82 protein-coding genes (2 of these 82 cut by a window edge) are annotated in these 51,074 nt (G+C 50.1%); 28 read left to right on the top strand and 54 right to left on the bottom strand.

Annotated elements, in window-relative coordinates; genetic code table 11:
* Nucleotides 1–231 carry the start of a baseplate J/gp47 family protein gene (locus tag ACGS9J_RS11185; protein WP_442230990.1) on the bottom strand. 1,008 nt of this gene lie to the left of the window's left edge, so the window shows 231 of its 1,239 coding nt (coding positions 1–231); the start codon lies at nt 229–231; the stop codon falls past the left edge of the window.
* A 7-nt stretch (nt 232–238) separates the two neighbouring features.
* Nucleotides 239–598 carry a hypothetical protein gene (locus ACGS9J_RS11190; protein ID WP_442230991.1) on the bottom strand — a complete coding sequence of 120 codons (360 nt, stop codon included), beginning with the start codon at nt 596–598 and terminating at the stop codon, nt 239–241.
* An 88-nt stretch (nt 599–686) separates the two neighbouring features.
* Here ACGS9J_RS11190 and ACGS9J_RS11195 point away from each other — a divergent pair, with 88 nt between their 5' ends.
* The 3 genes from ACGS9J_RS11195 (at nt 687) to ACGS9J_RS11205 (ending at nt 1,464) form a co-directional block, all read left to right on the top strand.
* Nucleotides 687–875, top strand: a complete 189-nt coding sequence (locus tag ACGS9J_RS11195) for an ECs_2282 family putative zinc-binding protein (RefSeq protein WP_442230992.1) — start codon at nt 687–689, stop codon at nt 873–875.
* Between the two features lie 19 nt (nt 876–894).
* Nucleotides 895–1,101 (top strand): hypothetical protein, encoded by a 207-nt coding sequence (locus tag ACGS9J_RS11200; protein ID WP_442230993.1) that lies wholly within the window; start codon nt 895–897, stop codon nt 1,099–1,101.
* Between the two features lie 81 nt (nt 1,102–1,182).
* Nucleotides 1,183–1,464 (top strand): hypothetical protein, encoded by a 282-nt coding sequence (locus ACGS9J_RS11205; RefSeq protein WP_442230994.1) that lies wholly within the window; start codon nt 1,183–1,185, stop codon nt 1,462–1,464.
* 98 nt (nt 1,465–1,562) lie between these two features.
* Here ACGS9J_RS11205 and ACGS9J_RS11210 read toward each other — a convergent pair whose 3' ends face one another.
* The 44 genes from ACGS9J_RS11210 to ACGS9J_RS11425 all read right to left on the bottom strand — a co-directional run bounded on the left by ACGS9J_RS11210 (nt 1,563) and on the right by ACGS9J_RS11425 (nt 28,740).
* Nucleotides 1,563–2,144: an oxidoreductase gene (locus ACGS9J_RS11210; RefSeq protein WP_442230995.1), complete on the bottom strand. Its 582-nt coding sequence runs from the start codon at nt 2,142–2,144 to the stop codon at nt 1,563–1,565.
* On the bottom strand, nt 2,144–3,007 hold the full coding sequence (locus tag ACGS9J_RS11215; RefSeq protein WP_442230996.1) for a baseplate hub protein: 864 nt from the start codon (nt 3,005–3,007) through the stop codon (nt 2,144–2,146). Before ACGS9J_RS11215 ends, ACGS9J_RS11210 begins: the two co-directional genes overlap by 1 nt.
* Nucleotides 3,007–3,315 (bottom strand): phage baseplate plug family protein, encoded by a 309-nt coding sequence (locus ACGS9J_RS11220; RefSeq protein WP_442230997.1) that lies wholly within the window; start codon nt 3,313–3,315, stop codon nt 3,007–3,009. The genes ACGS9J_RS11215 and ACGS9J_RS11220 overlap by 1 nt, the downstream gene beginning before the upstream one ends.
* Complete coding sequence (locus tag ACGS9J_RS11225; RefSeq protein ID WP_442230998.1) at nt 3,315–4,124, bottom strand: phage baseplate protein; 810 nt, start codon at nt 4,122–4,124, stop codon at nt 3,315–3,317. Before ACGS9J_RS11225 ends, ACGS9J_RS11220 begins: the two co-directional genes overlap by 1 nt.
* Nucleotides 4,124–5,902, bottom strand: coding sequence for a transglycosylase SLT domain-containing protein (locus tag ACGS9J_RS11230; protein WP_442230999.1), 1,779 nt, complete (start codon nt 5,900–5,902; stop codon nt 4,124–4,126). Before ACGS9J_RS11230 ends, ACGS9J_RS11225 begins: the two co-directional genes overlap by 1 nt.
* A 220-nt stretch (nt 5,903–6,122) precedes the next feature.
* Complete coding sequence (locus ACGS9J_RS11235; RefSeq protein WP_442231000.1) at nt 6,123–6,524, bottom strand: hypothetical protein; 402 nt, start codon at nt 6,522–6,524, stop codon at nt 6,123–6,125.
* 8 nt (nt 6,525–6,532) lie between these two features.
* A complete protein-coding gene (locus ACGS9J_RS11240; RefSeq protein ID WP_442231001.1) occupies nt 6,533–6,973 on the bottom strand; it encodes a phage tail fiber protein in 441 nt (146 codons plus the stop codon).
* Nucleotides 6,973–8,451: a DUF3383 domain-containing protein gene (locus ACGS9J_RS11245; RefSeq protein ID WP_442231002.1), complete on the bottom strand. Its 1,479-nt coding sequence runs from the start codon at nt 8,449–8,451 to the stop codon at nt 6,973–6,975. Before ACGS9J_RS11245 ends, ACGS9J_RS11240 begins: the two co-directional genes overlap by 1 nt.
* Complete coding sequence (locus ACGS9J_RS11250) at nt 8,452–8,994, bottom strand: phage neck terminator protein (RefSeq protein WP_442231003.1); 543 nt, start codon at nt 8,992–8,994, stop codon at nt 8,452–8,454.
* The gene (locus ACGS9J_RS11255) at nt 8,994–9,362 is read right to left on the bottom strand and encodes a hypothetical protein (protein ID WP_442231004.1); all 369 of its coding nucleotides are present in this window, start codon (nt 9,360–9,362) and stop codon (nt 8,994–8,996) included. The genes ACGS9J_RS11250 and ACGS9J_RS11255 overlap by 1 nt, the downstream gene beginning before the upstream one ends.
* On the bottom strand, nt 9,359–9,817 hold the full coding sequence (locus ACGS9J_RS11260) for a hypothetical protein (protein ID WP_442231005.1): 459 nt from the start codon (nt 9,815–9,817) through the stop codon (nt 9,359–9,361). Before ACGS9J_RS11260 ends, ACGS9J_RS11255 begins: the two co-directional genes overlap by 4 nt.
* 3 nt (nt 9,818–9,820) lie before the next feature.
* Nucleotides 9,821–10,264: a DUF4054 domain-containing protein gene (locus tag ACGS9J_RS11265; protein ID WP_442231006.1), complete on the bottom strand. Its 444-nt coding sequence runs from the start codon at nt 10,262–10,264 to the stop codon at nt 9,821–9,823.
* Nucleotides 10,265–10,267: 3 nt separating this feature from the next.
* The gene (locus ACGS9J_RS11270; RefSeq protein WP_442231007.1) at nt 10,268–10,609 is read right to left on the bottom strand and encodes a hypothetical protein; all 342 of its coding nucleotides are present in this window, start codon (nt 10,607–10,609) and stop codon (nt 10,268–10,270) included.
* Between the two features lie 3 nt (nt 10,610–10,612).
* Nucleotides 10,613–11,656, bottom strand: coding sequence for a DUF2184 domain-containing protein (locus tag ACGS9J_RS11275; protein ID WP_442231008.1), 1,044 nt, complete (start codon nt 11,654–11,656; stop codon nt 10,613–10,615).
* Entirely contained in the window at nt 11,656–12,138 is a 483-nt protein-coding gene (locus ACGS9J_RS11280; RefSeq protein ID WP_129939212.1) for a structural cement protein Gp24, read from the bottom strand. Before ACGS9J_RS11280 ends, ACGS9J_RS11275 begins: the two co-directional genes overlap by 1 nt.
* A gap of 1 nt (nt 12,139) precedes the next feature.
* A complete protein-coding gene (locus tag ACGS9J_RS11285; RefSeq protein ID WP_442231009.1) occupies nt 12,140–13,327 on the bottom strand; it encodes a DUF2213 domain-containing protein in 1,188 nt (395 codons plus the stop codon).
* A 65-nt stretch (nt 13,328–13,392) separates the two neighbouring features.
* Nucleotides 13,393–13,578: a hypothetical protein gene (locus ACGS9J_RS11290; protein WP_129939210.1), complete on the bottom strand. Its 186-nt coding sequence runs from the start codon at nt 13,576–13,578 to the stop codon at nt 13,393–13,395.
* Between the two features lie 37 nt (nt 13,579–13,615).
* Entirely contained in the window at nt 13,616–14,305 is a 690-nt protein-coding gene (locus ACGS9J_RS11295) for a phage head morphogenesis protein (protein ID WP_442231237.1), read from the bottom strand.
* Between the two features lie 52 nt (nt 14,306–14,357).
* Nucleotides 14,358–15,887, bottom strand: coding sequence for a DUF1073 domain-containing protein (locus tag ACGS9J_RS11300; protein WP_442231010.1), 1,530 nt, complete (start codon nt 15,885–15,887; stop codon nt 14,358–14,360).
* The gene (gene terL / locus ACGS9J_RS11305) at nt 15,888–17,564 is read right to left on the bottom strand and encodes a phage terminase large subunit (protein ID WP_442231011.1); all 1,677 of its coding nucleotides are present in this window, start codon (nt 17,562–17,564) and stop codon (nt 15,888–15,890) included.
* A gap of 1 nt (nt 17,565) precedes the next feature.
* Complete coding sequence (locus ACGS9J_RS11310) at nt 17,566–18,075, bottom strand: terminase small subunit (protein ID WP_442231012.1); 510 nt, start codon at nt 18,073–18,075, stop codon at nt 17,566–17,568.
* Between the two features lie 2 nt (nt 18,076–18,077).
* The gene (locus ACGS9J_RS11315; RefSeq protein WP_442231013.1) at nt 18,078–18,287 is read right to left on the bottom strand and encodes a hypothetical protein; all 210 of its coding nucleotides are present in this window, start codon (nt 18,285–18,287) and stop codon (nt 18,078–18,080) included.
* Nucleotides 18,288–18,337: 50 nt separating this feature from the next.
* Nucleotides 18,338–18,610 carry a head fiber protein gene (locus ACGS9J_RS11320; protein WP_442231014.1) on the bottom strand — a complete coding sequence of 91 codons (273 nt, stop codon included), beginning with the start codon at nt 18,608–18,610 and terminating at the stop codon, nt 18,338–18,340.
* Nucleotides 18,611–19,033: 423 nt separating this feature from the next.
* Nucleotides 19,034–19,255, bottom strand: coding sequence for an Rz1-like lysis system protein LysC (lysC, locus tag ACGS9J_RS11325; protein ID WP_442231238.1), 222 nt, complete (start codon nt 19,253–19,255; stop codon nt 19,034–19,036).
* Entirely contained in the window at nt 19,173–19,583 is a 411-nt protein-coding gene (locus tag ACGS9J_RS11330) for a hypothetical protein (protein WP_442231248.1), read from the bottom strand. The genes lysC and ACGS9J_RS11330 overlap by 83 nt, the downstream gene beginning before the upstream one ends.
* Complete coding sequence (locus tag ACGS9J_RS11335) at nt 19,580–20,020, bottom strand: lysozyme (RefSeq protein WP_442231015.1); 441 nt, start codon at nt 20,018–20,020, stop codon at nt 19,580–19,582. Before ACGS9J_RS11335 ends, ACGS9J_RS11330 begins: the two co-directional genes overlap by 4 nt.
* Complete coding sequence (locus ACGS9J_RS11340; protein WP_442231016.1) at nt 20,017–20,532, bottom strand: HNH endonuclease; 516 nt, start codon at nt 20,530–20,532, stop codon at nt 20,017–20,019. The genes ACGS9J_RS11335 and ACGS9J_RS11340 overlap by 4 nt, the downstream gene beginning before the upstream one ends.
* Nucleotides 20,519–20,839: a phage holin family protein gene (locus ACGS9J_RS11345; protein WP_442231017.1), complete on the bottom strand. Its 321-nt coding sequence runs from the start codon at nt 20,837–20,839 to the stop codon at nt 20,519–20,521. Before ACGS9J_RS11345 ends, ACGS9J_RS11340 begins: the two co-directional genes overlap by 14 nt.
* Before the next feature lie 356 nt (nt 20,840–21,195).
* Complete coding sequence (locus ACGS9J_RS11350; protein ID WP_442231018.1) at nt 21,196–21,810, bottom strand: hypothetical protein; 615 nt, start codon at nt 21,808–21,810, stop codon at nt 21,196–21,198.
* A 294-nt stretch (nt 21,811–22,104) separates the two neighbouring features.
* Nucleotides 22,105–22,707 carry a recombination protein NinG gene (locus tag ACGS9J_RS11355; protein WP_442231019.1) on the bottom strand — a complete coding sequence of 201 codons (603 nt, stop codon included), beginning with the start codon at nt 22,705–22,707 and terminating at the stop codon, nt 22,105–22,107.
* Complete coding sequence (locus ACGS9J_RS11360; RefSeq protein WP_020827358.1) at nt 22,700–22,819, bottom strand: protein NinF; 120 nt, start codon at nt 22,817–22,819, stop codon at nt 22,700–22,702. Before ACGS9J_RS11360 ends, ACGS9J_RS11355 begins: the two co-directional genes overlap by 8 nt.
* 151 nt (nt 22,820–22,970) lie before the next feature.
* Complete coding sequence (locus ACGS9J_RS11365) at nt 22,971–23,333, bottom strand: phage protein NinX family protein (RefSeq protein ID WP_442231020.1); 363 nt, start codon at nt 23,331–23,333, stop codon at nt 22,971–22,973.
* A 60-nt stretch (nt 23,334–23,393) separates the two neighbouring features.
* Entirely contained in the window at nt 23,394–23,891 is a 498-nt protein-coding gene (locus tag ACGS9J_RS11370) for an HNH endonuclease signature motif containing protein (protein WP_442231021.1), read from the bottom strand.
* Between the two features lie 150 nt (nt 23,892–24,041).
* Complete coding sequence (locus tag ACGS9J_RS11375; RefSeq protein ID WP_442231022.1) at nt 24,042–24,626, bottom strand: NUMOD4 domain-containing protein; 585 nt, start codon at nt 24,624–24,626, stop codon at nt 24,042–24,044.
* Entirely contained in the window at nt 24,623–25,060 is a 438-nt protein-coding gene (locus ACGS9J_RS11380) for a recombination protein NinB (RefSeq protein WP_442231023.1), read from the bottom strand. The genes ACGS9J_RS11375 and ACGS9J_RS11380 overlap by 4 nt, the downstream gene beginning before the upstream one ends.
* Nucleotides 25,053–25,385: a hypothetical protein gene (locus ACGS9J_RS11385; RefSeq protein WP_442231024.1), complete on the bottom strand. Its 333-nt coding sequence runs from the start codon at nt 25,383–25,385 to the stop codon at nt 25,053–25,055. The genes ACGS9J_RS11380 and ACGS9J_RS11385 overlap by 8 nt, the downstream gene beginning before the upstream one ends.
* A 1-nt stretch (nt 25,386) precedes the next feature.
* The gene (locus ACGS9J_RS11390; RefSeq protein WP_442231025.1) at nt 25,387–25,713 is read right to left on the bottom strand and encodes a hypothetical protein; all 327 of its coding nucleotides are present in this window, start codon (nt 25,711–25,713) and stop codon (nt 25,387–25,389) included.
* Nucleotides 25,714–25,717: 4 nt separating this feature from the next.
* A complete protein-coding gene (locus ACGS9J_RS11395; RefSeq protein ID WP_442231026.1) occupies nt 25,718–25,951 on the bottom strand; it encodes a hypothetical protein in 234 nt (77 codons plus the stop codon).
* Nucleotides 25,944–26,147 carry a hypothetical protein gene (locus ACGS9J_RS11400; protein ID WP_442231027.1) on the bottom strand — a complete coding sequence of 68 codons (204 nt, stop codon included), beginning with the start codon at nt 26,145–26,147 and terminating at the stop codon, nt 25,944–25,946. The genes ACGS9J_RS11395 and ACGS9J_RS11400 overlap by 8 nt, the downstream gene beginning before the upstream one ends.
* 24 nt (nt 26,148–26,171) lie before the next feature.
* Nucleotides 26,172–26,369 carry a hypothetical protein gene (locus ACGS9J_RS11405; protein ID WP_442231028.1) on the bottom strand — a complete coding sequence of 66 codons (198 nt, stop codon included), beginning with the start codon at nt 26,367–26,369 and terminating at the stop codon, nt 26,172–26,174.
* Nucleotides 26,366–27,214, bottom strand: coding sequence for an ATP-binding protein (locus ACGS9J_RS11410; protein WP_442231029.1), 849 nt, complete (start codon nt 27,212–27,214; stop codon nt 26,366–26,368). The genes ACGS9J_RS11405 and ACGS9J_RS11410 overlap by 4 nt, the downstream gene beginning before the upstream one ends.
* A 2-nt stretch (nt 27,215–27,216) precedes the next feature.
* Nucleotides 27,217–28,047 (bottom strand): replication protein, encoded by an 831-nt coding sequence (locus ACGS9J_RS11415; RefSeq protein ID WP_442231030.1) that lies wholly within the window; start codon nt 28,045–28,047, stop codon nt 27,217–27,219.
* An 80-nt stretch (nt 28,048–28,127) separates the two neighbouring features.
* On the bottom strand, nt 28,128–28,406 hold the full coding sequence (locus tag ACGS9J_RS11420) for a CII family transcriptional regulator (RefSeq protein ID WP_442231031.1): 279 nt from the start codon (nt 28,404–28,406) through the stop codon (nt 28,128–28,130).
* Nucleotides 28,407–28,518: 112 nt separating this feature from the next.
* Nucleotides 28,519–28,740: a helix-turn-helix domain-containing protein gene (locus tag ACGS9J_RS11425; RefSeq protein ID WP_261412072.1), complete on the bottom strand. Its 222-nt coding sequence runs from the start codon at nt 28,738–28,740 to the stop codon at nt 28,519–28,521.
* A 117-nt stretch (nt 28,741–28,857) separates the two neighbouring features.
* Between ACGS9J_RS11425 and ACGS9J_RS11430 the strand changes: the two genes are divergently transcribed.
* Together ACGS9J_RS11430 and ACGS9J_RS11435 are read left to right on the top strand one after the other, a co-directional pair.
* The gene (locus tag ACGS9J_RS11430; protein WP_442231032.1) at nt 28,858–29,568 is read left to right on the top strand and encodes a LexA family transcriptional regulator; all 711 of its coding nucleotides are present in this window, start codon (nt 28,858–28,860) and stop codon (nt 29,566–29,568) included.
* A gap of 119 nt (nt 29,569–29,687) precedes the next feature.
* Complete coding sequence (locus tag ACGS9J_RS11435; protein WP_442231033.1) at nt 29,688–30,098, top strand: hypothetical protein; 411 nt, start codon at nt 29,688–29,690, stop codon at nt 30,096–30,098.
* Between the two features lie 67 nt (nt 30,099–30,165).
* On the opposite strand, the gene ACGS9J_RS11440 is transcribed toward ACGS9J_RS11435, so the two are convergent.
* Nucleotides 30,166–30,390, bottom strand: a complete 225-nt coding sequence (locus ACGS9J_RS11440) for a DUF2767 family protein (RefSeq protein ID WP_442231034.1) — start codon at nt 30,388–30,390, stop codon at nt 30,166–30,168.
* Between the two features lie 711 nt (nt 30,391–31,101).
* Between ACGS9J_RS11440 and ACGS9J_RS11445 the strand changes: the two genes are divergently transcribed.
* Nucleotides 31,102–31,263, top strand: a complete 162-nt coding sequence (locus tag ACGS9J_RS11445) for a hypothetical protein (RefSeq protein ID WP_442231035.1) — start codon at nt 31,102–31,104, stop codon at nt 31,261–31,263.
* On the opposite strand, the gene ACGS9J_RS11450 is transcribed toward ACGS9J_RS11445, so the two are convergent.
* Nucleotides 31,264–31,431 (bottom strand): hypothetical protein, encoded by a 168-nt coding sequence (locus tag ACGS9J_RS11450; RefSeq protein WP_442231036.1) that lies wholly within the window; start codon nt 31,429–31,431, stop codon nt 31,264–31,266. It lies immediately after the preceding gene.
* A gap of 229 nt (nt 31,432–31,660) precedes the next feature.
* Between ACGS9J_RS11450 and ACGS9J_RS11455 the strand changes: the two genes are divergently transcribed.
* From ACGS9J_RS11455 to ACGS9J_RS11550, 20 genes are all read left to right on the top strand, one after another.
* The gene (locus ACGS9J_RS11455; protein ID WP_442231037.1) at nt 31,661–32,305 is read left to right on the top strand and encodes a pentapeptide repeat-containing protein; all 645 of its coding nucleotides are present in this window, start codon (nt 31,661–31,663) and stop codon (nt 32,303–32,305) included.
* 28 nt (nt 32,306–32,333) lie between these two features.
* The gene (locus ACGS9J_RS11460) at nt 32,334–32,513 is read left to right on the top strand and encodes a hypothetical protein (RefSeq protein WP_442231038.1); all 180 of its coding nucleotides are present in this window, start codon (nt 32,334–32,336) and stop codon (nt 32,511–32,513) included.
* Nucleotides 32,514–32,526: 13 nt separating this feature from the next.
* Nucleotides 32,527–33,054 (top strand): hypothetical protein, encoded by a 528-nt coding sequence (locus ACGS9J_RS11465; RefSeq protein ID WP_442231039.1) that lies wholly within the window; start codon nt 32,527–32,529, stop codon nt 33,052–33,054.
* Between the two features lie 179 nt (nt 33,055–33,233).
* Nucleotides 33,234–33,365, top strand: coding sequence for a protease FtsH-inhibitory lysogeny factor CIII (locus ACGS9J_RS11470; protein WP_442231040.1), 132 nt, complete (start codon nt 33,234–33,236; stop codon nt 33,363–33,365).
* A gap of 115 nt (nt 33,366–33,480) precedes the next feature.
* Nucleotides 33,481–33,759, top strand: coding sequence for a hypothetical protein (locus ACGS9J_RS11475; RefSeq protein WP_442231041.1), 279 nt, complete (start codon nt 33,481–33,483; stop codon nt 33,757–33,759).
* Nucleotides 33,759–34,706 carry a recombinase RecT gene (locus ACGS9J_RS11480; RefSeq protein WP_442231042.1) on the top strand — a complete coding sequence of 316 codons (948 nt, stop codon included), beginning with the start codon at nt 33,759–33,761 and terminating at the stop codon, nt 34,704–34,706. The genes ACGS9J_RS11475 and ACGS9J_RS11480 overlap by 1 nt, the downstream gene beginning before the upstream one ends.
* Nucleotides 34,699–35,397 (top strand): lambda exonuclease family protein, encoded by a 699-nt coding sequence (locus tag ACGS9J_RS11485; protein ID WP_442231239.1) that lies wholly within the window; start codon nt 34,699–34,701, stop codon nt 35,395–35,397. Before ACGS9J_RS11480 ends, ACGS9J_RS11485 begins: the two co-directional genes overlap by 8 nt.
* Before the next feature lie 3 nt (nt 35,398–35,400).
* Entirely contained in the window at nt 35,401–35,763 is a 363-nt protein-coding gene (locus ACGS9J_RS11490) for a hypothetical protein (protein ID WP_442231043.1), read from the top strand.
* Nucleotides 35,764–35,782: 19 nt separating this feature from the next.
* Nucleotides 35,783–36,622 carry a hypothetical protein gene (locus ACGS9J_RS11495; RefSeq protein WP_442231044.1) on the top strand — a complete coding sequence of 280 codons (840 nt, stop codon included), beginning with the start codon at nt 35,783–35,785 and terminating at the stop codon, nt 36,620–36,622.
* Between the two features lie 9 nt (nt 36,623–36,631).
* On the top strand, nt 36,632–37,057 hold the full coding sequence (locus ACGS9J_RS11500; RefSeq protein ID WP_442231045.1) for a hypothetical protein: 426 nt from the start codon (nt 36,632–36,634) through the stop codon (nt 37,055–37,057).
* Entirely contained in the window at nt 37,054–37,713 is a 660-nt protein-coding gene (locus tag ACGS9J_RS11505) for a hypothetical protein (RefSeq protein ID WP_442231046.1), read from the top strand. The genes ACGS9J_RS11500 and ACGS9J_RS11505 overlap by 4 nt, the downstream gene beginning before the upstream one ends.
* Nucleotides 37,700–38,605 (top strand): DNA cytosine methyltransferase, encoded by a 906-nt coding sequence (locus ACGS9J_RS11510; protein ID WP_442231047.1) that lies wholly within the window; start codon nt 37,700–37,702, stop codon nt 38,603–38,605. The genes ACGS9J_RS11505 and ACGS9J_RS11510 overlap by 14 nt, the downstream gene beginning before the upstream one ends.
* Nucleotides 38,598–38,969 (top strand): HNH endonuclease, encoded by a 372-nt coding sequence (locus ACGS9J_RS11515; protein ID WP_442231048.1) that lies wholly within the window; start codon nt 38,598–38,600, stop codon nt 38,967–38,969. The genes ACGS9J_RS11510 and ACGS9J_RS11515 overlap by 8 nt, the downstream gene beginning before the upstream one ends.
* A gap of 163 nt (nt 38,970–39,132) precedes the next feature.
* Nucleotides 39,133–39,588, top strand: coding sequence for a hypothetical protein (locus tag ACGS9J_RS11520; protein WP_442231049.1), 456 nt, complete (start codon nt 39,133–39,135; stop codon nt 39,586–39,588).
* Entirely contained in the window at nt 39,589–39,843 is a 255-nt protein-coding gene (locus tag ACGS9J_RS11525; protein ID WP_442231050.1) for a hypothetical protein, read from the top strand.
* A 15-nt stretch (nt 39,844–39,858) separates the two neighbouring features.
* Nucleotides 39,859–40,191: a hypothetical protein gene (locus ACGS9J_RS11530; protein ID WP_442231051.1), complete on the top strand. Its 333-nt coding sequence runs from the start codon at nt 39,859–39,861 to the stop codon at nt 40,189–40,191.
* The gene (locus tag ACGS9J_RS11535; RefSeq protein ID WP_442231052.1) at nt 40,188–40,889 is read left to right on the top strand and encodes a hypothetical protein; all 702 of its coding nucleotides are present in this window, start codon (nt 40,188–40,190) and stop codon (nt 40,887–40,889) included. The genes ACGS9J_RS11530 and ACGS9J_RS11535 overlap by 4 nt, the downstream gene beginning before the upstream one ends.
* Nucleotides 40,882–41,130 carry a hypothetical protein gene (locus tag ACGS9J_RS11540; protein WP_442231053.1) on the top strand — a complete coding sequence of 83 codons (249 nt, stop codon included), beginning with the start codon at nt 40,882–40,884 and terminating at the stop codon, nt 41,128–41,130. The genes ACGS9J_RS11535 and ACGS9J_RS11540 overlap by 8 nt, the downstream gene beginning before the upstream one ends.
* 76 nt (nt 41,131–41,206) lie before the next feature.
* Nucleotides 41,207–41,464, top strand: a complete 258-nt coding sequence (locus ACGS9J_RS11545) for a hypothetical protein (RefSeq protein ID WP_442231054.1) — start codon at nt 41,207–41,209, stop codon at nt 41,462–41,464.
* Nucleotides 41,465–41,753: 289 nt separating this feature from the next.
* Nucleotides 41,754–41,963, top strand: a complete 210-nt coding sequence (locus ACGS9J_RS11550) for a hypothetical protein (protein ID WP_442231055.1) — start codon at nt 41,754–41,756, stop codon at nt 41,961–41,963.
* 824 nt (nt 41,964–42,787) lie between these two features.
* Here the strand turns inward: ACGS9J_RS11550 and ACGS9J_RS11555 are convergent.
* Together ACGS9J_RS11555 and ACGS9J_RS11560 are read right to left on the bottom strand one after the other, a co-directional pair.
* On the bottom strand, nt 42,788–43,990 hold the full coding sequence (locus tag ACGS9J_RS11555) for a tyrosine-type recombinase/integrase (RefSeq protein ID WP_442231056.1): 1,203 nt from the start codon (nt 43,988–43,990) through the stop codon (nt 42,788–42,790).
* Between the two features lie 355 nt (nt 43,991–44,345).
* Nucleotides 44,346–44,957: a hypothetical protein gene (locus ACGS9J_RS11560; protein ID WP_442231057.1), complete on the bottom strand. Its 612-nt coding sequence runs from the start codon at nt 44,955–44,957 to the stop codon at nt 44,346–44,348.
* A 257-nt stretch (nt 44,958–45,214) separates the two neighbouring features.
* Here ACGS9J_RS11560 and ACGS9J_RS11565 point away from each other — a divergent pair, with 257 nt between their 5' ends.
* Nucleotides 45,215–45,505, top strand: a complete 291-nt coding sequence (locus tag ACGS9J_RS11565; protein WP_442231058.1) for a hypothetical protein — start codon at nt 45,215–45,217, stop codon at nt 45,503–45,505.
* 133 nt (nt 45,506–45,638) lie between these two features.
* Nucleotides 45,639–46,325 (top strand): MarC family NAAT transporter, encoded by a 687-nt coding sequence (locus ACGS9J_RS11570; protein ID WP_442231059.1) that lies wholly within the window; start codon nt 45,639–45,641, stop codon nt 46,323–46,325.
* A gap of 36 nt (nt 46,326–46,361) precedes the next feature.
* Here the strand turns inward: ACGS9J_RS11570 and ACGS9J_RS11575 are convergent, their stop codons facing one another.
* From ACGS9J_RS11575 to ACGS9J_RS11590, 4 genes are all read right to left on the bottom strand, one after another.
* A complete protein-coding gene (locus ACGS9J_RS11575; RefSeq protein WP_442231060.1) occupies nt 46,362–47,495 on the bottom strand; it encodes an ABC transporter substrate-binding protein in 1,134 nt (377 codons plus the stop codon).
* Nucleotides 47,496–47,644: 149 nt separating this feature from the next.
* Nucleotides 47,645–48,928 carry an HAAAP family serine/threonine permease gene (locus ACGS9J_RS11580; RefSeq protein WP_442231061.1) on the bottom strand — a complete coding sequence of 428 codons (1,284 nt, stop codon included), beginning with the start codon at nt 48,926–48,928 and terminating at the stop codon, nt 47,645–47,647.
* A gap of 256 nt (nt 48,929–49,184) precedes the next feature.
* Nucleotides 49,185–50,522, bottom strand: a complete 1,338-nt coding sequence (locus tag ACGS9J_RS11585) for a c-type cytochrome (protein WP_442231062.1) — start codon at nt 50,520–50,522, stop codon at nt 49,185–49,187.
* A 12-nt stretch (nt 50,523–50,534) separates the two neighbouring features.
* Nucleotides 50,535–51,074, bottom strand: the end of a protein-coding gene (locus ACGS9J_RS11590) for a GMC family oxidoreductase (RefSeq protein ID WP_442231063.1). The gene runs 1,242 nt beyond the window's last position; the window shows 540 of its 1,782 coding nt (coding positions 1,243–1,782); its start codon lies off the right edge, out of view — the gene reads right to left on this strand; its stop codon occupies nt 50,535–50,537.

Below are 51,074 nucleotides of genomic sequence, written 5' to 3' on the forward strand. Positions count from 1 at the left end.
CAGATTTGTCAGCTCGGCCAACTCGTCATTTTTCGCAGCTATGATAGCGGTATCGCTCATGGCTATCTGCCCCTGGGGCGTCGTTAGGCTTGTGCTCATGCCGCCGCCCATCGCCGTATCCAGATCGCTCAAGCGGCCATTCAGGATATCAAGCTCATCGGGGATGGCTAAACCGGTGTCGGTGATCGTCACCGCAGGTACGGCGGTTGTTACTACTACTGAATTAGCCATGAGTGCCTCAGAGTTGAATGGTGCTTTCTACGTTGTTCGTATCGGTGATGACCATCACGCCAACCGCTTTCCGGTCTGACTGGCCAATGATGATTGAACACGTTGCTGATTGGACGTACGGGAGCTTTTTGGCTTCGGTTTGCAGCTTGGTATTCACGTACTGGGTGCCGGGCCAGTGGCCTAGGATCTTCTCGTAGTACGGCAGTCCAAGTGTGGTGTCATACCAGCACTCCCCCGCAAATGTGCTACAGGCCGTGGCAACGTCTTGCGCGACTGCATATGGGTTTTCTGTCTGCGCAATGTTTCCGAAATCGTCAAGCTGCAAGTCCCAGGTGTCAGTGTTCAGAAGCATCGACTTCGTAATCATGGGGTTCCTTACCCTGATCAAATATCAGGATGTTTAATTTTCTCACCAAGGGATATGTTGGGTGTTCAATGACAAGAGTGAGCTACTAATGGACGTCAAATTTACCTGCCCGGATTGCGGCAGTGAGAACATCAAAACTGCATCCGAAGTCAAATCTCTGGACGAGATCAGTTCCGCTATCTGTGCTGATTGCGGCAAGTCCCTCGACAGGGATGAGGTCATCAGACAGTTTAAGCAGTTCTATCTCGACAACCTTAAGGGAGGCTGGAGCCATTGATTGGAGCAAAGACTTCAAGATGGCAATCTTCTCGTATATCAGAGAGAAATCTAATGCTAGCTTCGTGGTCATGCTTTCTCCGGACGTAAAAAACCCGCCGAAGCGGGTTGATATAGATGACCAGGTTATAGCTGGCGTTCTGGTTAAACTGCGTAGGCATACCCATGAGCAGGATATGCTCCTGAATGAGTTGGTTCAGGCGATGGAAAGCAAAAAAACCATCTAAAGGAGATAAAGATGGAGTGGCTAATTGTCGTAGTTATAGCGTTTTTTGTTCTTAACGCGCTGACCAAGCCAAGGTGGTGCGATGTTTGCAAAGCAAGATTCAAAAGAACCTACTACACATGGAAGATTGGCGGTAAAAAACAGCACCTATGCCCGCACTGCAATAGCAAAATGTCAAAAAGACAGAGTGATGTGCATTTTAAAAACAGATTCGGGTAATGGCTTGAAAAACCCACCTGATGGTGGGTTTGTTTTATGCGTCTTTTTTCTTCTTTTCAAATATTTTAGTTATGGCAAAACAAAGGCAAATAGGAACGACCGCCCATGCCACCGAGACAGCAGCGAGAGTTATGGCGGCCAGTGAACCTGATACGGCATCTTTTGTTGAATCAGATGAAATTGGTAGCCCATATATCGCATAAAGGCTAGTTAGAAATGGAAATACCCAGATATATCTCATACTCACTCCGGCTGTGAAGTTGTCGACCCACCAGATTCTACTCCACCGTGGACGTGGGTGTCGACAATCACGCCAGTCGCTAGCTTAAGCCTGCCATCAGGCAAAATCTCAAGTCCATTAATCACAATGCCGTTAGGGGCCGTTATCCGTATTTTGTCGGTAAATGCTATCGTTTGTGTCGGACTCTGATTCAGCACACCTCCAAGATAAACGGCATCAGAAAGGCTATGCATGCGGTTAGAGCCTGGCAAGGCGGCAGAGCCAGTTTGCTTAATTGCGCTAATGTCTCGGTCACAAATTAATGCCAAGCCTATGTCCCCAACAAATGGGTCCATGATGATAGCGCTGACTCCGCTCTGAAGCCTGAAGAATGGAACCCCAGTTATTGTACCTCCATCAACTTTATCTCCTGATCCAGTAAAGGCATGCAGTAATGGCATGATACTTAGCCCAGAATCAGTGATGGCGGTAACCCTACACAATGTCACAAAGCAATGGCGGTCAAGGAATCTGCGCATGACAAATTCCATAGTGTTCGCATCCGTGTTGGTATCTGTTGTTCTGGTGGTGAGCATGTTGTTCATCAGTATCTAACCGCCTTGGTGTTCATCTTGATAAGATCCATGCTCGAATTCCACTGCCCACCTTCTATCCACGAGGTTATGTAGTGCATTGCCCCACTTATTTGATAATCTCCAGATGCATTTGGCAGGGACGTTTCGACTGTAATCTGCCTTCCAACCACGATATCGCTACTAAATGAAGTTATAACCAACAGCCCTTTGTCTGTGAATATTGGGTAACCGATCATTCCTTTATCTGGGGAGGTAGACAGCCTCACACCATCCACAACACCATTTTGTGGCCACATAGTTACAGTAGATATCCCGATGGTAAGGTTTACCCCAGCATCACTAGCTGCGGTTCTCATCTGTTGGACAATGTTACCTTGGTAATATGGATCGCTAAGTGGTAGTCCTACAGCCCCATTATTTAAGAATGAGAGACCTGCTGACGCAGCCATAGCTGATATCACTTTCTCTGCTGTTTGAGAACCAGGAGCGGAAAATGGAGCAGCCTTTTCTACCTGCCCCTTATAGTGAGCGTTGGCGCTAAGTACCAAAGGGATGTCGGGAGCTTGGTTATAGTCCCCCATCGCATCATAAATAAAACCTTCAAAGATAGGCTCGTCGTCCGCCCACACCTTCATGCGATTAAATTGTGGCCCATCGATCCAAACCCCTTTGTAGCTCAGCACGGCCATATGATCGATAGATAGACCCCAGATTTGCAGCGTCATTTCCGTTCCTGACATGCCACCATACCCAGAAATTGCCGCATAACATCTTGCTGACTCTATTGACAAGACGGTGCATCCTTTGTCATCAAAGCTCTTGCCATTTTCGAGAACAAACTGAACTGATATTTTTCTTATTTTATAGGACATTAATTAGACTCCATTTCTTCTTTGGTCGCATAAAGGAGCTGGAACCTCGTACCTAGTTCGTCGAAAACCGGATCTGCATCTCCGATTGTGTCTGCAAAGAAGAGCTCGCCCTGGAGTCCGAGATGCTCGTACCTAACCAACTTATTGCAGTTCAAACAGATCACGCCCTGAACAATCCAAAGACCATTCAAGGCAACATCGATAAATAACCCAGTAGTTCTCTGTACCAAGCGAATTTGGCAATCTTGACCACCCAACGTGATACCAACTTGCTGAGCCTTAATGGGCTGGAGTGTTATCGTCTGCATTAAGAAAGTCCCGAAACAAGCTCCGTCACGGCTTCAGAAAGCTTGTTGATAGATGATGTGGCCGCACCGTTTATTGCGCCAGTTACGCCGCCAGTTGACTCACTAATAGATGATGATACTGATGTGGCCACTTTTGTGGCTGCGCTTGAAAGAGAACTTTTCAGTCCAGAGAGCGCCCCTTTTACATCTGTGAGAGTTGAACCAGTCACACCAGAATTACCGATCACAGTCCTTCCATTAGCTGATTTGATGTCAGAAACCTTTCCCGGCTCGATCTGGCTTCCAGTAGCATTAGAAAGGGTGACGTTACCCATGTCCCTAATGGCCTGGAATACAGCCGATACGATTAATAGCGTAACTTCTTGTCCTGATATTCTGTAATCATAATGGGTTAAATCATATTGCTGGTATGTCGTATCTGGCGTCTCGATGTCATACCGGCCAGCGCTTTCCACCATTTCATCTAACTTAGTCAGAATATCTGTTCTGCTTGTTAGGCTGAAGTTTGTAAGGTTTGGTATCGCCCCACTGAACCCGGTCCAGCCCTCAAATGCAAATGTAACCCTAATCTCTCCAGGCCGATTCACTTTGTTATATGAGCTATAAGTTCCTTTTTCTACTGGGGCAATTGTGACGGCTGAATCCTTTACAATTTCCACGCCAATAAATGAAGTTGGATTAAGCGCTTTTGTTGGTAAGTCTGAGTTATATATCCCATACCCCGGAGAAAGGGTGCTATTGATTATCGAAAGCAACCCTCCGCCGCGGATGGCATTTAACAAAGTGGTCTGATTGAGTGAGAATGCCATTAACCTGATGTCCCAGAGGCAAACGCTGTAGCCAGACTTGACCTTCCGATCTTGCCCTTAGCGTCTGATAAAATGTCACCGACAGTTTTAACGTCGTTACCCACCTGAACCTTGCCGATGTTGTAGGTATTAGTATCAGTTTTAGAATTATTGGTTACGTTGCTATTAACGTGGTTCTGGGCTGTAGCTGCCGACCCCACCTGAAGCCCGGATAGGACCTTTGGAACATAATTCCTAGTCTCTTCTGGAGCCATCCCCAGACCTTTCTTCTGCACGTTACCAATGCCCCAGTTGTAGGCCGCAATTGCTTCGTGCAGGTTCCCCCCCGTCTGCTTAAGAAGCTGGGATAGGTATTTTGCCGCGGCGTTTGCTGATTTCTCAGGATCAAAAACATCCCCGCCGCGCAAACCCATATCTTTCGCTGTGGCATCCATGAACTGGAATAGCCCTTTGGCTCCTGCACCCGATACGGCAAATTGATTGCCGCCTGATTCAGTGGTTGCCACGCTACGGAGAAGACCCGATGGTAAGTTGAACTGTTGTTCCAACTGAGAAAACTGTGACCCCATCCAGTCTAGAAGTCTCTTACCGGAACCCTTCGCCTGGGGAGCTCGTATTGATTGAGCTTTTTGCTCTGGCTCTTCAGTAGATAGCCCCAGAAGACCATATGCCCAATTGCCAAATTGAGAAGTCTTTTCCTTTAGGTAGTCACCTACTTTATTTGCCCCAACTTTCTCACCAGCGGCCTTGACTGCATCACTACCTGGAAGAATGTTTAAGAAATCAACAACCTCTTTTAATATTTTATTTAAATTGCTTATCGAGGCCACTGCCTCATTCACTGTCGGAACGAAATCCTTAAATCCGGTAATAATTTCATCTATGGCGGAACGAATTTCTTTGGGGTGAGACTTCATCCAGTCTGCAAGTTCTTGTAGCCAGGCAGTGAAATCCTCTAGATATGGCTCAAGCGACTGGTAGATGATGATGCCGATATTGTTTAGCGTCTGCTCAAGCTCAGCCATAGCCTTGCGCATTCTCTCTGCGGCTTTAACCGCTGCATCGTTTACCCCAGATCCGCGAGTGAACTGGTCAATATCCTTCACCGAATTACCTGAGGCGCTCCACTGTTGCCAGGCATAGCTCCGGCCAAACTCTTGCCCGAATGCGCGTTGTTGCTCTGGGTTTAACTTATTAAAACTCGCTTCTATCTTTCTATTGACCGTTTCTGTCGAATCATTGAGCACATCAATACCTGCGCCAGTCATATTACTGAATCGCTGAATATCGGTGAGGATTTGATCTTGCCCTCTGCCTGCTCTCAATTTTTCTTGGGCGTCACTTATTTTCGAGAATGATGCAGCTATTTCTTGCGCAGATACCCCAAACGCCTTCCCTGCCTGAACCCACCCATCTAGAGATTTCGCAGACATACCGAAGGCTTTAGAGGCTATCCCTAGATCATTTAGCTTTGATGAAAATGAGGACATGAAGTCCTGCAATCCCTTCAAGGAAAGCGTCACGCCAGCCAGGGCAATTATTTGGTTTCGCATGCCCGAGAAAAAGGCAGCAGCTTGCTTGCCGGATGCTTCCATTTGCTTTCCGGTGCGTTCACCTTTCTTCTCTGTTTTATCGAGCGATTCCTGGACTTCTTTTGAGTCCTTTTTTATCTTTTCTTTCGTTTTGTCAAATTCATCACGGGTTTCTTCCTGCCCCTTTTTGAAAGAGGATGAATCCAGCCCCAGAGTCACAACCAATGCATCGATAATCGTCGCCATCAGTGATCCTCTTTTGAGTTATTTAGTATTTTGGCGTTGTAGTTGTCGACCGTTATCACTTCTATTAGCCGCCATAGGTCTTCCACCCCGTAAACGGTATCCAGCTCATGCAGAGTTGCTTTCCCGCTTGAAACAACTGCACCAATTGTTTTTGGTAGGTTTCTATATTCAGCAAGGCCTCGACGGCCCCCTACTGATGTAGAGGGTGGGATATCTAGGTCTAGGCGGCGGTTATAAAATCCACATGCAAGTTGAACACTTCGGCTCGTAGTTTAAGCCTGGTCCCAACCTCTTCAATATCACTTTCAATTAGCTGACGCTTGACGGCATGATTTTGCGGGTCGGGGACAAACTGGACGCAGGTCATAATTTCATCCAATAGCGGCTTTGCTTCTTCAAATGGGACTTTCGCGAGCAATCCCAGCCCCACCTTTGCCAGTCCCGCCATACCGAGATCGGCAAAATTCTCTGGCAATTCAACGCCACCGCTAGCCATCGCTAGGGCGCAGCGAATTGCCCACGCCTCGGCCTTAGATGCAGGCATCTCCTGGATGTAAAATACCTTTCCTTCATCTCGGCCTTTGGTGCCTGTCACTGTGTGAAATAGCTCTTTGCGTGCCATGTTCTTCCTTACGCGCTATACGGTTCTGAGGTTACGCTTTCCCATTCCACTTGATATGGAACGGCCTGTAAGACGCGGTTAGCATCTGGATGCAGGCGAGAGCGAAGTAGAACGCCATTGGTGAGGGTAAATTTACGGCCAATTGCTGGCATGATGATTGTCGCGTTGCAGCGGAACACGGCGATTGCAGTGCGTGATGTCTGCGCCCATGTCTCGAAGATTTCACGACTTGGGCTGTCTGGCATAATCGTGATGGTCTGGATGTATTGCCCAAAAACGAAACCGGCAGACAACTTGCCATCTGCACCACGCACGGTTACCGCATAGTCGGTGTCGCTTACGGCAAACATCGCATCTGCAGCGTATCCCTGGAGGACTTGAGCGGTCGGATACAGGTTTGTAACCGAAAGCGCATAGGTAGAGTCGGCACTTGTAATTGTGTTGCTCATTATTGTACCTCGATGCTGGCCAGGGTGAGTTTCTGCAGGCTGCCGCCGTCACAGTAGTAGAAGGTCATGCTCGGCGATGTACGCGCTGTTCGCTGCTCTGGCGTTGCATCTGCGATAAACAGATACCAGCCTTTAGCCTGCAGGGTTGAAGAAATATCCACGCCAACAGCGTTCTGAATTTGGGACTTCTGAGAGCCAGACAGCGTGATGCCAGTGCGGATGCCACCGAACGCAACACCTTGAGCGATGGTGTCAGCGAATGATGCCTCTACCGCCGCCTTCATGGCATTGTTGTACGGATATGACCGGTTGGCCTGGAACATCTCGATGGCATCTTGCATCAGGTTGGCGTTCAGCCAAATCTGGAAGCAGAATGAATCAAGCCATTTGAAATCTCCGGTGATAGTGCCATCAGCCCAATATTTGGTGCTGTAGTTGTTCGCACTGTACGCGCCATAGAAGTTATAGCCATTGGCGATCAGCACATCATAGATGCTTGAATCGCTAACCTGAGCTACCAGCCCATCCAGAGAGCGGAACTTGAATGGCACGCGGCCCTCGGCTCGGTCAAAATCAAGGGATGCGGCATAGCCCAACACAGAGGCTGCGTGGACCTGATATCCGTAAACCGGCACCGTCTGCCCGTAACTGTAAGTGGTGATAAGTGCGTAGGTCAGGTTTTCTGTACTATCCTGCACAACAGCATTAGCACTGATGTCGTGAGCGACGTAACCGAACCGATAATTCTGAGCACTTGTCCACGCTGCAAATTCCAGATGCTGATCCTGCTCGCATGTGAATGAGGTAGTGAACAGTGCGAAGTCTTGATTCACCGCCAGGATGGCTTGGAATGCATCGGCTACCACTGCGACATTCGCACCCTGCGACAATACTGCGCCTGCTGCCGATGTTAGACGTAGCCCTGCTGATAGCGTGCCTGAGGCGTAGGTAATCGTGCTGCTATCTCCCTCAGTGGCGGAGGTGATAATGAATGACTTGGTGTTCGTGTCCCACGCTACGTTCACGCTAGAACCAATACCGGCCTTAATAAGGGTTGCTGCGTTATCAAAGCTGGTCGCTGCACTAAGCGAAATGCTTGTCGATGTAACCGAAGTACCATCAACTGTCAGGATAATTGTGCCAGTCAATAACTTAAGCTGTGCCAGCGTGACATCTGCCATAGAAGCAGAGCGCAGGAATGCCGAAATGTCTTCGGTATTGAACTGTGAGTACAGTAAATTGCCGGGCTGCTTGGTAGAATTTTTATAGCCGGCGAAATAGATTGTCGCCATCGCCGCTTCCTGAGATGCGCTGCCAAAATACTTGGCTACGTCTTCATCAGAGGAAAATGATAAAACCGATCCAACCGGAGCGTATGCGCTATCAGTCAAAATCAGTCCGTTCAAATCAAGCGCCGTGCCGCCTGCAGCAAGCACGCCCGGATTGATTTTCACGTCTTTGGTAATAGGAATTGCCATTTATGCATTCTCCGGTGGGAATTTTGTATCGACCTCTACTAGGCCAATGTCGATGTTGTCCATGAATTGCATTGGAGTTGTGATTGCGGCGTTTACCTGAGCTGAGAAATCTAACGTCCAGCGCGATTCATACTGCTGTTCGCCGTTGATCATCGTTGTCTGGTGTGGTTCGCCGGAGTAAAGCGGCCTAATGTCGTAACCCATGGTTTTAAATTGCTCTACGGCATATTCAGAGCGGACCATGGTTGCGACGATAAGCGAGTTTGATTGAGCAGTTTCGCCGTAGAAGTCGAGTTGGCAGCGCCACACGTTAGTACGTGTTGTTTGCTGCGTCCCGCCAGTTACCGTTCCTGGGTCGGTGTATGAATATCGGTTAGTTGATAGTCCATTTACGCCCAACGGAGTCATTGTGCAGAAATCACCGCCTGGCATCGGTACTCGATTTTCTTGCGCCAGTACCACTTCTGTGCTGATTAAGGACAATAAAAAACCGCGCAAGGCGGTTGTGATGTCGTCATCTGAAATACTGATAGAGGCAGCCATTATGTTTGCCTCTGCAGGTTAACCACAAACTTGCACCAGTCTGCCCATTCTTCAAGTGGCCGGACGATTAGCCACTCTTCTCCATTGACGATCAGCAGATCGCCGCCCTGCTGTTTAGGACGATTGACGCCATTGAAGTTGCCGTTAACGTAGGCCGCCTTTACGACGCCTTGAAGGTTTAACCCATCGATATGCATCAGGTCTTCGTAACTGAGAGCCTGCAGCTGCACAGAGACGTCTGTTACTGAATAAGCAGGCTCTCGCTTACCAGACGGCAATGTGGTGCTCCCAGTGCTAATTTTTATCTGTGCTGGTACGAATGGGTTAACTGTGCCGATTGCGCCGCTCACAATCCCGTGTAGGTTCATTCAAGCTCCTTCACGTCATAGTCAACGCTATTAAGCATGTGGCTGGTTTCAATAAGCGGCTTATCAAAGCCTTTCTTCTTAATTGTGTACGGTGACAACGGTGGCTCTACCAGTTCACGGATAGAGCCTTGTAGCTGGTCTTTGATTCGTTCACCCATTAACTGGAGCGTTTTCACCCCATCAAAATCCACAGCCTTCACCACCTTACCAACCTCTAGCGGCCATGCGGGTGAACTGGCGGCAATCATGTTCCTGAAAAATGGCCGTGGAGGTTGATTATTGCCAGGGTCACCGAACTCGTTAGATGCCGCAATGGTTGCAACGTACTCTCCATCAGGATATGTGGCGTTCTCAAGAAATCCGACACGCAACAAGGTGCCATCTCCTAGTTTATCCATCATTTCCTTCAGCTTTCGCTCCAGCTCACCGCCGCCGCTTAGTTCAATGGTTGCCATGCCTCACCTCCGGATGAATGATCTGCGGTTGTAATGGTATGGGTACATTGAAGGAGACCCGCCAGGGACGTAACGAATGGTTCTATATGGCAGAATCGCCTGCCAATAAGCCGCACCATATGGGGTTTGCATATACCACCAGGAAGAGGAGCTTGATGGCCCGGCGTCTGTATATACGGAAACAGAACCCTCCGTGGCCCCAGACACCCTTCCAACCAATCCAGATGGTTTTTGCCCATTCACGCCAGCGTTCAAAGCGGCGATATGGGCGACAAGCATGTTGAGATATACCGCCCTTACTGCGACATCGCAGACAGGGCTGGTATCGGTGTTATTCAGATAGACCGTTGCCTCTACGAAATACGCATTCAGCAACGTGTCACTTACGGTGTCGAACTCCGGGTAACGTTCGCGGAATGCGTCCACATCAAAGACAACGATAGCCATCTTTTAACCCTTAGCCTTCATGGCCTCTTCGTCTTTCACTACCCCTTCAACGGGCTTATCCTGAGGCAAGCCTTCAAGGCCAGTTTTTACACTGGCGTTTTCGGATGCTTTGGATTGAGCGCTGTTCGTTTTGGCTTGTGCAAAGATCATTTCTTCTTTGGCGTAAGGCTGGTCGGCGTGTTCTTTCAGCCACTTCTCGAAGTAATCCTTATCGACACCTTCAGTAAGACCATACCCACCGATCACATTGGATGAATTTGCTCCAACGATATGAGTGACCTTGCCGCCAATGTCAATCAGCAAGCCGTTAGGGAGTTTGCACCCTACAGTTACTACTTCAGCCATTTCTTACACTCCCAGCATGGTGGCAATAGCCAGCGGTTGACGGATGATGGTGCCCCAGGTGCCACCGGATTTTTTCTGCTTCCAGGATGACTCTTCAGTCACCACAGCATGCGCACGCATTTTTTCAGTGAATGCTGCGTATGTAGTGTCTTGCTCACCCAGTCGCTCAGCGACCATCTGAACAATCTCACCAGCAGTAGTTGAGTATTCAACTGCTGTTTCGATGGTGAGATTCGGGAAGTTTTTCTTCAGCAGATCTGAAACGTTCACGTTGTACATGTTCGTTTTGGTCAGATTCACCTCTGTGGTCGGCGACATGCCGAGTTTGATACGGTCGGTGCGCTCGACCAGCCCTTTGGTTTGCGCCACCAGTTGCTTCCACAGACGCCCGGAAATATCGTCATAAACTGCCTGACCGTCTTTGGTATCCCAGGTGATACCGCCAGAAGTGCCAGTTGCGGCAGGAGTTACTGATGGCTGAAGGTTTGGATCGTTCAGCGCTCCGTAGTTCTGCAGTCCAGCAATGCCATAGAAGTAGCTCTTATTCTGGAACTTATTAAGCACCAGAGCAGAAGCAACGTTTAGTTCAGCTGCATAGCCGATACGTGCGGCACCGTACATATCCAGTTCACGCTCACCCCAGCGGGTGTGTGTCTGATAGTGATAGGACTGGCGAGGAACCCAGTTAACGTTAGCGCTTACCATGCCGTTGTTGTTGTAGTCGCCATAGGAGCTAACTTCACCGGTAGACTCAACGATCGGGAACTGCGCGGTCAGAGTGGTCCAGTCGCCTTTTTTGACCTCACCATAAATCTGCGCCGCTTTCATTGGAGTTACCAATACGCGGATCAGATCAGGATCAACGTAGTTGGTGAAGTACGCAGGAATACCGGAGTTAGTTGCAGTAACCATTGTCGGCTGCGCATCCATTGCCAGAGCATAGTTTTCTGCGAATTCTGGCTTCAGGTACTGAGCTTTTTCAGCGCCTCGCAGCACGATGCCGTATTTGCCACTTGCTGCGGCGTAGTGTTTTTGGAATTCGTTCATCAGTTGCTCCAGGTGCTGATTTTGACCAGTTCGTTTGCATCGCAAGCGCTACCGGCTTTGAATGGTGTTTCGATGTAACCCGAGATGGTTGCGCCAGCGGCACCGGTTTGAATCTGCCCAGTGGTCAGTGATGCGAAGATTTTCTGACCGCGGGTTGCAGCGGTAGATGTACGAGCCCAGAAGTCACCGGCAACCATCAGCGTTACTTCGCGGCCTGGCTGAATCAGGTTGGATGCCTGAGCGAGCCAAACGGTGATAGACGCTTGGCCGTCACGATGAACAAAGCCAGATGGAACGCCAGAGCCTGCATTAGATGCCACGCCTGCAACGTCCCACGCAAATCGACCAACAGTCAGGCCAGATGAGCCAGCAACCAATGCCGCTTCACCAGCCAGGTATGTGGCATGAGGGTTTGTACCCGCAAAGCCGCCTTCAATACCCGGTGCTGGATATTGGTTAATTACACTCTGAAAACCTGCCATGTTAGTAACCTCGTTTCAATTTGGCTTCCGGGAAGTCTTTTTCGAAATCGCTGATGATTGCTGAGTCCTGTGCGATTTTCGGTTGCTTGTTTTGTTTCTGGCTGATTGCCATTTTTACCATCGCCGGGAACGCGGAAGGATGTACGCCAGTGATGTCTACGTCAGCCTGCTCGAGAGCGGTGCGATAGACTTCCTCAGCAGAGTCCATCGCTACCACGTCGCCGATCAGCGGACGAACCGCCTGTTCAGCTTCACGCACGGCGCGGAAGTTCTGTGCTGCTTTTTTGGTCGCGCTGTCTGCGGCTAAACGGATTGCTGTGTCCATTGCTGTTTTGGAGACTTTTTCGTCTTTCTTGTCGTCCTCATCATCTTCGTCTTCGGCAGTCTTTTTCTTTTTGTCGTCTTCGTCATCTTCATCGAGGGCAGCTTTTTCTTTCTCTTCCCGGGCTTTCTTTTCTTCTTCGGTTTCTTCGTCTTCGGCTGGCTTGTCTTTCTCGTCTTCCTTGTCAGCTTCGTCGAGTGCCAGGAGCGCTTTGCGCACCTCAGCTTCCAAATCCGCGTCTTGCGCCAGTAATGGCTTCAGAGTGGCGCGAATAGCCGCAGCTTTGCGTTTGCTCATGTGTTTTAACTCCGGAGGTAATGAATCTGCGACCAATACGTCGCTTCCTGCGCGGCCTTTTTCAACCAGCGCTACGTGGTTCCCGACAATATCCCGCATGATGCCGTCATAGACTTCACCATCAGGAGTGGTGCCGGTTGTCATGTCAGCGACGTATTGGTACGACGAAGACAGTTCTTCTTGCTCCTCAGTCTCAATTCCGGCAATGGCTGAGTTATCCCAGACGGATAGTCCGTTCTGTAGATAGGGGTGAACAAATTCAGCGCTTGAATGCGTTACGCCAACACGTGATTCACGTGGCGGATCGCCGGGAAAGTCAGGGATATGGATATTGAGGAGTGGAATGTTGTTGAATGTTGCTGCGGCCTTCTTCAGTTCATCAGGATGACGCCAGAGTCGGTATGTCTTGTCTGGGTCGAGGCCTAGCGCCTCATGATTGGGAATCTCTCGCCCAAAGTATGGACAGACATTCGCCTTGCTGATGTTGCTTTTCGTAACCTGAAGACGACCTACCTTATCGAATGAACGCACGGATGCGCGATCAAACGCTAACCGTTCGGTAGGGTTCATGTGCTTTCTCAGATTTAAGACAATAAAAAAGGCCGCCTGAGCGACCTTGTTATTAACTGTATCGATTAATTAAAATGGAGATGCAATAGAAGAGCCATCACTGCCTGATCTGCCTTGTCATGCGGATCAAGCTTAATGTCTAACCCTACGGCATCATAAATCGCTTGTACCTTTTCTAGGCTAAATATTTTGTTTTCTTTATATTCAGCGAGCGCTTCCAAGGCTACTTTTCTTACTTCTTCGCGATCCAAATTAAATCACCTCTTTGAATAGGGATGAAATATCCTATCATGACAATCCTGGAATCACAGCAGACCATGTGCAGCGGCAGTTGATTTCTTCTCCCGGCATCACCCATTTGTCATCGAGATACATTCCCTTGCTCAGGTCGAACTTTCCCCCATCAGCCTTAACGTGTGACGGTCTTGGTTCTTTTCCTGCATGAGAGTGACGCCAGATGCCTTCTGTGATACCAAGAGACTGCTGCCTTGCCGATTGCATTACTGATGTGGCTTTGTTGTTCTGGTCGCGTGCAATTAGCGCTGCGCGGCGGCGGGTGATGCCATATCTTTTCTCTAGTTCGTCGGTGAGGTTGCCTAGGTCGCGCCCTCTTGCTACTGAGCGCATTACTAAACCTTCAACCTCGGTGAAATACTTCTCCGGGATTGAGCGTATCAGCCCAACGTTTTCTGTGATGGTTGCTTGCAGCGCATTATTCATCGGCGCGGTCATTTTGAATTCGACAGTAAATCCAGCCGTATCCAATGCGTTATACAACGACACGTCAGAGTTCTTCATGGCGTCATTGGAAAATCGGTCAGCAAGTTTCTTTGCGATGTCATCAAACCGCGTTGTCCAGCGCTTGGCTAGCTTCCGCATTGCATCGCGCATGAATATAGCTGGTGAAGCATCCATTGCTACTGCAGCACCGCTAGCCTTGTAATTGGCGGTAAGCCAGTAGACAACAGAAACCTGCATCTCACGGATCTGCTTATCCAACTGGCGACGATACCAAGACTCAACGCCCGCGTTAGGTTTCACTGCCCTTATCGTTTTCGGTTGCGACTTCTTCGTCTTCGTCGTAGTCGCCTTCTTCGATTTCGATGTCATCGCTTAAGTCCAATGAGTGGTAAGGGCTATCTGGGTCATCTGCCAGCTTCTGTCGAATGTCGTTTGCAGACAGCGATTGAACTTGAGTGACATACACCGCATCAGTATCAGCATCGATTTTGCGAATCTCTGCTTTCTCTTTTGCCGTCATCTCATACAGCGGTTCAAACTCGAAGTAGATATCTGGGTCAATATCACCAAATTCTGATAGCTGTATAACGTCCAGAACGCGCTGTAGCGGTGACTTAAACATGGCCTGTTGAATGGAGTGAATGTAGTCGTAAAACACGCGTATCTCGCCGTCAGACGACGCATTTAGCCCGTTGGGTGTAATGCCAAGCAAGAAGACCAGGGGGATGCTAGAAACTGATGCCATTTGCTCTTGCGCTTGAGCCTGAAGAACATCAAGGCCTGTTAGCGGGGCGTTTACAAACTCTACCGCTTCCGGCTTTTCAAGTGCGTTGTCTCGGGCAAATACGCCACGGTTATCTCTGCACCGGTTGAACAATTCCATGCGGCTAAGCAGCATGTCAGCACCGTTACCCTGCAGCACTTGACTCATGTCAGTGCCAAGCACCGGAATGCTGAACGAGTGGATCATGTCACTAACGCTATCACGCGTGCGCAGCCAGTTGTTGACGTACGGCTCAGCCATTTGCGTCAGGGATAGTCCGCGAAAGTTGTATGACGCTTTGAGCAGGTCTGGGACTTGCCGAGATACGAAGTCGATCATGCGGCTTGCATGCACTGTCTTACCCATCACAAACCATTCTGTCGGCTTGTAGAAGTCAGGACTCAACGGGTTGGCTGCGTTGTATACTCCAGGATAAGTCCATACCGGCTCGATAACACGGAAGCCGATCAGGCTGCCTTTGGTTATCTTCTTATTGGATAGAAACAGCTTCGACTGCAGCTCGTTATCATCAGTCCAGGCAGATACGTTTTTCGGTGACTGGAGATCAATATAAATCTGGCCACCGCCGAAATACCCATCGTGCTCTGCAGCTTCTCTAAACTTGTCTCGCACCTGGTAACGCTCAAGTGCATCGATGATTTTCTTAACGCGCTCTGACTTGTCATCATCACCGACCGTCTTCAGCTTGATCCACTTGCTGGTCATCTTCTCGGCAATTGTGCCAACCATCTTCCGATATTCAGGCTTTTGCGCCAGCGTGGCCAGATACGGATAGCCAGGGAAGCTTTCTAGACTGCCGTACCCGTAACCCATATACGCGTCATTGAGCATGTCATACGGAGTTTCATCCATCGCCAGAATTGAGCTTTTTATTCTCTCCGGGATAACACCCTTTGGCGGCTCGTAGCGCTGATACTCTCTTTGCGGTTTTGGTTGGATGGTAGCGACTGCTTCAGCGGTAATGGTCATGTGCTGCTTTACTGGTTCTTTCACCGGCTCAGGCGCGGCGACTTCTTTCTTTTTAAAAGGCCACACTTAAATTCTCCTGAGTTGGCTAGGGTCAATAACCATTGGCTGGCGACCGGAAATTAGGTTGTCATCAATGGCGTCCATCCATGTATCCAGAATGTCGTCGTTGTCGTGGCTGTCATCAGCCGAGAACGCAGCACATTCAGTCATGGCGGTTAGCACCCACGATGTATTCCCGGCAACAGCACCATCCTCATAGTAGACATGAGAGATTGATGCGCCGCTTTCGTCATGCGTAGATGGCACATAGACCTTGCCAGTTTTGATTTGGGGAATAACGTTGAGGCAGCGGACTAATTTGTTCTGCCCAGTGCCGCGGGGGATTTCTTTAACTGGAATACTCATTTGCCCTGGAGTAGCACTGCGCTTCTTCAGCGTGGTGATAAGACCTTGTCCAGCCTGTTTCTCTTCGATTGCCATATGCCGCATTGGCATCATTCGAACAGAACCACTTAACCGCCACTTTTCCCAGAGCTCTTCTGCTTTCTTCAGCAAGTCTTCCGGGTCCCAGCGACCTCTCACGACGTCGATGATGTATAGGTTTCCGTCCACACCCATTCCAACAAGGCTGAATACGGTGTAGTCGAGCCAATCCTCCACCTTCCCGCTGTTGGTATCGACGTATACAGCGCGATACTGCAGCTTAGGCAAAGTGGTGTAGTTCTTGAACCACCCGGTGTCGAGAATGCCACCGGTCAATGCCATAGGGTTTTGCTGGTACTGTGACAAGAATGTGTATCTGTCCTTTTCCCATAACTGGATCAGGTCGTTCACATCCTCCATCTGCGGCCAGTATGACCAGTAACGCTCACCGGAATATTCAACCGACTCGGTGTCTTTAACCGTCTCCCAACATAGTGAGCGCCAAGGCTCTTGCAAAGATTGGATGTATCGTTCGCTGATTAACGCAGGGATAGCCACGTGGTGGAACTTGACGCCCATCCCGCCCGTCAGCATGAACCCCGTTGCGTCGTTAGTGTGGAGGCGCTGCTGGATGCTTACAAATGGCGTTGGGTGCTCTTTCGACTTATCACCGCGTCGGGAGCGAATGGTGTTGACCAGCAAGTTGTTCGCACTATCACGGCGAGACTCACTGAGCATATCGACCGGCTTGTTGTAGTCGTCCAGCATGACCACGCCAGAGAACAGGTCGCCGTAGTAGCCGCCTCGGCCGCCGGTAATCTGCCCATTGCTTGAGCGAGATATCGTCTGGCCAGTTGAGCGACCGCGAGTGTCGATTATTTCCCACTCTTCAGCCTGATTAACGCCAAAGCCACACGGCCACAACTCCTGATATTCCTTGCTGGCGATAATGTCTCTGGTACGGCGGGAGTTACGCTTAACCAAAGTGTCAGCAAAGGAGATATTCAGATTTCGGAAGCGCTTTAATCTACCCTCTTGCACCAGCGCGTTAACGTAGGCCGGGAAGTGGATAGAGAAGAATTCTGTTTTTGTGCCGCCAGGGGGGATATTGATAATCAGGTTTCCTGGCTCTAACTCACCGGCGATCAGCTCATCAATCTTCGATGCCATCAATCGGTGATGCCAATTAACCAATAACCGGTCACCCTGCACCAACTCAAACCACAAACGAGTGAAGTTAAGAAACGACTTGGTGGATTTAGACTTGAGCACGACGCGCTCAGGAAATGACAAATCATCCCATTCGATAACCTTTGTCATATCAGTCCAACCCGTCTAGTTTCTCCTCTAATTGCTTAGAGGCTGCTGCGTAATCAGCCGGTGTGTAATTGACCACCTGCATTGGCTGCCCATCTTTTCCAACATGCTCATTGATGGTCTGCTGTTTGAACGCCTGAACAGTGACATGCTCGCCAATGAGTTTCAGCGCTGCCACCGCCCCCTTAGCGTCAAACCCGAATATTGTTTTGCCATCTTCATCGGTTAGCTCATCGCCTTTGCGGTCAGTTAGTGGCTCTACTTCTTGCATGCATCGCTCATGTAGCTTTACGGCTTGCCTGAGCACATAGTCAGCATCAATTCCCACACGAGTGTTTCTTTCTTTGGCAAGTTCGCTTACATACTGCTGAACCATAGCATTTGATAACAGGCGGCTTGATTGCACCTGAGCGGTCTTCTCGCTGTAACCCGCCCTGATAGCTGCCTGAGTGGCATTGAGGTCTTTCAGGTACTCACGGGCAAACAGCTCTTGTTTGTCGGTGAGCTTTGCCATTGTTATTTCTCTTGCTTGTAAACTGGGGAAACTTTAAATGCTGCAATCTGGTCAATTCGGAAACCTGTCAATGTAGTCCCCTTCATGTCCCTAAGTATGATGAAACCATTTGCGAATTCAGGTTCTTTATCTCGCTGATATCCGGTTGCGATAGGCTGGTTATTGTCTATATCAAAAACTTGCACCTGCCAGTAGTTGATTAATTTCAGCATTTCCCACTTTTCGCTCGGTGATGAGCTCTCACTTCGCGATATTTAATTTCTTAAACGATGACACCTGCGTTACGTAATGTCGTTAACAGCGCATTAAGCTGAGTGCCTGCGCTTGTACCATCAGCTGCGACTGTGCAGTTGACTACCGTTGCGGCTTTCTTCACGCCGCCGATTACTGCAGTGGTGGCGGCTGGCAGCACGTACGCTTCACCTTCCACATCATCCATAGTTGCTACTTCTACTGGGACGCCGCTAGCGCCCACGACACGTTTTGGCATTGGGTAATCCTCAATGAATTGTTTGGGCAAGGTCTGCCAGGGCATAAAAGGCTTCGTTACCAACGTTCCCGCCGATGTAGATTTCTCCACACTCTAGCCATACGTCAGTAACGTGAATTTTGATATCTGCGGAAGTGATCCACATGTCGCGTCCTATTAGTGGATGAGTTTCGAAATATCGGACTCCTTCGTCATATTCATCCATAGGCACCTCTTTAATTGGTTTCGCATCTTTGCCACGCTTGTCAGAGTTGCTAGGCTACTTGCGGCTTACCCGCCAGCAAGACGTGATCACCTCCTGCAGGGTTACACAGTCTTATTCCTTGTCGGGGGAATTCGTTATTGGGACTGATTTTACTTTCATGCTGAAACACTTCTTTAGCAGCCAATCCCAATTGGTTAATACGGCAATCACAATGAATGGGAACGCGTATCGGCGAAGTTTAATTTCACAAACCAGATTCCCAATCATTTCTGTCTCTCAGCCTCTATCTTTCGGATAGCTGCCTTATCGCGGTTGCAGTTATCAATCACGTCCAGCAACTGGTCTGAGTAAGTAACCGCGCCGCCGTAGGTTAACGGCTGCCCTGGTAGAGGAGGAATGCAGTTAGCGGTCAGGTTTGCCGGTATTGGTGTCACCGGGGCCGCTACGAATTTTACTGGCGTGGTCGTACAGGCCGTTAGAGACATCGCTACTAACAGGAACGACAGCGCAGGGAGAGCTTGCCATCTTGGTTTTGTACACCAAGCGGATTTTGTCGCCGGTGTCAGTGGTCTGTTGCTTTTCACTTTCGACTCCTGCGGCAATGGTGTTGAACTGCTGGGCTTGCTGAATCTGCTTGGTGATGATGGCTTGCTGGCTGGTTACTTGTGCCAATAGTTCTTTGGCATCCTTGGATAGCTGTACTGCCTTGGCGTGATAGTGACTAGCTATCCAACAAACACTCAGGAAGGTGATCACCACCAAAGCCAGGGAGACTTGCTTCCAGTAGGTGCGAACAAACAGGATGGCGCTCATGACAAGAACAACTCGCGCTCTGCCTCCCGGCGCTTAACCAATCCATTCAACCGGACGCCACCGGCATTAACCCATTTGCCAAATTCATCTGCAGCGCCCTGCTTATCTCCGGAATTCAGTTTTCGGAGTAGTGTGGATGTGCTCAGCGAGCGCAAGCCGAGGTTGTAGGCAAAACTCACCAATGCGTCGAACTGCCCCTGGTTGATGATCACCTTCGCCAGTTGGTTCACTCCTTGCTCATATTGAACAAGGCCGCACTTAAGCAGGCGTTCGGCCGTAGCCTGGTCAATTACCATTCCCGGACCAATCTTTCTGCCATCAACAGGTTGGGTCCAGCCATAGGCTACAGTCCAAACTCCGACAGAATCTTGATAGGATGTCAGGCGGCAGCCTTCAAATTGCTTAATAAGTGCTACTCCTCGCTCACTAATATTCATGCTGCGCTCCTTGCGAATTCGCCATGTAGCTCGCTTCTCATAGCGATAACCGCCTGTTCCGCATCTTTTATGTTGTGAAATCTTCCTGCATATCTGGTTTTCCCGTTGACAGCCACCCTGGCTTTCCACATTCCGCTGCTCTTGTCCCAGTTGACGCCCTTGACCCCAGAGGTATTATTTCTCTGAATGCCTTTGTTACATTCGTTCTGTGATGTTGTTGAGGCGCGAAGGTTTGATATTTTGTTATTGGAACGGTTAAGATCTATATGATCGACTTCGTCAGGTAGGTATCCATTAATAAGACCATAAACAACTCTGTGCGCAGCATAAGACTGCCCATCAAGTCGCACATACCAATAACCTGACCAATGAGGGCCTCCAGCCATTGCGCCGATTTTTACGCAATTAGCAACACGTGATTTCCAAGCGAGGCAAGTGGGTGATTTTTCATCGTATGAAAAGCATTCTCGGTACCGCTTAATCAGCTCAATGTCTTTATTACTGATCTGCATTGTCTTCTCCTGACGCCTTGTTTAGGAACCGACGCTCCAGCGCCTTGATCAGCGATGCCCCAGACCAGCCAGCCATTCCGCATACGCCACCCATAATTTCTTGAGGCCATGCGTAGTGGAGGGCGATCATCACCATCGTCAATCCAGCGAATATAGAAACTATCAGCTGCAAAAATAGAGTCCTCCAGCTGAAAGCCTCGCCGTTCAATACTTTGAATGAATAGCTGGCAACGGCTCCAATGAGCGTCATGCCAATGGCAATTAGCATGGATAGAACGTTAGGTTCGTTTTTCCATGGCATTTTCATAATCTCCACCTCCTACGGTTGTAGGCTGTGCGCTGTAGTCGAAAGGAATAGCCGCCGCGCCGTAGTCACTCAGCGTTACGATGGTGTTTGAAGTGATTGACTGTTTTGGCGTGGGGCTAAATGCAAAAAGGCCACGCAGAAGCGCAGCCCTGAAATAGAAAAGCCCCGGCGTTTATAGCCATGGCTTAATGTTGGTTGGCAGTGCTTCAGCTCAGTGCTGGTAATTAGCGTTTAAGCTATGCAGACTTATGTGCGCTGTTTACTTAAATCCTCGTCACTGCCGCTCTTCGCTTTACGCTCCCGAGCATAGCTGAAAATATATGCTCCAATTTCCCGTTTTGCAACTTTATTTTCAATTAAGCTGCAATTTGTAGAAATTCTTTCTCCACTTCACGTTTAATGGCATAAAACATTTCTTCTTCGAGTATTTCTTCGCACCAAATAACTCGCTTTCTCGATGCCTGTAAGTCAGCGCCGGTTTCGCGTTCAATCATTCTCGCTATGTCTTGCGGGCATTTGCGATCGCAATATCGTTTAATGGCTACAGAGCGAATCGGGCTGTCTCGTTTAATGGCCTTGCTCATCACTGCTTCAACAAAAGCGGCATCATCAGATTCTTTGGCGAGAGCGATGATGCTGCTTGCAGATGTTCCAGGGATTACCAGCTCGCGAGACCTTTTGAATAGGTCTTCACCTCGATAACCTTGCGAGTGCAGAGCTTCGACCACCTCAACAATTCGGCTTGATTGCCCTTCGCTCCATTCCGTTCGGATCATCAAACGACCAATGACGTTTACACAGCCTGCCGGTGAATCATCACCGCCGAGGTGCCTACCCCAAAGCGTCAGCATGTATCGCGTCCATACTCGTTGTGCTGGCGTTATGGTTTTCTTCCCGCGACACCATACCCGGCGTAAATCGGCCTGTCTCAGCACCATTGGAAGGAAATAAATCGCGTCTGGCTTTCTCATGCCTTCCCCCATGTCTTTGCGGTTTTGATACTCTGGATGTTTTGCTTCGAGGTGTGGAACTGATCTGCGATGGTTTTGGTGCTGATGCCGATACCGATGAGCGTTCTGATAGATATGACATCATCCAGGCTCAGTGAAGCTCTTTGTCTTGCCATCAGTCCGCCACTCCCTTGCATTCGCAGTAGACTTCAAACATTCGCCGGACGACTTCCCTGCCATAGAAACCATCCCAATCCCTGGTTAGGTCGTAGCGACTGCCGTATTTGAGTCGCATCATTGCTTCGAATGATTTGTTCATGCCGCCTCCAGTTGTTTCTTTAGTGCTCGTGTTTTTGCTCGGTAATGCGCCGCCAAGTCCTGCAGTTCTTCCCGGGTCCACTGCTTGGGCACGTGATACCCCATGAGTTGGTCGAAAGCTTCCTGGCCGATTTTTTCAATCAGTCGCGGTTTGTACTCGCCGATATTCCCAGATAGGTGCGAGTTACAATGCTCACACTGCAAATGACAGTTGGTTTCGTCGTACCGAGTTTCCTTGCTGGCCCCCACCGTTCTGTAATGTCCAGCGTTCATCTTTGCCCCGGTATTTCTCCCGCAGCTAATGCACGAATGGCCTGCATCGCGAGCGCGGATGAACTCGTTGAATGAGGATTGGGCTTTTGAGTGGAAGTAATTAAGGGGCTTTACTGCTAACTTGCGGATTTTGAGGCTGCGCCTTTCGGCTTGGGTTTGTTCTTTGCGTTGCGCTTCTGCTTTCTGTATGGCCTTCTGACGCTGTTTATCTCTTTCCTGTATGCCGAACACTGCTCCATGTTCTGGACTGCACCACCACTCATTGAAGCTGCGAGGATGGAACCATTCTCGGCATATCTTGCAACGCCTTCGTGGTGTCTTAGCCATCGTCATTCTCTCCCGTCACTGATTCGATGAACTTGCGTTGCTCCTGGTCGCAGGAGTCGCAAACATAAATTTCATCTTCCTGTAGTTCCTTTCCACAATCGGCGCAGATCATCGCACGCACCTCATCAGCAGAAACGCGACGACATTGCCGGGCCACGCCAAACTGAGTAACAGGTTTTTTATGGTCGGTACCGGTGGATGCCCTTTACTGTAAAACTCGTAGCACTGACCAGCTACGAAGCAGTAAGCGCAGGCTAATATGGCTAGGATGAGCATTTTTCAGACTCCTTCAGCAGTAGAAATGCAATCATTGCAGCCCTGAGAGGATTCTTATCAATGCCACCAACGCTACACAGTTCGTCAGTTCCATGCGCACCGACAGGAAGGTCTAAACACGCTTCGGATTCCCATTCGCCATAGTCATGGGTGAGGCTTATCCCATGATTAACAATGATCGGCCATGCGTCAGCCGGGTTGTTGCAGTAGTCTTTAGTGCCCTGGATTCTTCCGCTCGTATCCCTGAATTTCACTCTCCCGTCATGTTCAATAAAATGAGCCGTCATCCCCAACTCCTCACCTACTCTTGCGTTTATTTCATGGTCTGGAACGTTGCTGTAATCGGTCATGGCTTCCTCCGGGCACGACGACGCAGCCACATGCTGTCTATCAGCGTCGCCGTATAGTATTTAATTAGGAGAGTATTCACCAAACTTCTCCTTGGCCGCCTTTTGGTAAGCCTCGCTGGCTAGCTCTGGTGTTTTGTAATACCCAAGAAATGTTTTATTGCCTTTGTGAATAATTTGCGCAAACCATTTTCTCCACTGGGCGTTATAAGAAACACCAATGAAACCAGAAGTGTTGTGAGACTTAATCCCAACATTTGCTCCATTTTCATATCTGGTAGCCTCCCTGAGATTATCTATACTGTTATTCAATTTGTTCCGGTCAATGTGGTCTATGAATTTTGAAGGCCATTTCCCATAAACATACAGCCACGCTAATCTGTGTGCTGCGTAGTTTTTCCCAATAACGCTTATCTTCAGATATCCTAAATCGTTAACACTTCCTGCTACATCACCAGACCTAGCCTTCCCTCTTCTATTTTGTTTCCATGTAAAGATGCCGGTTACTGGGTTGTAGTTGAGAAGCTCCTTTAGTTTCTCTACTGCAATATCATTTTTCATCTTGTCCTCCGCACGCGGTTAAAACGGCTCTGTATAAGCGGCCAAACTGCGTCATATGTTGGGATTTCGGTGGGGGCTAACTTCTTCTTGCGGGGAGTGCGGGTTGTTGGTTTGAATATCAGCTTCTCTTCTAGTCTGTCCCAGACTGATTTACGCCTTCGTGTCATGACCTCCCTCCTTTGTCGATGCAAATCGCCAATATTTTCCCTTGTGATACTTTGTTTCTCCGTGGCAGCACCTGCTAATCGCTGAACTATCAAATCCTTCTCTTACTGCATCCATTGCTGCCTCGTAGTGCCTTTCCTCGCCAGTAATCATGTCGGTTGATATTACATCCTTGCTCGTTGGGTGTTCGCCACTGAATTTCCCCAAGGATGTAGGCGTCCTCCCGTTATGGCTGTAGCCGTGTTTGATATTTTCAGATTGAGAAACCCACTCTAGATTCTCTGCTCTGTTGTCATCACGCTTGCCATTTTTGTGATTAACCACAAATATTTCACTATTTCTTTCACAGAATGCGATGGCGACCAATCGATGAGCGGTATATTTTTTACCGCCGATTTTGACTTGAAGGTAGCCTGTACTTTTGACTTTGAATGGATTAATCAGCTGCCCCCTGAAGCTTGACCTATAACCCTCTTTCTCTACAACATGATCGATGGATCTAAATCTCCCCAAATTGCTTACTTCATAATGAGGCGATAAATGAACTTGCTTCCACATCTCTTCGCTCATGACGCTCTCCCAAAATAATCACCCGTATATTTGACGTCCCTTAGCTTCACGCCATTACTTATGGCCCATGCCTGAGAGTATTCAATCAGGCTGTTCATACGCTTTATGCCCATGCTCGCCGTACTTTCCCTGATGCTGCAAAACTCGCCCTCAAGCCCTGGAATCACCTCGCCCGGGCGTCCGGTTGCCATTGCATGCCCAGACACAAACAAAGCTTTCCAGTCCACCATCGATAATTTCTTCTGCTGCCATAACACCTGTCTAGACACATCAGTGCATAACGCATGGAACAAATCGTTCTGCGGTAAGGTTCGGCTGGCGTCGTTGATGGTTACTGTGATTGGTCTTGAGTCGTCTAGCGGTAGGTTTTTGATGTGTTCTATCAGGTTCTGCCGTATCTGTGGGCTTCTTAGGTAGAAGACCTGTTTATCCATGAGTTGCTCCGTTTACTTTCATCCTCATGCCTTTAAATGAACTGAAAACTCCAACCCCGCTAATTTCGAATTTTCCAAGGTAATGCACGTATAATCCTGGCTTTACTTCCTTGAAGGTTTTCAATTCGCAAATGTCATGGAGCCAATGGATTACGTAACATAGGTCAACCCATCCATTTTCAAGATATCTCTTGCTTCCAGAATTGAATGCCATTTTTGCAGAGGTGTACCCGTTGCAGACGCTATGAGCTCTCCGTTTTATCTTTGCAACCCTTCGCGCTTCCATTTCCTCATGCCAAGCTTCTTCAATTTCAGTTCGAGTCATATCACTCCCCTTTGATTGATAGGCCGATAGAGCGGATGGCGTCGGCACACTCATTTATGACGCGATCACGAGCCTTTTTTCGCTTAAAGGCGATTGCTCTTGATGACCTCATGTCACCGATAAGGTGAGTGGGTTCGCCGGATAGTTTTGGAAGATCAACCACGATGCTGGCTCGGCTGGCTTGCCATGCTTCCCAAAGCTCCTGGATAATCGTTTGGTGGTACGCCTCCTTGTGCGGGCCTACTCTCAAAAACATATTCCCACCTGAATATGTGTGCTCGGCCCACTCCTCAAACTGCTTGCGGCTCTCTTCGTGTAGCTTATCCATGACTTTATCCCCGCGCTCTGTTCATTGCCTCAATCATCCCGTTAATCTCATCGCGTTGCTGCTGTGTTATTTTTGATGTATCCACACTGGAAAGCATGCGTTTAAAGCCTCGCGAAACTTCACTCATCGTTAACTGAAGGCATAGAATTTTAATCCACCGAGGGGACCAAGGGCACAAGCCGATGGCCGCGATGATATTCATCTTTAGCGGTTTTTTATTTGTTGGTTGCTTATCCATGGTTATCCACCTTGAATACTTTCGGGTTAGCAGGCAGATCGATGCTTGGCGTCTCTATCAATTGCGCCTTTCCATAGGTGTCAGTGAGAGCGCCGAGAATTAGCTTGCTGAACATCCTCTGCTCTTCATCTGTGAGTTTTATCTGTCCTGTCTTGCCGTTAATGCGAACTAGAATTGCGAAGTTTTCTACGTTCATTGGTTATCTCCTTTGCGTGGCAGGTCAGTGTGGTTGAGGCGCTTCATCAACGGTAGTTAGCTGATCCATCAGTGAGTTGATGGTGCCAATAGCTACAGTCTTGTGGTGGCCGCCATCAGGGATAAGCGCAACGTGCTCTCTCACGGTTACTAGGTATGCCAGCATTTCTTCGAGTCCGAAGGTGACGAAAATATCATTTTCAATTTCATCGTTAACCATCATGCCGCCCTCGACCGATAACTTTCCCACGTGAAAGCCAGCGTGCAGCCGCCGCCGTCATTCATGCGATCGATAACCCGCTCACCAATGAACGCTGATAATTCGTCTTTGGGTAGGTTGCTTATCAGGATGGTGGGCTTCATCTTCTCGTAGCGAGTGTTGATGATTTCGAAGAGGATCAGCTTTTCAGACTCAGACCCGAACTGGACGCCAACCTCATCGATAATCAACAGGTCAGGGCTGGTATAGGTTTTGATAACGTCAGCCTCGGTTTGTTCTGAGGTCTTGCTCCATGTGGACTTGTAGTTCCGAGCGACTCGCAACGCCGTCGTGAACAGCGCAGAACTCTGGTGCTGCTGGATGACATGTTTAGCAATGGCTAGTGCCAGATGGTTTTTGCCGGTGCCTGGCTTGCCGCACAAAACCATACCGCCGCCCTGCTTCAACCGGTCAGGCCACTTAGTCGCGTAGGCCTTGCAGACCTTAAGGCAACGCTCGGCCTCTTGATTAACCGGATCATAATTATCCAGTGTCGCACCCGCAAATCGGTCTGGCAGCAGCAAATCGTTCATTAGGTGCTTGATGGTTGACTGTTTAACCCTGGCGTCTTCCCCGGCTTGTTTTTCCTTCAGAGAATGAAGCTTCCGCTGTAGGCAGATTGGGCAAGCGGTTTTTGTTTGCAGATTGTTCAGTCCATTCATTGTCCTGATTATCTGCTGGAATTCCCCGTGGTCTGGGCAAACGGCCGCCATTGTGGTGACTGTCGTACCGCTGATTTCCGCAGGTTGCTTGCTGAGAGTTTCAATTTGATTCTCGAGCGTAGAAATTTGCTCTGCATAGCTGACCATATTCATTCCTCCGCCCATGATGGTTGCTGGCTGGCTCCGTAGTTCTTGGAGTCAAAGTTTTCCGATACAGCTCTGGATGGTGCCGATATAGGCTTGGCTGGATATGATGGTTTGGAGAACTTAACGGAATTCCTCAGCCAGGTGTTCAGCGCCAACCCCCAATCCTTGAACGTTGATCCTTTCGACTGGTGGTAGTCAGAGAACGCCATAAATTCGCTTTGCAGATTCACGCCCAATTCTGACGCCAGTCGTTGATTGGTGTCTGTAGGTGAAAACCCGCTTGGAAATTGTGAGGCTCGTTTTTTCTCTTTGACCGATTTTTCAGTCAGGGGGACTACAGGGGGATTTATATTGTCTTTATTGTCTTTTGTAATAGTGTCTTTTGTGTGTCCCTGTTTTGGTGACACCCTTGTCACCGTTTTGGTGACACTTTTTGTCACTGGTTTGGTGACAATGACACCGCTTTGGTGACACTCTGGGATTTGCCAGTCTTCCAAGCTCTTATTTGGGCCAATCAAAGCGCCCTCTTTCAGCAAAACTTTCATCAAAATCAATTCGTTCTTCGCCTTGTTAACCTTCTGCCTTGGCAGGTTAGTTAACGCAGCGATTTGGCTATCAGCAATCCGATCCATCTTCTTGTTGAAGCCGTAAGTTTTCCGGCAAACAGCATGAGCCACCTTCGCCTGATTCCGTGTCAGATTTGCGCCGATAAGCTCCTCGTACAGCTCGTTTGCCAGACGGGTATATCCATCGTCTGTGTCGGCCACACGTTTCTCCACGGCCCGTAAATCAGGCCTGATCGGTACTACGATATCTGCAGCAAGATTGCTCATAATTGAGCCTCCCTACTGTTTACTGATCCAGTGCTTTGCATGTATAATTCCTCACGTAATTGGCTTGCATACCTGATTACTTAGGCCTCGAAGCTGTTAGCGCAGCTCGGGGCTTTTTCATTTGATAGATATCCCGCCAGACGCTTAGCCAGTTCAGCCATCTCGTCATCAGCTACACCCCACTCAAGAACAGCGAGTAGCATTGCCATGCGAGGGACTAGAGACTCTTTCCAGCGAGTTACTTGTGATGGGTTAACGCCTACTGCAGCGGCGATCGATGACACGCCTTTGAGGGCGATTTTGTTCAACAATGTGCTTTCGATACGACGAGCATCATTGCGTGTCTTTGCAGTTTCCATGCGTAATACTCCCTTTATGGTTAGTTAGTTACGTGCGGCATCCGTGGGGAAGCCACTTGGTTATTGGTGGCCACATTGCGGCAGCCGGTAGTGTTGTTAAAGAGCGGCGGTGCTAGATACAGAAAATTTCTGGATACAACTCTTCTTTGCTGAGTCCGGTGATCTGCAGTAAATCTTTCATGCGGCTTTTTGGTAACGTGCCGCCACGCTTCTTAAGCTGGGTTATTGCTTGTGCGGTAATGCCGAGTTTTTCGGCCAAAGTCTTCTGTTTGCCGCCAACGGCATACACAGCTTTCTCCAATGGAGTTACCGAAGCATGTTCCTTGTTGATCATGGCCTACTCCAGTTAACAATAATCCACATAATGTTAATCTCTTTAAGAGAATAAATCAACACAATGAAGATTGAAAAAATAAACAGGATGTTTACTCTGGATTCATCGGAGGGTTCTATGAACGGTATTGCTGATAGAATTAGATACTTAATGGCATCGGAAGGGTTAAAGCAGAAATCATTAGCTGAAGCGATCAACGCATCGCCTCAGACGGTGAATAACTGGTTGAAGCGAGACGCCATTAGCCGTGAGGCAGCACAACAGATATGCGAAAAATACGGGTATTCACTCGATTGGTTACTTAATGGAATTGGTCAGCCAAAGGTTGTCCAAGCAGGTCAAGGCTCAACAATTAATCCGGATCAGGAAGGGGTGGGCGTCGAGGTGTGGGATGAAGATACCCCTATGGGTGAGGATGATGTTTATATTCCCTACTTCAAGAGTATCGAACTAGCCGCAGGGGCTGGTAGCGCGAACAATGAAGACTATAACGATTACAAACTTCGGTTTTCAAAGGCGACTCTAAGACGCTATGGCGCAGAGCCTTGCAACGTGGTCAGCTTCCCTGTTCATGGTCCAAGCATGGATCCAGTAATTCCTCATAAATCTACGGTTACAGTGGATACCGGAAACAAAAAAATAGTCGATGGTGGCATTTATGCCATAGAACAAGACGAGCTTTTTCGGGTCAAACTCCTCTATCGCCTGCCCGGAAGGCGCTTAAGTATCAGGAGCTACAACAAGGAAGAGTTCCCTGACGAAGAAGATAGCTTGGATAACGTAAAAATTATTGGCCGCGTGATTAACTGGTCAGTTATGGCTTGGTAGCCAGTGGGCTGATGAGTTGGGGTAATGAGTCACTTCCAGCTAAATGGGGGCCAGCCTGTAAATCCACCGCATAACAGGCCAAGGATAAACATCAATACTGGGTAAAGGATAAACCAATAATGATTGAGAGTTTCAAAGAGTTCTTGCATGCTGCCCTCCCATTTTCAGGCTTGGTGACGTTTGCTCTCGGTCTCTACTTTGGTAATAAGTACGCAATTGGTAGAGATAAGCGAAAAGAGTTTAATGACATAGCTGTTCCACTAAGGGTGGGCCTCATAAAGCAGATAGATTCCATCAAGAGTGGTGGCTATCTCGATCCCAAGATCGGGCGTGACAAGATATTGCACCTTTCTGACATGCTTAATAAACGCAAAGCAAAAGAACTTATGAAAGCATACGAACTATACTGTGATGCAATTTCCTGGGAAGGCCTGTGCGCTGTAAATGAATGGGGAAAAGTAACCATCAAAGACACCTCAAAGGCCCTGTCCACATCGGAGCTGTTGCTGCAAAATATCTCTAGAAAGTAATACTGATCGCATAGACAGTATTTGTCAACCCGGCCACCGAGCCGGGTTTTTTGTGCCTGCCGATCCACTATTTCCAGCTCATATCGCTTGATAGCCACTCGATAGCTTCTTCTGTAGCAGCTGCAACCTCGTCGCTTGTTTCTATCCTATGCTGATTCCTCTTTTTCATTGTCTCAATGATGAGCGGGACAGTGACTGTTAGCCCAAGCGCATGTAGAGCCAGCACGACACCCCCTACCACCCTGCACATCTCAGCATGAACCCTATCTTCCGCATCTTCTGGAAATTCCATAGCCACCCCCGCTTAAACTTCACCCAACTTTACCCCCGCACACCCGCTTTTGGCTAGGTGCGATGGGTCACACATGGAGATAAATAAAAATAAATACACAATAAAATCATCGCAATGTGTATTTATTTATAAATAAAATCCACATTATGTTGACAGTAAAATCCACATGATGTTTAATTAAGCCATCGAAACGAAATATCGATGCGGCAGAAGGAACTACCAGCCGCGCCAGGCATGAAGTCAGGCTGCTTCTTTAACAATCAGATTTGTATGCCGAGAGGTGTACCCAAAGTGAAGTTGGCTTTGGAGTGTGGTGAATGCGCTCGATTGGACCGTTGCGAACCCTGGAACCTTTTAAGCCTTCCCGCTGACGCACGCCATCAGTTACATCCACCACACTACCAAAGCCAATCCACTGGAGATTATCCATGAACGCAAGAGAACGCTGCAAGCTGCGCAGAAAGCTCCGTAGGGCCGCTGAACGCGCAGAGGCAACAAGAGATATCAGATTGAGCAAGAGCGTTGCTACAGCTCTTGTAGGAAGCGAGAGAGTGGCTAAGGCGTTGTCGATGATTGACTACAAAGCCTGCCCTCGTCCAGTTCGCGAAGCATCAGAAGGAGGCGCGATGTGCCTGCCAGAGGTTGCGATGTTCGCTGCTGGGTTCCGCGGTAAGCCTAAAAACCCATACCATGTGCAAAAGTGAGGAAATTATGAAATTCCGTGAAATTCCAGAGCAAGTGCAAGTCGTTGCAGCAGAGCTTCTCGCGAAAAAATTCGATGAACATGTCGCAATCGGATTAGAAAACCGGACGGAAAGAGCTGAAAAATTGGCAGAGACCGTCCGTAAGGCGTTTGAATCCCTTTACGACTGATTATTTTTTATCGTTAATCCGCTCGTACTCTTCGACAAGCTTCTCATAGGTGTTGATAACGAATAATCCATCGTTACCACCGCTGAGCTTTCCAGCCTTAATGAGCTCCAGAACAACTTGCTGAGCTGCGCCGCGTGGTGAATTAGATGGATTGATTACTTCTGACATATAAACATTCCTTATTTTGACTGTGGGATGACCAGTCTATCGGTTTCCTTTGGCTGTGGAAAGCGGGAAACCCTCGCCGCCTGAGAGGGTTAAAAAAGCAGGCAACTAATTATATTCATTGCGAATTAACACGGACGTTACGTCTGGGGAAAGCGCAAACACAAAGCCTCTTCGGAGGCTTTTCTTTTACATCAAGCTGCCACTCGGCGGCTTTTTTATTGAGGTCAATATGAACGCCACTGAGTTACGCAAAATTCTTGATGACCATAAGGTCTGGGTGACATCGTTACGTGAAAGTGGATCCAGAGCCAACCTGCGCGGTGCCGACCTGCGCGGTGCCGACCTGAGCGGTGCCAACCTGTACGGTGCCGACCTGAGCGGTGCCAACCTGCGCGGTGCCGACCTGCGCGGTGCCAACCTGCGCGGTGCCGACCTGCGCGGTGCCAACCTGTACGTTGCCGACCTGCGCGGTGCCAACCTGCGCGGTGCCGACCTGCGCGGTGCCAACCTGTACGGTGCCAACCTGTACGGTGCCGACCTGCGCGGTGCCAACCTGTACGGTGCCAACCTGTACGGTGCCGACCTGTACGGTGCCAACCTGTACGGTGCCGACCTGCCTGATCACACATTCATAATCATGGGTGAACCGTATTTCCTGCAAATTTCGAATGGCGAATATGTCCGCGCCGGTTGCCAGAATCACACGGTTGAGCAATGGCGCAAATTTACCAAGCGAGAAGTCGCAGAAATGGACGGCAAGAAGGCGCTGAAGTTCTACCCGCGACTGCTGAAGATTATCGATTTTTATCTCGGCGCTGGCGAGCATCCCGAATGGGTTAACGAACCAGAAACTGATACCGAAGAGGCTGCATAACGCGGACTTTCTTTTAACTGGAGAGCAGATGAAAACTTTATCTATCGGCATGTCGGTTCTGGGCATAGCCGCCGTAATCGGCTGGATTATGAACGTGTGGAAAATTATCGATACCGGATTCGTTCTTGCTGAATGGGGCGGCTTGCAAGTTGCTCGCGTAATCGGTGTTTTCGTGGCTCCGTTGGGTGCAGTGCTGGGCTGGTTCTAACGGATTTTGGAGGGTGCAGCATGACTTACAACGAGAAGATTTGGTTTTGGGTTCTGGTTGGCTGCGCCATCTTCTGGTGTGGTGTGGTTATTGGATTGATGGAGATGGTGAGATGAGCAATTTCGGATATGGAGAAGGCGACAAGTGCTTGCGAGATGGATGCGATGGTGTAATTGAGATTGAGCCAGTAAGCGACTGTAGTTGTCATATATCTGCTCCATGCTGGCACCATGAAAACGCTGACATGCACTGCCCTGATTGTGGTTGGAGGGCTGCAGATGATCCGCTGTGCGTTCGAGAAATCTCTTCTATCAGAATATGTGGGTACGCCGCTCACGTTGAAACTAAGCCGCGAGTTCTCGACCCAACCAAGATTGATTGGGTGGCGGGTTTACATACCAGCAGCTCGATGACTAAGGAAGGAGTTTATCCAATCGGCACTACTGCCAAGGAAGTAGAAAACGAGGTTCGGGGAACCTTTGGCGGACGATTCGAATATTTTCGAGATGGTAAGTTTAAATATATTGCCTACACCGATTAATAGAAGCTGACCATCCCAAAGCTCATTAATTAGTGGGCTTGATGATGTACCAGTAAGAAGACATACCCCCTCTTATCATCACTTCGGGCTGCCTTGTGCGGCCCATTTTTTTACCCATCGCTAAGCCAATTTACGAGTTGGTTCAGCAATGAATACCTATCAATCAAAGGAGCATCACCATGCAATATGCCGTTGCAGGGTGGCCTATTGCTGGCTGCCATAACGAATCCCTACTCGAAATTATCACTCGCCGTATGCGCTGCATTGGCCGGTGGTTGAAAGACACTCTCAATCAGCGAGGTGAGCCCTAATGGACCTAACCAGAACAATGCAGCTTCTCGCCATGCTCGCCAAAGAGAAGAACGACAACATGCTTTTCCAGTTAGCTAATTCACTTTTCTATCGGGGGATGAAATGAGCCCATACATGAATCACGAACGCGCAGAGGATGCACAAGAAGGTAAAGCTGCCTATCAGCAGGCCCGTAACGAATGGATTCGTGATAAAGCCGACGAACTGGCAAAGAAATGGCCAGAGCAACTGAGTACGTTCGCCAATCCATTCTTGCGTGTAAGCCTGGGACTTTACGACGACGAGTCGCAGGACGCTTATGCCGAGATGGTAGAAAAGCTATGCATCGCTCAGGCAACGAAGCAGGCCGTTGATAACGAGTGGATGAACGGAACGTTTAGAGAGGTGGCGTGATGAGTTTCAGTATCGTGGAGTTTGTACGTCAGCAGGAGCCGTTGTTTAGCGGCGCACTGACTGACCAGTCAGTTACATGGGCTAAGGAAAGCCAGTTTGCGATACAGGCATTTCAAGCAAATGATTATCTGGCAAAGATTGCCACTGGTAACCCATCAAGTGCTCAAAACGCCATTGTTAACCTTGCTGCGATCGGCATAACCCTTAACCCGGTAAAAAAGCTTTGTTACTTAGTTCCTCGCCGGATTGGTCAAAATACTGCAGTGTGCCTTGATATTTCTTACATGGGGTTAATGCATATCGCCCAGCAATCTGGGGCTGTAACCTGGTGCCAATCTGCGATAGTAAGAAAAAATGACGTATTCCAGAGGGAGTTCATAGATCAGGCTCCGATTCATAAATACAACGATTTCGACACAAAAGAGCAGCGCGGCGAGATTGTCGGAGCATACGTCATAATCAAGACGCCAGATGGTGACTACCTAACCCACACCATGCGAATTGGTGACATATATGACATCAGAGACAGGTCTGAGGCATGGAAGTCATTTCAGGCTGGGCGCGCGAAATCTTGCCCATGGGTTACAGATGAAGAGCAAATGATTTTAAAGACAGTCGTCAAGCAAGGTGCCAAATACTGGCCTAGGCGCGACCGGCTTGATGCAGCAATTGACTATGTGAATACGGACGCTGGTGAGGGCATTAACTTCAATGAGCCACAGAAAGTTGAGAAGGATGTCACTGGCATAACCCCCGAACAGTCTGACCGCATTAACTCAATCCTTATCTCTGTTAATTCAACTTTTGACAGCCTGAAAAAAGCCTGTTTATCCATGACAGGCCGCAATGTTGAAAGCCAAGCAGATTTGACCAGCGTAGAGGCAGATAAACTTATCTCAAGCCTGGAACGGAAACTTACCGCCAAGGAGAAGGCAAATGCTGCATAACGACATTGCATCAAAGCGGCTTGGTTTTGACGTGTCGGCAATATCACAGGGAAGTGATGAATGGAAAATGTGCCGCCTAGCCTGCATTACCGCGTCACGCGTCGGCGACATACTGACTGAGCCGCGCACTAAGGCTGATAAAGATGCTGGCGTGTTGTCCGGCATGGCTGAGACCTACATGATGGATTTGGTAGCCGAGGTCTGCACCGGCGCAATACCGGATGAAATACCAGCTCGGCCCCTGCTGTGGGGGAAGAAGCAAGAAGATGCAGCACGGATGCTGTTTGAGTTCGAAAACGACTTAACCATCGAATTGCCCCCTATCTACTACAAAGACGAAACCATGCGTTGCGCTTGCTCGCCAGACGGCATGTGCAGCGATGGGAGAGGTCTTGAGCTTAAGTCACCTTACACCTCTTCTCAATACGTTCGCTTTCGCCTTGGCGGACTGGATGCGGTAAAGAAAGAGTATATGGCTCAGGTTCAGTATTCGATGTGGGTAACTGGTTGTGACGAGTGGTGGTTCAGTAATTACGACCCTCGCATGAAAAAAGAAAACATGCACTCAATCATCATCCCGAAGGACAACGAATTCCAGGATGCTTTTGAGACAAAAATCCCGCCGTTCATCGCACGAATGGACGAGGCGCTGGCTGTTATGGGGTTTGAATTCTTCGACCAGTGGAGGTGAACCATGGCAGAACGATGGCAGGAGTACGAAAATAAGTTTCTCCAGCAGGCCCCGGCAAATATGGAAGTTGAAATCATCGCAAGGAAGCTGGAGCGCACCGAGGCGGCAATAATCAGGCAAGCGAAGAAAATGAAGTTGCGCCGGGTTGGTGATATGAAATTGAAGTACTACAACCCGATACGTGTTCTGAGGAAATGGAGAAACCTCATCAAGCCCTGCGACAAATGGACGTCAAGCGAATTATCCCTCTTCAGCACCCATTCCAACCAGCAAATATCTGAACTTACCGGCAGGGACTTAACGAGCATTGGCGACCGCCGCTTGCTTGAAAACCTGCGCAGAAACGGCTGGTTAACCAAAAGCTAACTCCACTCCGGAGGCAATCATGAGCATCCACCCTCTTCATGCGAATAACTTTCGTAGGGAAGCCCTTTCTCGCGGATACGTGATGACGTCTCCGGGGAAGAATATTTCTGCATTCAAACTGGAGAATCTCAGCCGAGAGTCTCCACTGGCTCAGCTCGGTTGGACGCAATACTTGCCCGTCGATGGACTGCACTCACCTGACGGTAACTACACCTATGTCTATCAGCTATTCACAGACAGCTACAGGGTCATTCACACGGTCGTCAAAGAGGATGACCTGCACTGCAGCAAGCTGATGCCGGGTGAAGTTCAATACCTGAAGCACTTGCTGATAAACGTAGGCAAAGACAAGCCAGACATGGCCGAACTGCGTTTTAAGGCATCCATCTTCCTGGGCGAAGAACTGGCATCAATCGTCAATCCATTCTCCTTTAACGCAGCCATTAAAAACGCTATCCAGCGCGGCTACCGGTTAACACCAACTCAGATAGAGCAGCAGTCAGTTAGTTTCGACAGCTACTCAGCGGAAGAAATCAAGTTCATCACGGAACGACTCGGCAAGGTATCAGCGGCTGAAATCGCCAAGGTGTGCCAGCGCCCCTATCAGGCCATCGTCACATGGGCAAACGCTCACGGATTTTCATCTGCAACGCAGTACCAATCATGGTCCGATGAAGACGAAAACCAGCTCGCCACGCTCTATCAGGCTGGTTACTCCATCAGCCAAATAACCGAAATCATGAGCCGCGATTCCAAACGAATCGTTAGTCGTATTGCCGTGCTCATCGCCAGTGGCCGGTACCCAGATATGAAGCCAAGGCCACGCGGCCGCATGCCAAAAATCAAACACGAAAATTAAGGGTGATCAATGAACGTATACGAAATGGAAGGATTCCTGCGCGGTAAGTGCATGCCTCGAGACATTTTAGTTAACGAAAGCACTGCGGCATATCTGGTCAGGAAATTGAATGAAGTGACAGCGTTCAAGGCTGATCGCGATGCGCTGGCTGTGGAGAATGGGCAACTCAAAGAAATAAACAGCAGACTGTGCGCTGAGCTGCAGGAGTATGAGAGCGATAACGATGATTTCGGGCCAGCACCGCAGTCGGTTGTTAACTGCTTCGCACTGCTCACTCCCAACACTGACGCCGCCCTAGCAGCTATCCGGGCCGATGCGCTGGCTGAAGGCGCGGAGGCATGCGTAAGAGCACTCGTAACTTCAGATGATGACGACTTTACTGATGCGCCAAATATCTGCGCGATGGTGGCATTCCAGTTGCGGGAGGCCAAATGAAAGAGCGCCCAGTGATTTTCAACTCAGAAATGGTTCGCGCCATTCTCGACGGCCGCAAGACGCAGACACGGCGGGTTATCGCCAATGTAGGCGCTGATAACTGCACTCCGCTACAGAAGCAAACCAAAACCAAAGACGGGATTTACACGCACGTAATTGATGCACCTGGGTATGGTTTATGCCCATTCGGCCAGGTAGGTGATCGGCTGTGGGTGCGGGAGACGTTCGGAACACAAGTGCGACGTGATGGGCTGGGCGGCACTGGTGAGTTCCGCGTGTATCGCGCCAGAAATCCAGACGCTGTGAAATACACAACGGCATGTGGCAAGTCAGTTCCTGTGAAGTGGACGCCATCAATCCACATGCCGCGCAAAGCATCCCGCATCTTGCTGGAAATCACCGACGTTCGCGTGGAGAGGTTACAGGATATCAGCGAGGCTGATGCGATTAATGAGGGAATTGACGCTGATAGCCTGGCTGAATCTCAAGATAAGTATGACTGCATTGCTGACCATAATATGACCGGAAGGCCAACCGCAAATGGGCATTTCAGCGACTTATGGCAATCAATCTACGGCGAAGAAAGCTGGAGCGCCAATCCCTGGGTGTGGGTTATCAAGTTTCGTCGTGTGGGAGGTAGTGATGCCAGCAAATAACATAACCGTTAATTCCTACTTCTGCGGCGCGGGTTTGATGGACATCGGTCTGATGGAAGCTGGCATCAAGGTTAACCAGGCATTCGAGCTTGACGCTGACGCCTGCAAAACCTACCGGCACAATCTCGGTGACCACGTCAAGCAATGCGATATCAGCCAAGAGCTGGTATTCGAACAGGGCGCGAGTGATGGGATGGTGTTCACATATCCGTGCACGAAATATAGCACCATCGGCGACATCCACGGCGTTCGTACCGGTGATGACTTGTTCCTGCATGCGCTACGCCATTTCGCACTGGCTCGCCCGGAGTTCTACGTAATCGAAAACGTGCCAGGAATGCGAGCCTTCCCTGTCGTTATGGAAGCGATGACCCGCATGCCGGATTACTTCATTCAGGTGTTCTGCCCGATCAAGTCGGAGACGTGGCTACCACAGAAAAGGAGCCGATTAATAATCATCGGCACCCGCCGCACCTTTGCCGTTCGTCCGCCGGAGAATTCCGCACGCATCCCGCTGTCGGCAATTTTAGAAGATGACCCACAGGTAACTCTGCCGTCAGCAATTGCCAAACGGATGGCCGGGGGATACCGCGACCTGCCAATTATTAGCGACCCGGAAAAAGGTGATATTGCACCGACGTGCGTAGCGCACTACGCGAAGGACAAGAGTACACGGCTCGTTGTCGATAAGCGGTTCCCTCTCGGCGTGCGCCCGTATTCAAAACGCGAATATGCGCGACTCCAGGGAGTGCCTGACTGGTTCCATTTCCCTGTGTCAGATACCTCCGCTTACAAGCAGATTGGGAACGGCGTGAGCGTGCAGGTGGGGATGTGGATTGGTGCGGAGATGATCCGCTATATGGGGCAGCGCAGAGGGGTGCATCATGGCTAAGCTGACCAAGGCGCAGCGCGCAGAATTGCGGGAGAAGTTCGGCTGCCGGTGCGCTTACTGCGGGGGTGAACTTGGTGATAAATGGCATGCTGACCACGTTAAGCCGGTAATCCGTTTTGACGGGAAGATGCTGCACCAGGAGCGCGACGAGATAGGAAATCTTGTTCCGGCATGCCATCCATGCAACCTGCATAAACACTGCAATAGCCTCGATGACTACCGCCGAATTATCGATGACGGGCGTCGTGAATTTCTCCACTCAGGGAAAGGTAAGGCACTCGTTCGCATGGGGCTAGTTGAAATGAAGCCTGATCCGGTTGTTTTTTGGTTTGAGCGAGCTGAAGCCCAGGAGAAAGCATTATGAGCCAGAGAGAAGCGTTTTTGGCTGCGATAAAGCGAATCTGCATTGGGCATGGATGCACAGAGCAAAACTGGGACAAGTGCCATGACTGGAATTATTTTTTCGATATGGGATACCGCGCTGAGGGTGCGCGTGAGGCATTTGATGAAGCGCGGAGGTGTGAGTAATGGACAATAAGCTGAGCGAACTGAGCAAGCCTGTGGCATTCATCGTGCGCAGCCCTCGCGGTGATGTGGCGTACCGAACCATTTCTCAGACAGATGCTGATTACATCGCGCGGAAGGGATACGCCAGTGAGCCGCTTTACTCGCAAGAGTACGTATCCGCCCTGCTGGCAGAGCTGGAAGCGTCAAGGAAAAGCAATGCCTTCCTTAAAGAGCAGTTGGCTAAATTGGCAAACTTCAATCCAGATTGGGACATGCTTGAAGCGTGCAGAGACAGTTGGCGTGAGGTGGCCGCCGCACTCAAGGAGGCAGAATCCAAGCTGGCTACGCCGGTGCAATTGCCAGAGGGTGAAATAGGGCTGGCCGGTGACTTTGAGGCTGACCGCATTGTTATGGATTTTGCCGCTGTGAAAGCTGAAATTCGCGATGCTGGCTTCACCGTAGAGGGGGATGAGTAGATGGCAAAGCTAACCAAAGCAGAAAAGAAATGGCTGGAAGAGCTTCAGGAGGTGCTGAACCGCTGCCCGTCGAAAAACCTCGGATTCTATACCATCGGCGACCCGGTTTTATACGTCTATGACCGTAGGAAAGAACAGCAGCTCGATGACTATCAGGATCGTCACGGACATGTTTTCTCCCTATGCGTTGATGCTCTCAATGCCGGTTATTGCGATCTGGATTTTCCGTCCGCCGTTCACTCAACAGCAGGTTAAGGGGGATGAGTAGCCATGGCAATGAATATGATGGATGGATTGAAATTCGTGAAGTACCCAGAGCATACGGTTCTGGCTGACGGCGCACCGTGCGCGCTCTGCAACACTCGCAAGCCAGATAATCAAACAATTGGCGGCCCGGGTGGCGTGCGAATCTGCCGAGAGTGCGTGTCTCTGTGCATTGATATTTTTGCGGATAGAGATAAAGAGGACCAACAAAAGTCGATTGCAGCCCTTGCTGAAATTGAGCAAAGCATGCCGGATGGATATCAGCCGCACGAACTAATCTCGGCGATTTACCAGGCCATCAATGATGGGAAAGTTAGCGGATTGGAGGTTGTTTCATGACACATACACTAACGACTGAGCGGCTGCGCGAAATCGCAGAACGGAGATCGCCAAGCCTGCGCTGGGGTGAAGCTGAACAAATCGCTGCCGAACTCCTGGCTAACCGGGAGGCGCAGCCGGTGGCGTGGGTGACGATGCAACCAGAATTCTGCGACGATGAAAGAACGGCGATCACTAACAAGATTGAAGCGGACAAATACAGTCTCACTTGCTACGACCTTACTCCGCTCTACACCGCCCCGCCAGCGCCAGCAGTGGAGGCAGAGCTTGATTATAGCAGGCGACGCATAGCAGAACTGGAGGACATGATTGATACGCCGCCAGCAGTTGTAAACCCGGCGTTTACAGGTGCGCCAGCAGTGCCGGATGAGCGCGACGCATTCGATGCTTGGTTCGCTAGTGATTATTCGCCAGATAAAAGCGGCAATTCATCGATGGGTGAGCGGGTATTCAAGGGGGTGCCGTGGCACGTATGGCAGGCTAGGGCAATGCTGGCTCAACCTGTTAGCCAGGGTTACAAGTTGGTGCCAGTTGAGCTGTTATCGACTGCATCAAGCCTCATCGACCTGTGCAGGACGCATACCACCTTGTCTGGCAATGACTATTACAAGGAAAGGACACTCAACGAGTGCAACAACACGATGGACGCGATAGCTAAGTTAGTGGCAGCAGCCCCGGAGGATGCCAACAATGGATAAACTCACAGTAAAAAATGATGGGATAATTCTTAGTGGTAGTGACAATAAACGGAATAGTTACATGAAGTTATTTTTTGTTTGGTTATTAATTTGCAGCCCTGTGCTGTTGCTTGGAAGCATTCTCGGCCTGGCGTCGGTGGTTCTGTGGTTGGCTAACTCGGTAATTTTGGCGCTTCTAACTCGTTATGCGATGACCAGAAAACGAGGGAACTACGACGGATGGGATGGCTATGATGACTAGATTACCGCTCCAGGAGTTGATTGCCTTGGTGTTATAACTACACTGTATAGATAAACAGTATTTATTATGGTGCGCTATGTCATCAAAAGGACTCGGATATCAAGTCGTTTACAGGGGCGAAAGCCTTGAATACTTCGAAGAGGCTGGTTGGGTGTTCTTCCAGAGACTCAAAGAGTATGGAGGCGGCTACTGGCTCGGTAGAACATATCAAAACGTGTTCATACTCGAACTTGAACGGCCAACCTCGCTTTATGAAGGCATACATTTCTATCTTGCTTCACAGTCAGTAGAGAAGCAGGCAGACAAGTTTGACGACAATTTCCAACTGTTTTAACCAACTCAATCACCAAGCGTCACCCGCCATGTGCGGGTTTTTTATTACCAAAAATCTCCATTCGGAGTGCGCACCATGGACATTATCAGCGTCAGGATTCCCCGCGTCTGTTTTAAGGATGGGCGAGTCAGCACGGATGCATTGCAGCAGACCATTCACAGAGGGCTATGGAACCTGTACGGCGTCATGCCTGCGCCGGTTCGCGTGTCTCTACATGACGGTCAAGCGATTATGTCATCAGGCTGTGATGCTGGTGATGTCGAGACAATTTTAAGATTAGGAGTTAATCATGGCTGACATTATTGATGCTGCACAAGAGCAAGAACAACTCATCATTGCTGCGGCACTTTCTAACCGACCGCGCACGATAATGACATTCATTGGACAGTGTTACTGGTGTGGGGAAAAGCTGGCGAAGGGGAATTTTTGCCAAGGCGATAGTTGTTCGGAGGATTACGATCGGAGATTGAAGGCTGATAGAAGCCGGGGTGCAGCATGATTATTAAAAGCTCATGTCTGGATGCTGTGGTTATCGTGGTTCTGCTAGTAATTTGTGTTGTCGTTCTGGGGTGGGGTTTCTATGGATGAGGATAAGATGAAATGAAGATCAGATTTCAGCAGCCACGGGGCCAAAGGGTGCGGAGTAAATTTATAGGCGTCGAGACTGACTCCGGGCAGCGATGGTGTAGCGATAGGCGAAAATGGATTTCCCCATCGTCAGGAGATGCGTTTTTTGGGAATGACTGCCATCTATTTGATGGCGCGCCTAGGACGGCTCGCGGATTTAATAGATACATCCGAAGTCACCCGGAACTACAAGGAAGAGTTACGTTTATCAGCCGATATGTTGACCATGATGCTTACACTAAAATTGGTGAATAACATAAATGGACACGATCATAGAGAACGCGATCAGGTCTGTAGCCCGACGATGTCGAACCGAAATCATCACGCAGACCGAAGGCCTGCCGAAGCAACTGCACGACCCGATCACCACGCAAATTCTCGACACTCACGCCAAGAAAATCACAGCAATCCCTCCAGGTAAGTTCAGCGCAAAGTTGTGGCTGAGTTATTACGTGCACCTCATAGACAAAGAAGCGAGGCAATAATGAAAAACACAGGTACAGGATTGACTCCGGCTTTAGTAACGAAAGAAATGGTCAGAAATATGCTTGGAGGTATGTCAACGACAACATTTTGGCGACGCAGGGCTCAATGGGAAAAAGCCGGGACACCATTCCCCTCTCCAGCTCCGGGAACAAATCCGATCCATGGTGGAGAGCAATATCGATATTGTGACGTAATGCAATTCTTCCGCACTCAGGGCTTCATTGATGATACGCAGGAAGAAACATGATTAGCCCAGATGTCGAGGGCATTTTGTTGTTCCTTCAGGTATGAGTGCTGGTCATATACCGCCAGCACTCCGCCAAGCTTATGACCTAACACTTTTTCAGATACGTGAGGTTCTATCCCCAATTCACTCATTTTCGTCTTTGCTGTACGGCGAAGGTCATGCATAGCCCAGTCATACACCCCCATCTCATTACGGATCTGTTCCGCCATATTCAACAGAACTCCCGCAGACATTGGCCTATCAGTCTTTACGATCGCTGGCGGGAATAATTGCTTAAAGTCAGGATACAGCGCCATGGCCTCATCAATCAGCTTGGTAGCTTCTGCAGATAATCCCCTCACAAACGGTTGGCGCGTCTTGGAGTTCTCGGCAGGGACGCGCCACGTTCTATTCTTGACGTCAAATTCCCCTTTCTTTGCCTTCCTTAGTTCCACACCTCGGCAACCAGTCAGCAGCAACAACTTCACAAATATTTTGTTCTGATGGACTATCCCGCAACTTTCTAAAGCCCACCAAAACAGGCCAATCTCATCGTCGCTAAAATACCGTTTCACCACGCCAACAGGTTTACCAACATCGTTGATGCGAAGAGCGGCGATCGGGTTGGTTCTTATCTTCTCTGTGCGTAAGCAATAGGCGAAAATCTGTTTCAGCTTCGACAGCATGATCCCCGCGAACGTCTCAGCACCGTTAGAGCGCATTCTTTTGAATACCGGCTGCCAATGTGATATTTGCATGTCATCGACCGTCATATCCCCAACGAAAGGCGTTACATGACGTTCAAATGCCCTCTCCCAATAATGCAGCTTCACTAGGCGCTGAGCCTGTGCGCTAGCTATCCAGTGCGATATGCAGTCCTTTACTGACGCCGCCCCGGCAACCTCCTCAAGCACCATAGATTTTACGGTGATCGGGTCTTTCCCTTCTGCTAACACCCGCTTAGCCTCTTGAACCATGTCACGCGCATCCTTGAGCGAGATATCGTCATAGGTGCCCAGGGTCATGCGGCGAGCCTTGTTGTTATAGCGGTAACGATATTGGAAGACGATCAGCCCAAGCGGTGTGATGCGAATAGATAGTCCTCCACCGTCCGGCATTTCAGTGAGCTTTGGTATGGCTTTGCCATTCAGCTTGCGGAGCTTTGCATCGGTGAGCACTGTGTACATCTCCAATTATGTACACTGGTATGTACACAATTTAAGTGGCTTGGGTTGAAATCGAATGAAATCGATTGAAACACCGGTCTGCCACTTTTTCAAGTGTCACAGTAGGTTGGTTGGATAAAGTGAAATGGGTCGAAACCATGTGAACTGCCGAGCATTGCTTACACGACAGATCACATGCAGTACGAAAATTGAGTTTGGGTTTAGTCAGTTAGGTTGCAGATCTCGCCCACAATTGCCAGATTGAAACCTAACTTGGTACACGGAATGGAAAGCATACCTTCACAGCCATATTTAGCTAAATGGATACTATCACTAAAATTGTTCCGAATAAATAAACTGCGGCTCCGGCCCGGCTTTAGCGAGAGGCCTTGCTGTCTCTCAAGTACCCCAGCGCGGCGATCAGGCAGAAGGCATAACCCAGCAGTTCGCAGCCCTCTTCCACCATGTTTTTCACCACCCGGTTGTAACCATCAAGCATCAACATTTGCCACAGAGAGTTAATGCCGAACAACCGCGAAAATACCAGAATGCACAACAGACCGGCGCACATCATGCCGTAGCTCGGGTGCGTCACGAAATGCACCAGCCCTTGCAATGTGGCCGTAATGTGGCGTGACGCATACCCCAGGCATCCAAGCGTCACCGCCAAGGCGAACCACAGCCAGGAACCGTGCCACAACATATCGAAAGCGAAATCCATCTCACGGATCAGCATGCAAAGGAAGAATCCGCCGGCCAATACCCACGCGGGCCGATAAGCGACTTGCCGACGCGCGGCCATGAAAAAGCACCATGAAATGGCGGCAAGTATCAGTTCCTGAGCCGATTCGGTTAAAGAGGTTTCATAGACAAAATTATGCAGCCAATTTACATCAATGAACATTAAGCCCATCAACGCCGCCAGAAACGCGCTATAAAGCAGAAAAGAGCCTATTTTTCCCAGTAAAATTTGCAGATCATGTTTCATAGTCATACTCGTTATTATTTAAAGCGCGCCTATGGTATTCGTCTGCATAGAGGGATCGTAGCAATTAATGCGGAATAGTCTTACTTCGAGCCTGATCAACAACGAAAGGGCCATAAAAAACAAAAATCCTGGTATAACGCCCCCACGCAGGCTCCTTCTTTCTGGCTGTTCCCCCGTGTCGTAAAGGTTCTGGTCTCTAAACGCGGTGCCGAAAAAAGCGCAAACCAAGGTGCCCGAAAACATGGAGTCAATCAGCGATGGCGAACATCCTTCGCTCCCGCTATTCTGATGCCACTAACGGCAGAGTTGAGACAGCATTCCGCATCATGAACCGGTTATTGAAGTTTCTCGTTGGTGCCTGCCTGGCACTGACGACTATTTTTGTCTTGTTCCATCTGGTGGCGGATCGTCATCCCCGGGCGATTGCGGTTAATGAACCGCCAATGGAGTGTGAAGATACACCGGAGATAACCCACGATTGCGTGGACGACGATGATACCGGCACGGATGCCACGCTTGAACTCACGCCCCCAGGCACGCCGGGCTGATGTTAAAAAATCCGAATTAAGTCTTTGTATTTTACAAATTTATGACCTTTTCCCCGTCTGGAATTTCACGGCAAACTACACTACTATTTTTACACCGCCTTGTGGCGTTAACTGAAAACAGAGAGTCTGCTTTATGACAAGTATTTTGCAGTTGTTCCAGGCCATCGGACTGGGTTTGGTGCTGCTGTTGCCGCTGGCCAACCCGCTGACCACCGTCGCGCTGTTGCTCGGGCTGTCGGGCAACATGACGCGCGAAGAACGCAATCAGCAATCGCTGATGACATCCATTTACGTGTTTTTTATCATGACGGTGGCGTTCTACGCCGGCCAATTGGTGATGAACACCTTCGGCATTTCCATTCCCGGCCTGCGTATTGCCGGCGGCCTGATTGTGGCGTTTATCGGTTTCCGTATGCTGTTCCCACAGCAGAGCGCAGAAGAAGCGCCGGAAGTGGAAACCAAGTCACACGAACTGCGTAAGAAAACCTCGGCCAATATCGCCTTTGTGCCATTGGCAATGCCAAGCACCGCCGGCCCCGGCACTATCGCCATGATCATCAGCTCGGCATCCAGCATTAAAGACAATACGCTGGGGTTTGCCCATTGGGTGCTGCTGGTCGCCCCGGTGGCGATCTTCTTTTCGGTAGCGTTAATCCTGTGGGTCTGCCTGCGCAGTTCCGGCGCCATTATGCGCCTGGTGGGCAAAAGCGGCATCGAGGCCATTTCGCGTCTGATGGGGTTCCTGCTGGTGTGTATGGGGGTGCAGTTTATTATCAACGGCGTGCTGGAGATTATCTCCACCTATGCGCCACACGCCTGATTGATTTTGCGGGCGCGATTGCAGCGCCCGTCTCTATTACTTCCCTGCCGGTGCCTGCGCACCCAAAATCCCCTTGCCTTCCGGCACTTCCGTAAAGCGGCTGAGGATCTCAGTGTACGTTTTGGCCGGATCCAATGCCTTGAACTGATTCGGGTAGATAAACTTCGCCAGATATTCCAGCCCGACGATGTTGTACGGATGGTTATAGAAGTTGTGATAAATGCCGTAGAAACGGCCATCTTTTACCGCAGTGACCTGGGCAAAACCCGGACGCTGTTTCATGCGGTTGAAAGCCTCATCCACCTGCTGCTGCGTCACCCCGTAACCGAAGGGCACTGCGGCATTGGTTTTGGTTGCCCACTGGGAGCCGGAAACGATATAGGCGTCCGGCTTCATGCTGATCACTTTTTCCAGAGAGACGTCACCGGTGGCGCCGGGCAACAAGTCGGAACCCAGGTTATGCGCTCCCACCGCTTCGATCATCCCACCCCAGCCAACGTGCGAATGGGTGAAACAGCAGGATTCAAGCCCGTTAAGACCGGCTTTCGCCTCGATAAACACCCGCGGCTTTGGCTCGACGCTTTTGGTTTTATCCAGGATGCTCTGATAATGCTGCTGATAAAAATCAGTGTACTGTTTCGCTTCGCTCTCGCGATTGAGCGTCTCTCCCAACAGCGTGATACTTTTCGGGGTATTTTCCACCGGCTTGAGCATGGTATCGATAAACAGCACCGGGATGTTCAGCGCTTTCAGCTTGTCCAGCACGCCGGTCTGGCTCAATGAAGGTTTGGAGCGCAGCTGTGCCACCATCAGATCAGGCTGCTTGGCGATCACGCTTTCCAGGTTGATTTCCCCTTTGTCGCTAAAGCCCATATCGATAATGTTGTTGGCTTCCGGCCACTTGCTGCGCAGAATTTTCCAGGTTTCGCCGTCGCTTTTCTTCAGCAGGTTGTTCCAGGCCACCAGCCGGGTGAAAGGATCGGCGCGGTCGAGCAAGGCCAGCGTCAGAATATCGCGCCCGTCCTGCACCACAATGCGTTTCGGCTCTTGTTTGATGGTCACGCTCTGGCCGGAGGTATCAGTCAAGGTTAACGGATAGGTGGTCGCCATCGCCTGAGCAGACAAACCACAGGCGCAGGCCAAAGCCAGCAGGGTCATTCGACGGTGCACGTAAAACTCCTTAGCGTAGGAAATCAGTGCTGAAATAATAATGAGAATTGCTCCCATTATCAAAGATAACCCCGGACGAGCTTTCGCTTAATTGAAAAGGGATGTGAACGGGAATAACGTGGCGCACCGGATCCGGCGCGCCACCGAGGTTAAATCAGGCCATAAATCAGCGCCGACAGCGCAATCAATCCCATCACCAAGACGAAGATATTGCTCAGGGCGCGGTAACGGCGCATTGCAGGTACTGCTCGCACCGCGTACATCGGCAGAATAAACAGGATCACCGCAATCAGCGGGCCGCTGATGGTTTCGATAATGTGTAGCGCACTCGGGTTCCACACCGTCGCCGCCCAGGTCAGCAGGAACAACAACACGGCGGAAATACGGTGCGTAATGCGTGAGCTCAAGGGTTTGCCGACGGCACGCGTCAGACCATCAATCAGGCTGGTCGCCCCTTCGGTAACGCCCAGAGAGGTGCCCAGATAAGACTTGGCCATCGCCAGCATCGCCATCATCGGCCCAAGGTAGGCGATCAACGGGTTGGAGAATTTATTCGCCAGCGTGGTCAGCACGGTAATGTTTTGATCTTTCGCCTGCTGCATATCCTCATGGGACAGGCTCAACACGCAGCTGAAAACAAAGAACAGGACGGTGACGCAGATCAGCACGTAGCTGTAACGCATGATGCGCGCGCAGCGACGTTCGGCCTTTTCGCCATACAGGCTTTTTTGCGTGGAGGCGAAGGACGAAATGATCGGCGCATGGCTGAATGAAAACACCATCACCGGCACCGCCAGCCACAGTGAATGCCACAGGTCCGGGCTGCTGAATTGAGTGTTAGCCAGGCCGCTGACAAAGTTGGCCGTTTGCCAGGTCGGGATCAGATACAGCGAGATGCCCATCAAAAACACCAGCAGCGGGAACACCAGCATGCCCATCGCCGAAACGATGGCGTCTTTGCCGCGCAACAGTACCAGGTTCAACACCACAACCACCGCCAGGCTCAGCCAGACACGCGGCAGCGGCGTCAGATGAAACTGATGGATCAGGAAGCTGTCCAGCGCATTGGTGATCGAGATGCTGTACACCAGCACGATCGGGAAAAACGCCATCAGGTACAGCACCATGATGATTTTGCCGGCCAGCACGCCAAAGTGCTCCACCACCACATCATGAATATTGCCGTCACGGCTGGAGCCGGAAAGCACGAAGCGGCTGAGCGCGCGGTGCGGTAGATAGGTCAGCGGGAAAGCAAACAGCGCCATCAGCAACAGTACCAGCGGGCCGTTCAAACCGGCGTTGATCGGCAGGAACAGCGTGCCGGCCCCCACCGCAGTGGCGTAGAGACCAAACATCCACAGGGTGTCGGTCTTATTCCATTTATTCGGCTGGGCGGAAGCCAGCGTGCCCGAATCGGGAGAAATCGTACTCATAGGAAAGCTTACCTTAATCTGCAGCGACAACGATTGCGCTCAACGGGATATCCTTCTCCGGGAATTTTTAATAATAATCAGTTAGTTAAGTCGAAATTTCATTCTTATGCCTGATAAAAGGACGGCAAAGGATAATTAAAAATCCTGCCCAGGTCTATCTTTCGCTGGTTGAATGCCTGCTTCGTGAACAATTATCGTTGCGATAATCGGCGCTGGGAGCACAAAAATCTGGGGCCTCTGACGAGGCCCCAGGAGGTTACTTGTTGGCTTCCGGATGATCCGGCACCGCAGCGCTGCCCATCTCCTTCTCATCGCGGATCATCGAGCGGTCTTTACGCACGCTGGCCACGTCTGAGGCATCGATTGGCTTGGCGCTGTTGCCCCAACTGGTGCGGATAAAGTTCACCACGTCCGCCACCTGCTGGTCGTTCAGACGCCAGCCGAACGGCGGCATGGTGATGTTGGATACCGCCCCTTTGACCGCCGGCGTGGTGTTACCGGTCAATACGATGTGGATCAATGAGGTCGCATCTTCGGTCTGTACCACCGGGTTGGCCTTCAGCGCCGGGAAGGCGCGTTTGTAGCCGACGCCATCGGTACGGTGGCAGGCCGCGCAGTTATCGACGTACAACGCCGCGCCGGGCTTGCTGTCGTTACCGCGCCACAGGTCCTTCGCTACGCTGTCCTCGACCGGTGCTGCCTGCTGCTTGCCGTCTTTCGGCGGCAGCGTTTTCAGGTAACGCGAGATCGCCGTCAAATCCTCATCGCTGAGATACTGCAGGCTGTGCTCAACCACGTCACTCATGCCGCCAAACACGATGGACTTGTCGTTGCGGCCGGTTTTCAGGAACTCGGTCAGTTCGGCTTCGCTCCAGGTCCCCAGCCCATCCTTATTGTCGCCGCGCAGGCTGGAAGCCACCCAACCGTCGATCGGCGCATTGCTGCCGGACAGGTAGTTGTCGCCGTCGTTATTGCTCAGCGCTTTTTCCTGCATGGTGAGGCTGCGTGGCGTATGGCAGGCACCGCAGTGGCCCAGCCCCTCCACCAGATAACGACCGCGTTCAATCACCGGGTCAGCCTTGGTGTCAGCCACAAAGTCGGCCGGTGAAGGCGCAAACATGCCACGCCAGATGCTCAGCGGCCAACGCATCGACAGCGGCCAGGGAATGTCGGAATCCTTGTTGGCCTGCTCCACCGGCTGCACACCGTGCATGAAATAGGCGTACATGGCGCGCATGTCGTCCTCTTTCACCAGCGCAAACGACGGATACGGCATCGCCGGATACAGGGTGCTGCCGTTTTTGGCGACACCCTTGCGCACCGCATTGTCGAAGTCTTCGAAGCTGTAGTCACCGATACCGGTTTTCTTGTCCGGTGAAATATTGGTGGAGTAAATGGTGCCGATCGGCGTTTCCATTGCCAGGCCACCGGCAAACTCTTTACCGCTTTTGCCGTTGGTGTGGCAGGCCACGCAGTCACCGGCGCGCGCCAAATACTCGCCGCGTTTGATCAGCTCGCTGCTGACCGTGGCGTCCTGCGCCCAAACGGAAAAACTCAGTGCACTGAGAACCAGTGCGGGAACAAATGCTTTCATCAGTCGCCGTCCTTATGCCTGCACCAAAGGGCCTGGGTTTTTCAGATACTGCTCGCGAATGGCACGGGCAGACCAGTAAGCCAACGCAGCCACGGTGCCGGTCGGGTTGTAACCCAGCCCCTGAGGGAAGGCCGATGCCCCGATCGAGAACACGTTATGCACGTCCCAGCTTTGCAGATAGCGGTTCACCGCGCTGGTCTTCGGATCTTCCCCCATCACCGCACCGCCGTTCATGTGGGTGGTTTGGTAGCTGGTGGTATCAAAGTGGCTGTCGGCGTTTTTCGGGCTACCGGCGATCAATTTAGGGTTCATGGCCTTCGCGATAGGCGCCATTTTGTCGTACATGAACTGCGACATCTTGACGTCGTTTTCCTGCCAGTCGAAGGTCATGCGCAGCAAGGGCTGGCCGAACACGTTCTTGTAGTTGGGATCGAGGTCCAGGTAGTTGCTGCGGTATGACTGATGCGCACCATGGGCGTCCATCGACACATGATGGGTATAAGCGTCGGCCACCGCCGCTTTCCACTTGCTGCCCCAGGCTGGCGTCCCCGG

This window comes from Serratia quinivorans (assembly GCF_052113645.1).
Classification (GTDB): Bacteria; Pseudomonadota; Gammaproteobacteria; order Enterobacterales; family Enterobacteriaceae; genus Serratia; species Serratia quinivorans_B.

Bases quoted from the DNA above. Each gene is read 5' to 3' on its own strand.
- ACGS9J_RS11240 (WP_442231001.1), bottom strand. From the start codon at position 6,973: ATGAGCAACACAATTACAAGTGCCGACTCTACCTATGCGCTTTCGGTT.
- ACGS9J_RS11255 (WP_442231004.1), bottom strand. From the start codon at position 9,362: ATGAACCTACACGGGATTGTGAGCGGCGCAATCGGCACAGTTAACCCA.
- ACGS9J_RS11275 (WP_442231008.1), bottom strand. From the start codon at position 11,656: ATGAACGAATTCCAAAAACACTACGCCGCAGCAAGTGGCAAATACGGC.
- ACGS9J_RS11540 (WP_442231053.1), top strand. From the start codon at position 40,882: ATGGATAAACTCACAGTAAAAAATGATGGGATAATTCTTAGTGGTAGT.
- ACGS9J_RS11420 (WP_442231031.1), bottom strand. From the start codon at position 28,406: ATGGAAACTGCAAAGACACGCAATGATGCTCGTCGTATCGAAAGCACA.
- ACGS9J_RS11455 (WP_442231037.1), top strand. From the start codon at position 31,661: ATGAACGCCACTGAGTTACGCAAAATTCTTGATGACCATAAGGTCTGG.
- ACGS9J_RS11500 (WP_442231045.1), top strand. From the start codon at position 36,632: ATGAACGTATACGAAATGGAAGGATTCCTGCGCGGTAAGTGCATGCCT.
- ACGS9J_RS11320 (WP_442231014.1), bottom strand. From the start codon at position 18,610: ATGCCCTGGCAGACCTTGCCCAAACAATTCATTGAGGATTACCCAATG.
- ACGS9J_RS11215 (WP_442230996.1), bottom strand. From the start codon at position 3,007: ATGTCCTATAAAATAAGAAAAATATCAGTTCAGTTTGTTCTCGAAAAT.
- ACGS9J_RS11340 (WP_442231016.1), bottom strand. From the start codon at position 20,532: ATGCAGATCAGTAATAAAGACATTGAGCTGATTAAGCGGTACCGAGAA.
- ACGS9J_RS11190 (WP_442230991.1), bottom strand. From the start codon at position 598: ATGATTACGAAGTCGATGCTTCTGAACACTGACACCTGGGACTTGCAG.
- ACGS9J_RS11205 (WP_442230994.1), top strand. From the start codon at position 1,183: ATGTTTGCAAAGCAAGATTCAAAAGAACCTACTACACATGGAAGATTG.
- ACGS9J_RS11365 (WP_442231020.1), bottom strand. From the start codon at position 23,333: ATGACCGATTACAGCAACGTTCCAGACCATGAAATAAACGCAAGAGTA.
- ACGS9J_RS11530 (WP_442231051.1), top strand. From the start codon at position 39,859: ATGGCAATGAATATGATGGATGGATTGAAATTCGTGAAGTACCCAGAG.
- ACGS9J_RS11280 (WP_129939212.1), bottom strand. From the start codon at position 12,138: ATGGCAGGTTTTCAGAGTGTAATTAACCAATATCCAGCACCGGGTATT.
- ACGS9J_RS11385 (WP_442231024.1), bottom strand. From the start codon at position 25,385: ATGACTCGAACTGAAATTGAAGAAGCTTGGCATGAGGAAATGGAAGCG.
- ACGS9J_RS11405 (WP_442231028.1), bottom strand. From the start codon at position 26,369: ATGATGGTTAACGATGAAATTGAAAATGATATTTTCGTCACCTTCGGA.
- ACGS9J_RS11480 (WP_442231042.1), top strand. From the start codon at position 33,759: ATGAGTTTCAGTATCGTGGAGTTTGTACGTCAGCAGGAGCCGTTGTTT.
- ACGS9J_RS11460 (WP_442231038.1), top strand. From the start codon at position 32,334: ATGAAAACTTTATCTATCGGCATGTCGGTTCTGGGCATAGCCGCCGTA.
- ACGS9J_RS11570 (WP_442231059.1), top strand. From the start codon at position 45,639: ATGACAAGTATTTTGCAGTTGTTCCAGGCCATCGGACTGGGTTTGGTG.
- ACGS9J_RS11335 (WP_442231015.1), bottom strand. From the start codon at position 20,020: ATGAATATTAGTGAGCGAGGAGTAGCACTTATTAAGCAATTTGAAGGC.
- ACGS9J_RS11400 (WP_442231027.1), bottom strand. From the start codon at position 26,147: ATGAACGTAGAAAACTTCGCAATTCTAGTTCGCATTAACGGCAAGACA.
- ACGS9J_RS11565 (WP_442231058.1), top strand. From the start codon at position 45,215: ATGGCGAACATCCTTCGCTCCCGCTATTCTGATGCCACTAACGGCAGA.
- ACGS9J_RS11505 (WP_442231046.1), top strand. From the start codon at position 37,054: ATGAAAGAGCGCCCAGTGATTTTCAACTCAGAAATGGTTCGCGCCATT.
- ACGS9J_RS11585 (WP_442231062.1), bottom strand. From the start codon at position 50,522: ATGAAAGCATTTGTTCCCGCACTGGTTCTCAGTGCACTGAGTTTTTCC.
- ACGS9J_RS11235 (WP_442231000.1), bottom strand. From the start codon at position 6,524: ATGGCACGCAAAGAGCTATTTCACACAGTGACAGGCACCAAAGGCCGA.
- ACGS9J_RS11260 (WP_442231005.1), bottom strand. From the start codon at position 9,817: ATGGCAACCATTGAACTAAGCGGCGGCGGTGAGCTGGAGCGAAAGCTG.
- ACGS9J_RS11510 (WP_442231047.1), top strand. From the start codon at position 37,700: ATGCCAGCAAATAACATAACCGTTAATTCCTACTTCTGCGGCGCGGGT.
- ACGS9J_RS11380 (WP_442231023.1), bottom strand. From the start codon at position 25,060: ATGGATAAACAGGTCTTCTACCTAAGAAGCCCACAGATACGGCAGAAC.
- ACGS9J_RS11475 (WP_442231041.1), top strand. From the start codon at position 33,481: ATGAATCACGAACGCGCAGAGGATGCACAAGAAGGTAAAGCTGCCTAT.
- ACGS9J_RS11220 (WP_442230997.1), bottom strand. From the start codon at position 3,315: ATGCAGACGATAACACTCCAGCCCATTAAGGCTCAGCAAGTTGGTATC.
- ACGS9J_RS11295 (WP_442231237.1), bottom strand. From the start codon at position 14,305: ATGCAGGTTTCTGTTGTCTACTGGCTTACCGCCAATTACAAGGCTAGC.
- ACGS9J_RS11580 (WP_442231061.1), bottom strand. From the start codon at position 48,928: ATGAGTACGATTTCTCCCGATTCGGGCACGCTGGCTTCCGCCCAGCCG.
- ACGS9J_RS11230 (WP_442230999.1), bottom strand. From the start codon at position 5,902: ATGGCGACGATTATCGATGCATTGGTTGTGACTCTGGGGCTGGATTCA.
- ACGS9J_RS11440 (WP_442231034.1), bottom strand. From the start codon at position 30,390: ATGGAATTTCCAGAAGATGCGGAAGATAGGGTTCATGCTGAGATGTGC.
- ACGS9J_RS11395 (WP_442231026.1), bottom strand. From the start codon at position 25,951: ATGGATAAGCAACCAACAAATAAAAAACCGCTAAAGATGAATATCATC.
- ACGS9J_RS11355 (WP_442231019.1), bottom strand. From the start codon at position 22,707: ATGGCTAAGACACCACGAAGGCGTTGCAAGATATGCCGAGAATGGTTC.
- ACGS9J_RS11445 (WP_442231035.1), top strand. From the start codon at position 31,102: ATGAAATTCCGTGAAATTCCAGAGCAAGTGCAAGTCGTTGCAGCAGAG.
- ACGS9J_RS11245 (WP_442231002.1), bottom strand. From the start codon at position 8,451: ATGGCAATTCCTATTACCAAAGACGTGAAAATCAATCCGGGCGTGCTT.
- ACGS9J_RS11210 (WP_442230995.1), bottom strand. From the start codon at position 2,144: ATGAACAACATGCTCACCACCAGAACAACAGATACCAACACGGATGCG.
- ACGS9J_RS11470 (WP_442231040.1), top strand. From the start codon at position 33,234: ATGCAATATGCCGTTGCAGGGTGGCCTATTGCTGGCTGCCATAACGAA.
- ACGS9J_RS11520 (WP_442231049.1), top strand. From the start codon at position 39,133: ATGGACAATAAGCTGAGCGAACTGAGCAAGCCTGTGGCATTCATCGTG.
- ACGS9J_RS11195 (WP_442230992.1), top strand. From the start codon at position 687: ATGGACGTCAAATTTACCTGCCCGGATTGCGGCAGTGAGAACATCAAA.
- ACGS9J_RS11515 (WP_442231048.1), top strand. From the start codon at position 38,598: ATGGCTAAGCTGACCAAGGCGCAGCGCGCAGAATTGCGGGAGAAGTTC.
- ACGS9J_RS11310 (WP_442231012.1), bottom strand. From the start codon at position 18,075: ATGGCAAAGCTCACCGACAAACAAGAGCTGTTTGCCCGTGAGTACCTG.
- ACGS9J_RS11270 (WP_442231007.1), bottom strand. From the start codon at position 10,609: ATGGCTGAAGTAGTAACTGTAGGGTGCAAACTCCCTAACGGCTTGCTG.
- ACGS9J_RS11435 (WP_442231033.1), top strand. From the start codon at position 29,688: ATGATTGAGAGTTTCAAAGAGTTCTTGCATGCTGCCCTCCCATTTTCA.
- ACGS9J_RS11360 (WP_020827358.1), bottom strand. From the start codon at position 22,819: ATGATCTGCGCCGATTGTGGAAAGGAACTACAGGAAGATGAAATTTAT.
- ACGS9J_RS11330 (WP_442231248.1), bottom strand. From the start codon at position 19,583: ATGAGCGCCATCCTGTTTGTTCGCACCTACTGGAAGCAAGTCTCCCTG.
- ACGS9J_RS11450 (WP_442231036.1), bottom strand. From the start codon at position 31,431: ATGTCAGAAGTAATCAATCCATCTAATTCACCACGCGGCGCAGCTCAG.
- ACGS9J_RS11345 (WP_442231017.1), bottom strand. From the start codon at position 20,839: ATGAAAATGCCATGGAAAAACGAACCTAACGTTCTATCCATGCTAATT.
- ACGS9J_RS11560 (WP_442231057.1), bottom strand. From the start codon at position 44,957: ATGAAACATGATCTGCAAATTTTACTGGGAAAAATAGGCTCTTTTCTG.
- ACGS9J_RS11390 (WP_442231025.1), bottom strand. From the start codon at position 25,713: ATGGATAAGCTACACGAAGAGAGCCGCAAGCAGTTTGAGGAGTGGGCC.
- ACGS9J_RS11535 (WP_442231052.1), top strand. From the start codon at position 40,188: ATGACACATACACTAACGACTGAGCGGCTGCGCGAAATCGCAGAACGG.
- ACGS9J_RS11265 (WP_442231006.1), bottom strand. From the start codon at position 10,264: ATGGCTATCGTTGTCTTTGATGTGGACGCATTCCGCGAACGTTACCCG.
- ACGS9J_RS11495 (WP_442231044.1), top strand. From the start codon at position 35,783: ATGAGCATCCACCCTCTTCATGCGAATAACTTTCGTAGGGAAGCCCTT.
- ACGS9J_RS11490 (WP_442231043.1), top strand. From the start codon at position 35,401: ATGGCAGAACGATGGCAGGAGTACGAAAATAAGTTTCTCCAGCAGGCC.
- ACGS9J_RS11550 (WP_442231055.1), top strand. From the start codon at position 41,754: ATGGCTGACATTATTGATGCTGCACAAGAGCAAGAACAACTCATCATT.
- ACGS9J_RS11375 (WP_442231022.1), bottom strand. From the start codon at position 24,626: ATGAGCGAAGAGATGTGGAAGCAAGTTCATTTATCGCCTCATTATGAA.
- ACGS9J_RS11250 (WP_442231003.1), bottom strand. From the start codon at position 8,994: ATGGCTGCCTCTATCAGTATTTCAGATGACGACATCACAACCGCCTTG.
- ACGS9J_RS11430 (WP_442231032.1), top strand. From the start codon at position 28,858: ATGAACGGTATTGCTGATAGAATTAGATACTTAATGGCATCGGAAGGG.
- ACGS9J_RS11315 (WP_442231013.1), bottom strand. From the start codon at position 18,287: ATGCTGAAATTAATCAACTACTGGCAGGTGCAAGTTTTTGATATAGAC.
- ACGS9J_RS11225 (WP_442230998.1), bottom strand. From the start codon at position 4,124: ATGGCATTCTCACTCAATCAGACCACTTTGTTAAATGCCATCCGCGGC.
- lysC (WP_442231238.1), bottom strand. From the start codon at position 19,255: ATGTCTCTAACGGCCTGTACGACCACGCCAGTAAAATTCGTAGCGGCC.
- ACGS9J_RS11425 (WP_261412072.1), bottom strand. From the start codon at position 28,740: ATGATCAACAAGGAACATGCTTCGGTAACTCCATTGGAGAAAGCTGTG.
- ACGS9J_RS11370 (WP_442231021.1), bottom strand. From the start codon at position 23,891: ATGAAAAATGATATTGCAGTAGAGAAACTAAAGGAGCTTCTCAACTAC.
- ACGS9J_RS11555 (WP_442231056.1), bottom strand. From the start codon at position 43,990: ATGTACACAGTGCTCACCGATGCAAAGCTCCGCAAGCTGAATGGCAAA.
- ACGS9J_RS11200 (WP_442230993.1), top strand. From the start codon at position 895: ATGGCAATCTTCTCGTATATCAGAGAGAAATCTAATGCTAGCTTCGTG.
- ACGS9J_RS11415 (WP_442231030.1), bottom strand. From the start codon at position 28,047: ATGAGCAATCTTGCTGCAGATATCGTAGTACCGATCAGGCCTGATTTA.
- ACGS9J_RS11545 (WP_442231054.1), top strand. From the start codon at position 41,207: ATGTCATCAAAAGGACTCGGATATCAAGTCGTTTACAGGGGCGAAAGC.
- terL (WP_442231011.1), bottom strand. From the start codon at position 17,564: ATGACAAAGGTTATCGAATGGGATGATTTGTCATTTCCTGAGCGCGTC.
- ACGS9J_RS11350 (WP_442231018.1), bottom strand. From the start codon at position 21,810: ATGAGAAAGCCAGACGCGATTTATTTCCTTCCAATGGTGCTGAGACAG.
- ACGS9J_RS11525 (WP_442231050.1), top strand. From the start codon at position 39,589: ATGGCAAAGCTAACCAAAGCAGAAAAGAAATGGCTGGAAGAGCTTCAG.
- ACGS9J_RS11410 (WP_442231029.1), bottom strand. From the start codon at position 27,214: ATGGTCAGCTATGCAGAGCAAATTTCTACGCTCGAGAATCAAATTGAA.
- ACGS9J_RS11285 (WP_442231009.1), bottom strand. From the start codon at position 13,327: ATGAACCCTACCGAACGGTTAGCGTTTGATCGCGCATCCGTGCGTTCA.